This window comes from Paenibacillus sp. Root52 (assembly GCF_001426865.1).
Classification (GTDB): domain Bacteria; phylum Bacillota; class Bacilli; order Paenibacillales; family Paenibacillaceae; genus Paenibacillus.
Window position 1 is genome coordinate 57,672 of record NZ_LMFO01000002.1, and the last position, 57,671, is coordinate 115,342.

Genomic DNA, 57,671 nt, shown 5'->3' on the forward strand with positions numbered 1-57,671 from the left:
GACATCATTACAGATACAACTTACCGTAATCGTGGTTTGGCGGAACAGATGATCCTGCATCTGTTGCACTGGGGTAAAAGTCATGGTGCTGTTTCAAGCTATCTGCAAGTGGTCGAAAACAATGCCCCCGCACGACGGCTATATGCAAAATTGGGTTATACCGATGCCTATACGTATTGGTATCGGACTAAGAAATACATACCATAAGGCTCCATCATGTTGGTATTTTGGTGAAGGGTGTAGGCGTATGCGCTAGTTATGCTTCCGTACAAAACGATCTTGAAGTTGCCTCCATTAGCGAATATAAAACCAAGACCGAAACAAAGTTGAAAAAAGGGGAGACATCGGTCATCCTTCGGTTCGCCTCACCTGTAGACTCAGATGAATTGATGACAGCCGCTGGTGAAGCACTGGCTGCAGTGGACGAAACACTGCTAAATACAGCACAACTTGCTACCCTTGGCAGCTATGCTATTCTGGAATCGAAACCGGAACAGAAATAGTTCAAGTTCTAATCCGACATGAAACATAGAAATGGGACAAAGCAGCTCACCACTGCTTTGTCCCATTTTCTTTTTAAACCTGATGAGACGTAACGCCCTCAGATAATCGGTTATCTGTACAATACATGCTACGATTACGGACTTACGGTACCACCATTTGCGTTCAACGTCTCTCCGCTCACATAGCTGGATTCCTGGCTCGCCAGAAATACGTATGCTGGAGCCATCTCAACAGGTTGTCCCGGACGACCCAGCGGTGTATTGTTGCCGAATTCAGCCAACTTCTCTACAGGTTGTCCACCGACAATCTGAAGCGGTGTCCACACTGGCCCTGGCGCGACAACATTCACACGAATGCCTTTGCTACCAACTTGTTGAGCAAGTGCTTTGCTGAAGGTATTGATCGAAGCCTTCGTAGTCGCATAGTCCAACAGAATCGGTGACGGACTGTATGCTTGGATGGACGATGTATTAATGATCGAACCACCTGGCTTCATATGTTTCACGGCTGCTTTGCAGAGCCAGAACATGGAATACACATTGGTTTTGAACGTCGCATCGAATTGTTCAGTTGTCAGGTCTGCAATCTGCTCGACAAACTGCTGCTTCCCTGCCACGTTAGCCAGAATGTCTATGCCGCCTAGTTCTTTGACCGCAGTTTCAATCAACTTCTCGCAGTATTTCTCATCCTTTAGATCACCTGGAACAGCAATAGCTCTTCGGCCAGCTTCCTCGATTAATTGCACGACTTCCTTGGCATCCGCTTCTTCCTCCGGCAGATAGGAGAGTACCACATCCGCACCTTCACGAGCATATGCAATCGCTGCTGCCCGGCCAATCCCGCTGTCCGCACCGGTAACGACCGCTTTACGACCGGTCAGCCGGCCGCTGCCTTTATATGTTTTCTCACCGCAATCCGGAACAGGAGTCATCTCACGCTGTAATCCCGGCTCTTCCTGCTGTTGTTTCCACTCCTGTGTAGCCTTCGGATATTGTGTAGTCGGATCTTGTATGGTGTGTTGGTCTTGGTTTGCCATCGTCAATTTCCTCCTCGATTATTATCGTTTAATTTCATATAGGTTGTTATAAAAGTCTCACTCCTTCCTTTGTAACCGAGATGGACAAAGTTTAAACTGAGCATTCCTATTTACCATATGCTCCTACAGATAAATCTCCAAGAACGTGAACCTGTATAATGGATCTTGAGGTGAACTTCATTATGCAACAACAGACGACATATTCCATAGGTGAAGCGGCCAAGATGATTGGATCTACGGTCAAAACGATTCGTTATTATGACGAAATTGCACTGCTCCAGCCGTCCCAATATACAGAAGGCGGACACCGTCTCTATACACTACAAGATCTGTGGCGATTAGAACTGATCACAACGCTTCGTTATTTGAATTTTGGCATACCCGATATTCGCAAACTCATGTCCGGTGAGCTTGGTATGTCACGAGCCCTGGACTTACAGATTGAAGCGTTGGAATCCCAGGTGCATACCCTCCATGCCATGCTCTCCATTTTGCATCAAGCCAAACAATATGAAACTGAATCCGCTCTAAGTACAGAACAATCCCTTGGTTATGTATCCAGCCTGGTCGAATCGATGAACGCCAGTGCAACTAGACGGAAACAATTTGTCTCCGCCAAGCTAGAACAGTCTCGATTACTGGAAAATATTCCACAGGAATGGAGAGTCTCATTTCTTCACTTTTTTGATAAATACATCATGAAGGACACGAAGCTGTCCGCCAAACAAGACGTTGCTTGGAAAGAAGTCCAAGCCTTGCTCAATGATCCAGTCTATCTCGCCGATCTGGCTCGTTTGGAGCTTCCCTTCTTCACGATGGCTAACCATCCACAGGTTCAAGCTACGACTTGGGTTAAGAAAATGGAAGCGATCCATATCCGAGCCATTGAGGCGCTGGAAAACCAGTGGCCGGAAGACAGCCTGGCAGTACAATCCATCGTGTGGGATTTCGTGATGATGTATGGCAGTAGCGAACAGTCCAGTAATCAGACGGATTTTTTTCGTAATCAATCCCGATACATGCTCAATTCCGTCACAGAACGCATTCTTAGGTTCAACAAACTATGCTCCATTCTGAATTCTGAATGGGCTCAGTTGGTGGAATGCATTGAATTGTTACAGAGAGGAATGCGTTGGAGACTGCAGCAGCTAGATCGTCCGCAATAGGGCGATCTTCATCCTTTTTAAAATATGGAACAAGTGTAGTGGCGAAAGTAAGGATCATCCCTTTTTCAATGAATATGCCGGATGATCTCCAGCTTCGCCATTCAAAAGCTTCAGCGGTTCGCCTTTTAATACATGATTGAAGAAATCCAGCGTTGCCTCGTTCACGAGTTCCTGCGTTCCTCTAGCATCTACACCCTGCGACCATTCCAGAATAGGTGATATGAGGTAGAGATCCGAGAAACTGAGATGTTTCGTATTGCTCAGCGTCATCCAATAGTTCCCGCCTGCAGTGACAGGCTCGTACCTCGCATATACCTCTTCATAATACGTCTCTGCTTCTAGACGTGTGGCACCTAGAGCGGCTATGGCATCGTCATCCATCACACTTGTTCCAGCCAATGTCTCATCAGCACTCATCATAAGAAACGGCTTGCCCACACCTTGAGCTGGAATACGTTTCTCTCCGAATAATACGCCGTCCATATTAATGCCTGCTTGGACACGGGGATCATCCATCAATATCTGCACTGTTGTAGCCCCGCCAAAGGAATGACCAAACATGCCGATACGTTCTAGATCCATATGACCTGTAAAGCGCCCTTCCGGGTCACTCGCTGCCAATTTCTCGACCTGATCCAGTACAAATTGGGCATCTTTCACCCAAGTCTCGTTAAGCTTGTCCATATAGTCAAATTGCAGTTGCTCAAACCCTTCCTTCCCCTCAGACTCAAATTGTGCCACACGCCCATCTTGGAAGATTGAGACCATGCTGCTATACGTGTGATTAATGCCAACCACAATATATCCCTGACTCACCAACTGTTCGACCTGAAATGTATTCTGTTTCTCATAACCATGCAGACCATGCGAGAAAATAAGTATAGGATACTTGGCCTCTGCATCCGACAACATTGCATCTTGGATAGCATGAGTCTTAACGTCACCTAAGCTGGAAAAGAGTGCTTTGGGCAGTTTCAGCACTTCATTGAAGGCGGTGCTGTACACTGCCGAATCAGAAACATAAGGTGCTGGTGTTCCCTTCACATCTTTATTCGTCGGATACCATACCTGTACCATCAGTTCGCGATGATCCCCAGTTTGTGTTGTGAACAACTCTTCACGAGTTTCGTCCGTCCAGTCATAAGAAACCGTACCAATTCCGTATGAACCCACTGGTTCTGCAAAAGTAAATACCGGAAATAACAGCGGCAGTCCTATGGTAACCGCAGTATACACCAACACAGATAGCGACGTTGCAGCGACCCGCAGACGGCTCCGCGGTTCTGCGGAACATTGCTTTCCTCTTCTAGCAATCAGCAGTAATACTGGGATAAATGTCATGACGTACCCTGGAATCATCGGCCACCGCAGCCCTTCCATCCAACCATGTAACAACAGTAATACCACCGATATTGCGAATCCGCCCCATATCATTGGGCGGCATTTACGTGGATTAACCACCAACCCTACCAACATGACTACATTGAAAATGATGTAAATCCACTCTAACCATCTCATCGTTCTACTTCCTCCTTCGCTGCTTCGCATAAATATGTAACACTGTAAAATAGAGCAGCTTTTCTATCTCCTATCCTAGAACCTCCAGTTACAGGAGATTCAAGAACAAAAAAAGATGAAGCTGAAATTTTCTCAGCTTCATCTTGGAATTTGAAATCTTACCATCACTATTGGTTAAGAGGCGTAACCCCTTTTCATTTACACCATAGCTTATTATTGTCGAGTTGAATCCTGCTCGATTCGCTGCTTTTTCCCGATTCCGAACAGGTAGTAACCGATGACTACAATCGCCATAAAGGTCGCTCCCACCAGCAACGGTAGCCGTGTATCTGGATTAAAACACATCCCAATAATAACAAGCACCAGATATACAATGATGATGTAGTTACTGATCGGGAACCATTTGGATCTAAAGTTGTGATCGCCCATCTCGTTGCCCCAGCGCTTACGGAACCTGAATTGGCTAAACGCCAGTGCAAACCACGGAACCATCCCTGGTAGAACGCTCGCACTGTAGATGTATAAGAACAGCTTCGAATCTGGCATTAGATAATTCAGAACTACACCAATAAGCAACAAGGAAATCGTAACGATAATACTGTTGCGGGGAACCCCGCCCTTGGATAACTTTTTGAAAAAGGCTGGCGCCTGTCCATTCTCCGCGAGGGTATACAGCATTCGTCCTGCACTATAAATACCACTATTACAGCCTGACATCGCAGCCGTAAGTACAACGAAGTTAATGATCCCTGCTGCAGCCACAATGCCTACCTTAGCAAACGTCAGTACGAACGGGCTTCCCGTCTCCCCAACCTCATTCCACGGATACAAGGTTACAATAACGAAGATCGCCCCTACATAAAAGATAAGGATACGCCAAACGATGTTTTTGATCGCTTTACGTAAGGTATACTTGGGATTCTCCGCTTCTCCTGCTGTGATACCTACCATCTCAACGCCCTGGTATGCCGCTGTGACAATACATAGTGCAAAAAGGAATCCTTTCAGTCCACCTGGGAAGAATCCACCATGGCTGAACAGGTTCGATAGACCAATCGCTTGACCGCCATTCCCCCAGCCGAAGAAGATCAGCCCTGTACCGATCACGATCATTGCAACAATGGCCGTCACCTTGATCATGGCAAACCAAAACTCGAATTCACCATAGAACTTCACTGCAGCCAAATTCGCGGCAGCAATAATTAGCACCCCAGCAAGCGCCGGAATCCACTGCGGAATATCCGGGAACCAATATCCCACGTAAATACCAATCGCCGTAACCTCTGCCATACCAACCGTTACCCATAGGAACCAGTAACTCCAGGCGGTGAGAAAGCCAGCAAGTGGACTAATATATTTGTGGGCAAATGTAGCGAAGGAGCCTGTTACTGGTTCCTGAATCAACATTTCTCCCATAATGCGCATGACAAAAAAGATCACAATTCCAGCCAGCAGGTAGGCGAGCAATACGGAGGGGCCAGCCCATTTAATCGTACTTGCCGATCCCATAAATAAACCTACGCCAATCGTGCCGCCGAGTGCAATCAGCTCAACGTGCCTAGGCTTCAGCCCTCTAGATAGTTGCTTCGATTCCAAACGTCATTCCCCTTTTCTTGTGTACATTCTTCATGTTGTAAAAAATCGCCTTTTCACATCCACATTAACGCAATGCAGAATTACTTCACCAAATTGTACGAGATGTGTCGCAGAAATACAACAAGGAATGTGAGGAAGGATTGAAATGAGAATGATTATCAACTATAATAACAACAAAAATCCCATTCTGACATTCACTATGGATGAGGAGGCACCATGGATTTATCCACCTATATTCGGCAATGGACTCAATCGTCCTTACATATACTTGATGTTCGTTATACGCTAATCCCAACGGGTAAACAGCTTCCACCCTATCGATTTCCCGCGAACGCCTTCTTACTTGTCTCCCGAGGGCAAGGAGAATTTGTCCTTAATCAGACTTCCTACCTTGTCTCCCACAGTCATGTGCTTCATGGTAACAAAGGACTTCATATGGAGCTCATCAGTCAGGAACCGATGGCCTATTATCTCATTTTGTATAAGACCGAACATACAGCAAATACAGATCCTCTTCATGTGTTGAATGGTTTGCATAACGCATTGGAAGATTCTTTTGCCCTCCAAACAGATTATCCCGCTGTACTACACCAACATGCACAGGAGTTGTATCATACTTGGATGGATGGCGGAGATCTAGCACGCTTTAAAGCACGCGCCATGTTTCAATTGTTTCTACATGAAATCATGCACCAACTGGATCAGCAGTCGGCGGTAACCGTTAAGCCGGATATTGTAGATCAGGCGATTCGATACATCGAAGAACACTTTGCCGAATCCGTAACGCTGGATGCTCTGTCACGAGCGCTGAATTATAACGTGCAGTATTTGTCTCGCAAGTTCAAATCCAAAATGGGACGTAGTCCCATTGATTACTTGATTCATTTTCGCATGGAGAAAGCCATTCTCCTGTTATCAGAAACCGATGCGACAGTTCAAGATATTGCACGCCAAGTCGGTTACGATGATCTGTTTTATTTTATACGACGATTCAAAAAACATACGGGTCTCGTCCCTGGACAATACCGAAAGCAAGCTGCTGAGCAGCAGTTATCAAATGTTACATACAAGAGGCTCACATCATCCATATGGAACTCTGCTTCTCTGAACTATACTGAATGGCGTAGCGACGCTGTCGATCATGTAGGCGAGAAGGGAGATTCATTCATGTCAAAAGAATACAAGACACCACTAGCTGTAGCATTACTCATGTGCATGATGATTATGCTCAGCGCCTGCGGGACTAGTATCCAGCCATCTCAGGCAAGCACGTCTGTTGAATATCAACATGATATGGGAGTCACGAAGCTGGAAGGCACACCGAATAAAATTGCAGCCGCAGATTATCGAATCATGGATACCCTATATGCGTTAGGTGTATATCCTCATGCCACCACCACTTATGGGGGCTCTACAGTTCTGCCCTATATGGATGCAGACCAGCAGAATCCAGATATTCTGCCTTTAGGGGATAAGATTAACCTTGAAGCCGCTGTGGAAAGCGAACCGGATCTCATCATTGCTCGTCACATTGAGCCCACCGTCTATGAGCAATTGAGCAAAGTAGCTCCTGTCATCGTATTCCGCGGGGATGGAGATTGGCGAGAAGAGATGAAGGAAATTGCCACTGTCGTGGGTAAAGAGCAACAGGCCGAAGACTGGCTAGCACAGTACGATCTCAAAGCGGCGCAGATTAAAAGAAAAATGGCACAGTATATCGGTGAAGATGAGACCTTCCTATTTATGCGTGTTCAAAAAAATGTGCAAGTCGCTAGCCCCAATGTTCATCTGGGAGCAACCTTGTCGAAGGATTTAGGGCTCAAGTATGTGCCTCAATTGACAAACATGAAAGATACGTATGAGACGTTATCCTTGGAGACACTCCCAGAGTTGAACCCGGATCATATCTTTATGACGATAGGCAAATCAACAGTTAGTCATGATGATGAGGCTGAGAAGGTGCTCGAAGAGATGAAACAATCTGCCGTATGGAGCAATCTGAAGGCCGTAAAAGCGGGAAACATTCACATCATGCCACAGTGGGTGTTTGGGGATTACCCGAATATTAAGGTTGAGTCACTCGAACTTGTTGAGCAGGCTTTAGTGAAATAATAGCTACAGTTCATCTCACCACTCATCATTTCTATTGGGAATGTTCCGAAATTTAAAAGACTCTCCGAGATCGAATGGATCGGAGGGTCTTTTTCTCGTACTTCATCAGCCTCAACGCGTTCTTGGAACCAACGCAATTCAACGCGCGTATCTATATCTGATGTTCATTCCGAATGAGGGGAGGCTCCGCATGCCCGATCTATTGTTGGTCTTATTTTTGTTCAACCTCTCTCTATTTCTTCTACACGAAATGGATGCCATTAGGCGATCCGAATGGAGATTGTTTATCGTACTGAAAGATATGGAAGACGACAAAGCCTTTAAGTACTTCACTTGGATTCACCTACCGCTGTACACTGTCATCCTATCGCTTCTATTTAGTTCGTATCAGAGTATTACCTTCTGGGTACTCGATATCTTTTTCATCATACATACTGTGTTACACGTCTTCTTCGAAAAGCATCCGCGCAATGAGTTCAAAAATAGCTTCTCCAAATCGATTATCTACTTCATGGGACTGGGTGCAACCATTCATTTAATATGGTTAGCACTTCAGTAAACGACAGATTGAAATGATGTAAAAAGCAACGCAAAGGAGAAGGATTACTCCTTCCCCCTTTGCTTACTGCTCGCTTTGCGAAACCGTTTGTTAGAAACAACAAGTTATCGAGAAGAAGACAACTAGAAAGATTACACTACGATCCCCATACCTCGAAATTCATTCACAAAATCATTAAGCCAATCCTCGCCATAATCTAATGCCCCCATATCATTATCGATAAAGGCAATGTCCAGACCCATGACCCAGAAGCGTCGAGCCATGATAAAGAGATCAACGGCTTGTTCGTCCTCGGCGGAGAAGTTTCGAATAGAGCGATAGCCGGACAGAAGCGCCTGCCATAACATATCCTTCTTCTCGCCCGATTGCCGCTTACGTGCCTTCACCTGAGCCAGATCATAAGCTCGCCATCCCTTAGCCACCCACTCGAAGTCATAATGAGTAAACACTTCCCCCTGCTGAAACACATTATTATTCCCATGCATATCTCCATGGCATAAGCCCATATCTAACCCATGTTGGGACGTAATGTTAATGCGTTCTTTCAATGCACTCGCGAATGTCTGGAGGAAAGCAGTCGCTTCATGGGTTTCACCAATATAATGAATAATCCGCTCTAGTGGTTGATCAATAAGAAACGATGTATCCAGTTCATAACGCGGCTGATCGACAACGACATGATCTAGCGCCTCATGCAACTGTGCGGCAGATTGACCAAACGCATAACACGATGCCTCATCCTCAAGATTGTTCTCTACTCCATCAATATAGCGGAACATTACGGCAATCCGTGTACCTTCCGGGGCATCTATAACGGTATATGTACTATGATCTTTCTTCGCAATATACTCTCCGACATCTGCATGACTAGAAGAGTTCAGCTTCTCCTTTAATTGAGAGATCACAGATAGTTCATACTGCACCTCTTCTTCCTTAATTTCAGTGCGATACACACGCAGAATATACAGTCCTTTTGACGTCTTTACTCGATATGTGTCATTTAGACCTCGTAGCCAGTACACGCATTCTTGCCAATTTCCAATGTCATACTGCTCACTCATCATGAATTCTAAGTATCTACCATCTAGTACAGATCGCAAAGCTTTTGGTTGGGTGTACATGCACTATTCTCCTTCAAGTTAAATTTATAACAACCCTGATTCAGTCAGTAATGAAAGCGATACCACAATATTGCAAGTTGAACCTCGCAGTCCAACTTATGTATAACATATTATAGTTAACATTGAATTACCAGTTTTTACGTATTTTATCTGGATTAGAGTAGTCTATGAAACTCATTTAGATTAAATAAATAACTTTCCGTGGCGTTCTTCGTGTCACCAATTCGATGTTTATACTGGTGTAAAGCTACTTCGTTAGCTTCAATCCGTTCTTGAAGATATGTAAATGGTACTTCCCAAACGCCATACATCGGTTCTACGGAATAGGTTTGATAGCGAAGCTGCTCCCAATGTACCCAGAAGTATATGGCGGCTGTCGGATATAATCTTTTATAATGATTATAATCTTTGTGATTGAAAGTCACCGTGTACTGGGGATCGTATCCATAACGACCTGCTGAGAAAAAGGGTGTCTTCTGTGTTTTGAGATCGGCTAGTGTTCCTTGATCTATGTTCAGTAAATCTATCATCGTTTTGCGAGTCTTTTTGTCTGGATGAACGATAAGATTACGATGGATGCGGGGAACAATCTCACGGACAAATGCCTCTTCTTCAACTTCCCCTGCCCGGCACCAATACAGCTTATCCTCGGTGTCATGCTCAATCGCTTGATTTCGCTCCAGAACCCGAACATGAATCGCGGTTAATCCGCGCGGTGTTTCTTCTATATCGTATTCAATGCTCTGGCCTTCTATTAATGTTTTGAACCCTTCTGCCTGAATATTAGTAAAATGTACATTTACATCTTTACGACCATGATTACCTGAAATATAGCCATAACCTTTGGTTTTGTTAAACATTTTCACCTTACCGTTGAACTTTCCCATTGGCACCCTCCTTATTATTCCGCAATGTGCAATCCTCCTTATACTTTAAAATCCTTGAAGGTATTCGATGCCAGCTCTTGGCACTTCACAAAACCGAAATACGTTTCATCCCTATTGGGGTTCAATACATAGTCATGGTAGTGCACACAATCATCCGTATCAAATTCGAACACCACATTGCCTTTCGCGTACAAATTCAGATCACAATGACCGAATGGGAACGCCACTCTCGAATCAAAACCATATTCATAACAGGTTGAATCTACAGATTCCATACTCCATTCTCTCCGGAAAGACAAGATTTGTCCCTGCCGATCTCTAAAATACGTATAATCTTCCTTCACCGTCATGTCTAAAGGTGATATCTCAATATTCCCACCTACTATTTCTTCCAATCTCAGTTTGCCAAAACCCTTAATTTGTACCGGTATATTCTTACTTCTCGCTATAATTTCTCTGAGCCGTCTGTCCTCCTCCAGGTTTACATACGTAGACCAGTCGAACTCTGGCATCAAGCTCGCGCCCCAGACCACGATCTCCATATCCTTTGGTAGTGTCGTCGGGATATCAAAAAACAACGTCTTGCCATCATAGAAATCTACTCCGTTGATATCATCAAATCTCTCACGAGTTAAATCCACTTTAATTTTCATAACATCACCCCAGTACAGATACTATTTTGGTTTATGAAATTTTCAAAAGAACATATTGCTTTCCAGTCATACATCTCCTAAATTATAACATGTCAGTACTTTTAGTTTCACACTAACATACATAGACAACACGCTTTTCCAGCCTTGACCTTGAAGTATACTTCAACCTTTATACTGTAGATGTATTACTTTTCAACCATGAAAGGCGGCATATAGATGAGTGTAAATATATATCCTAACAAACGTTCTGTCATGAGCTATCTCTTTGAGAAATATATCGGATTGCTAGACACCAAGAAAAATTTATCTTCACGGGAAAGCACAATGAAGCATCTTGAGCACATGGGTACCCAGAATACCAAAGCCTATCAGCTAGGGAAGGTTAAGCTAACGTCTACCATAGTCGAAGGCTCCTTTGAAGATATGCAGGTATTCACCTTGAATGATCAGCAGTCTACTAACCAAAACGTAATTCTATATATCCATGGAGGTGCGCATACCCATCAGCCTTTGTCCTTTCACTGGCGGTTCATGGATCGCATGGCACAAGCGCTGAATGCCAAAGTTATCGCTCCAATCTATCCTAAAGTGCCTCATTTTAATTATCAGCATACGTACCCTAAACTCCTAAATCTGTACCGAGAAATGATTAGATCCGTAAAATCTCCCTCTCAACTCACCATTATGGGAGATTCAGCAGGGGGCAATATTTCACTTAGCTTCGCTCATTACATCAACATGAATTCTTTGCCACAGCCCAAAGATATTATTTTGTTATCTCCATGCGTTGATATGGTGCTGGACAACCCCGTCATCTTTGATTATGAAACTAGAGATCCGATGCTTGCCTTGGAAGGATATGATGTGATTCGACGGATCTGGGCAGCCGATAAACCTTTAGACGATCCACTCATCAGCCCGATCTACGGTGATTTTGAAGGGCTTGGCAAGATTAGTATCTTTATTGGAACCCACGAGGGATTATTTCCCGATAACATGAAGCTTGATAAAATGCTTACGGATCAAGGCATTGAGCACAATACCTTTGTTTATCCCAAAATGAATCATGTCTTCGTGTTATACCCGATCCCTGAAGCTATAGATGCTCAGCACAAAATCATTGATATCATTAGACAGTAAAGGCGATCTCCATTGCGTTTTCGTTATATTTTGTGAAGAAAAAATCAGTTCAGCACTTGTAAATTATATTATTCCGGGTATAATAATCGGTATATAGAAAAGCGTAGCTGACTGGAGTGAATAACGCCATGAGTTCTTGGACACAAGCTTGGGTTAACGATTATTTGGATTTATATAATTATGCCCGTAGAATCGGTGATTCGGCATGGGCTGAAGATATTCTGGGGAAGCTTCGTGATCAGAAGAACACGCTGCTTGAAGAAGAACAGAAATCCATCATGCTTCGTGAGTTGCTTGCCAGCTATGATCGGATCAATAAGCAACTGGTGGAGATTTTTAGTAAATTGCGAGTTGCTTCCGAAGGATATCAGACGGAGTCTTTACAGGAGCAATGGTTCAAATTAAAACTTATGAGAATTGATATTTCACGTAAAATCCTTCAACATCAATAAAACAAGAAAAAAGCCGGTCTGCAGTTTGTCTGCTTAACCCGCCCTATGATAAGGCTATTATGGTTTTTGGTTGCATACAGTAGTCTGTTCTGCAATATTGTAAAGCCCGCCAGCTTGACAGATCAATCATTGATTCCTTAATTACTTATGATTACATGGATGCTTTCTTCATGTTGCTCATCATGCCCATCATCGTGGTCATCATTTCATCGCATTCTTGCATGCAGGACATCATTTTGTTCATATCCATGCCTTCCATCATGCTCTTGTCTTCCATACATTCCATCATCATTTTCATGGACTTCATTTTGCACATCATTTCTTCCATGCACATATTCATCATCATGTTCATCATCATCATGTTTTCCATCAGCCAAACCTCCTCTTAAAATGTAATAGACTTCCTTTTTTTAGAATAAACGATCATTCGACGAAAAGCAATCTTTTTCCTATTGCATTTACTATCAAATAAATGTATAATACGCATTTCACTTATCAATCTAGTCGGAAATAAAGGTTTTCTGAACAATATAAACGGACGAAAGGACATTATGTTCGTTTATATAATCTATCCCAGACAAAAAGCTCAAGCTTCCGACGAATCTCGTCAGTCGTTTGAGCTTTTTTTAATATACCGTTAACTTAAAATGTAATTAATCCTTTACGGACTTCATTACACCAATATTCGTGATCACCGTATCATACGGTTCGAGTGTGAACGTTTGACGTCCATACTCCGTATCAACCGTCGTGGATTGAGCCTGATCACTATTGTTGATCACAACTAATATCTTACTTTCTGGATAGTAGGCACACTCTGTATACCAATTATCTGAAATGTATTTTGGCTCACTCGGCTCATGACCTGCTAGACGAATTAAGTTCAGCAATAATCTTGTATTTGCCCAAGTGAATTCGAATGAAGGCAGATAAATTCCTTTTCCTTTACCAAAGTCATGCGTAGACAGCGTAATGTCGCCATCTTGATCATTGACCACAGTTGCTGCTCCATCGGTAAGATAAATGTTATTTTTGCCTTTTATAGTCGCTCCCTCAGGAACTAATTGATGCTCATCCTTCACGGTGTACGACCATTTGCCATGAACTACTCTTGCGCCAGTATCCTCATCGACGCCCAGCACATGTGCCATTCTGAAAAAGTGGTCATAGCCAGGAACCGCTGAAGGCTGATTCACGCCAATGAAGGTTCCCCCTTCATACACCCACTGAGTCAGAATATCCACACAGGTGTGGTCATTCCAGTGTTCTCCACCACTCCAGGCAGATCCCGCTGAACCCGCGTTAATCACGACATCACAATGTTCAAGTGCTCCCTGACGAATATCTTCAAAATCAATAAACTGCACGTCAACCGGTAACCCCGACAATGCCTCATTGATATGAATCAAATCATACATATACGTTTCGTGGAAATGCCCAGACAACGTCCATGATCTTAATTTGCCCCAGCTATGCAGAATAGCTACCTTGGTCTTCAATTCATACGGCTTGCCAGCCTGATGCAGCTCTTTCATCTCTCTGAATTCATTGGCAATCTTCTCAATATACGCCACAAAGTCAGGATAAGGCTCGACCAGATGTAAGTATCCTCCCAGTCCGATTCGATCAATCGACTCTCTTAGCAGCGCACGCCGGATGTTAATCCAATATTTCTTCGCATCCAGTGTAGGGTCTCCGCCCTCTTTGAACGTAGGCAGTCCACCTAATCCCACTGGAAACAGGTATGGATGCAAGCGGATCTCATGCGTATCCACTTTAACCTCGGAGCACATCCGCGCCTCATAACCGGAGAATACACATTTAATCATACCATCGAATCCAAACTCCTCGAAACGATCATTGTAGGGTTCCATCCCCACCCAGCTATCATCGAAGAATACATAGGCTAACTTGTCATGCCTGTGCACAATGTCAATTAGCTTTTTCCCGAACTCAATGACAAAATCATTAATAAATGCCATCCAGTCTAATTTGCGTTTCTCTGCTGGAACGTGGCTAACCCGATATTTTCCGCCGTTCACAAAGTCCTCTGCCGTTAAGGAATACCCGTACTTCTGGGCAAACAGATCCAGTGCTCTGGAGCTTACGGTAAAATCGTATGAACCCCAGTCTGAGAACAAATGGCGGTTACGCTCATCACTCCCCCAGATCCAGGCAAAGTTATAGAACAAGGATGTAAATCGCACAACCGTTGTTTCCGGATGCTGGACACACCACTTTTCCATCCAATCCAGAAGATACGTTTGCGTCTCGGTATAGATCGGATCAATCTGCATGAGATGCTCTTTGTCCCAATGATTGGTGGTGTGATTGTACATGGAGATCTCTTCCCAGATCCGATAAGCCAAGAAACTCACGGTGTATTTATGCCAAGGAACAATGCCGGTGAGAACAACATTCCCAGACTCCCGCTCATAATTCCACTGCTCTCTTGGTACTTCCTCACCCGTCGTTCGGTCGTATACCTGCCAATACTTAAATGCCTCTTTCGAGTCATTCACCTTGAACTGTTCAGCAAAAAAGTCCTCCATCAGATAGATGGAAATATAATCTTGTACAGCCACCTTCGGATTCGTAATCAAAAAACACTGTTGCAGCTTATCTAGATTACGAGATGCCCATTCGTTGTGATCCCGAATAATGCAAATGGTCGAGTAGATACCATACCCGGCATTAATGATCTCATCAGACAACTTCGTACCATCACTATCACGGATGACATCTGCGCCCCAGCGCTCAGCAAGTTCCAGCGTTAGCGCCTCATAACCGGATTCGCCCGGTAATGTAAAAGAGCCTTTCGTTGTTTTCGACAACTTGATTCCCTCCCTATCTCAACATGTCGGACAGAAAAGCGAGTGTGAGCCCTTGACCCCAGCCTTGAATCCAATCTTTAGGTATATTGCGATACCCATCTCGGTCTTTCATTACTGCAGTGCCACCGGATACCCCTAGGACACGACCATCTTCACTAATATTTTGCAAAATACCTTCCAGCGCCTTCTGCACATACTTGGTATGAAGCGGGTTACCGTTATTAATCATAGCTGCTGCGATTCCGCTGGATGCAGATACCTCCTCATACGATTCAGCATCATCCAAAACTGTCCGCCACAGGCCATTCTCTGTCTGAAGCAGCTTCAGCGCTGCCAATTGATCGCGAAGCGAACACTCCACGTCCATACACTGCGGGTATAAGTACCACTCTTTCAACTGAGGTTTTACCTGAGACATCGTGTACGCTCCCCACGCATTCGCTCTTCCCCAATAGAATCCGGACATATGATCCTTGTTTACGTTGTTATAGCCGTGATACCACAGACCTGTGCTCGGATCTTGCAGGTATTTGATATGCCAGTAATACTGATTCAAGGCATCTTGAATCATCGCCTCATCCTTCAGCTTGCTACCGACACGAAGCAGGAAAAACGCCGCCATAAATAAGGTATCTGCCCATGCCTGTTCCGGAAAATCATTAGCAACCGATACTGTATGCTGAAGCACGTTGTCTCCAAAACGAAGCGCATGATTCTGGAGATAATCCACCTTGCTCATCGCAATGTCCCAGTATTTCTGATTCCCAGTCTCTTCATAAAGTGTAATCAGCATATGCCCCATCGCACATGTATTTACTGTCCAGCTCGGAAGACCCAGCTCAATATATTCGTCTGCCCACTTCACAAGCCTGTCCAGAATCTCTTGGTTGCCTGTCGTCTGATAAGCTCTAGATACTCCGTAATAGGCTACACCGCAGGGCCAATCCCATGTCAAATCCATATCTAGTGTTTTCTTCGTAACGGTATCAATAACCTTAAGAATCTCTTCTCTGTCATATTTCACTTGAAGCATTGTCATACCCCTCTCCTGCGCACACGCCCCCAAGTGTGTTCTGAGAGGTGTCCGTCCATTTTTGTAAACGCTTTACTTATTCCATTGTACGCAGTAAAATAGTCTCAATCTAAGCATATTCGCAACAAAACTGCGCAATTTCAATCATTTATGAATGGGAGCATCGAATATGCCAAAAAAAAAGAAACCCGTCATTGAATACCGGCATTACAGCCTGCCCATTGATTTTCCTGTCCTGCTGCTCAGCGGGGATCGCTGGAAAATATCAGATATCAAGAGTGAACACCTTCATTTTCATAACCACATGGAGATTGGCATCTGTTATTCCGATGGAGGCATTATGGAGATTAAGGGGGAATCTGTGCCTTTTCGGGCAGGGGACATCACGTTTATTCCCCGCTATCTTCCGCACACTACATACAGTTCACCTAATACCGCGAGCTTGTGGGCGTATATCTTTTTTTCCCCAGAAGAGCTCTTCCGTCACTCACTAAAAACAGCTCAAAGCCACATTGAACCTAACCTATGGGCGATACAGGGAACAAATTGCATTTTGAATAAAGAGCAGCATCCGAAGATCTACACACTCGCAACATCCATCGTGGAAGAAATCAAGCAGCAGTCCCCCTATTATCAGGAGAGCGCATATGGCTTGTTAATGTCACTATATATTGAACTGCTACGAATTCATGCTAACAATGAGAGCTGGTCTGAACATGATCAGGAGCCTGACCTTCAAGGGGAGTTGGTCATTTCACCGGTACTGGAATTTATCACCAAAAATTATATGATGCCTGTAAGCGTCGATTACCTCGCCGATCTATGCCATCTAAGCACCACACATTTTCGCCGCAAGTTTCACGAACTTATGGGAACGACACCGCTTGAATTTCTGAATAGCACTCGGATTGAAGAGGCATGCAAACGACTGAAGAGCACGGAAGCATCCATTCTATCTATCTCTGAGCAAGTTGGCTTCCGTTCCATCTCCAGCTTTAACCGCTGCTTCGCCAAACTGATGGGAGAATCACCTAAAGCCTGGCGAAAAGCCGCACAGTCCGAAGCTCAATCTGCCAAAGCCTCTATTTTGGAATTCACAGGCTGGGTATAAAATGATAACTATCTCAAATCGAAATCATACGAACTTGGCAGGAGGATGACTTATGTTAGAGCAACACGCAGCAAGAAGTGAATTATTCGTTTCCAATACTCACTTGATGAAAAAAGCGTTTAAATGGCAAAATGTGATGATCCATCGCCTGGCAGCCTTATTGTACGCATCCGAAAATAAAACCGTTGATACGGAGGATATCAAACAGAACTATGAGCGAATTAGGGAAAATACTGGATTATTCTCTACCTTCAGAGGAAATACGTCTATCCTGCTCGCTACCCTACTATCCCTTTCGCCAGATCGAGAGAGCTTGCTGGCTGACAGCCTGATGGTGTATGACGTAATGAAGGAACATAAATTTTACGCCTCGGATTACCTCGTGATCGCTTCATACCAGATTGCTGCACATGCGCCTAAGGAAACCCTTCAAGACACAGTACAGCGAACAAAAATGTTCTATGATCTAATGAAGAAGGAGCATTCTTTCCTGACAGGTAAAGATGATTACATATTTGCTTCGATGCTTGCGTTGTCCACACTTGAGCCCGAACCTGCTATCGAACGCATGGAGGAACACTACACGGAGCTTCGACGAGAATTTTCCATTGGGAATGGCCTGCAGACATTAACTCAAGTGCTAACCCTAGGAGAAGACTCTATGCAGACTAGAACTCGATTACTTGAATTAAACGACACATTCCGCACAAGCGGCTTACGAATGGACAGAGCACAGACGCTGCCTACACTGGGTGTACTCTCCCTGCTTCCCATTGAAGCAAGCACGATTGTGGAAGAGGTTACCCAAACCTTCGAAGGACTGCGTCAGCAAAAAGGTTTTGGTTCTTGGTCAGTTACCAAACAAGAGCTATTGCTTCATTCTTCGGCGCTTGTTGCCACGAGCCATGTTGAGAATTTGCAAAAGGGCGTACTGACCACAAGTTTATCGACCAGCATCGTGAACATGCTCATAGCCCAGCAGGCAGCGATGGCTGCTGCCGCGGCATCTGCGGCCGCAGCTGCATCATCATCTAGCAGCAGTTGATAAAGCGCTGAGCCCCAAGAGCAGAGATGCCGCACGGCGAATGAACAACATAAAAGCGTTAAGGAAAGAGGTATATCCCCTTCTTCCGAAACGTAAAGAAGCCCAATGCCTTGGCGATATCGCTTAGGCATTGGCTCTTTACTGTGTTTGAGATGTTGGATTAATCCCATGGAAATTTCATATGATTATCTTTTTATAGCGTCTCTGTAGTAAGTGTAAATCCTTCAATAACGGCATCCTCATCAACCTCAATCATAATGCAGCGTTTGCCCTGATAGTTGACTTGTCTTACGTATTTCAGATCTTGCGGACTAACGGAGATTGTGGCTACCTTTGTATCAATTTTGATCGATTTGGAAGTGTATTTCGGCATGACACTATTGGCCTTCAACTCATAGTTCTTGTTATCCACAATTGTCTCGAATGCCCGCTCTACTTTCTCCTCTGTCAGATCCTCTACACCGCTCGCGGTGAGTACACGCTCCACATCCTTGTAATCAAGCTTCGGCGGCTCTTCCTCATGTGACTCTTCACTCACTTCAATGACCCGATTAATCTCTTCATATACATGAGCAAGTGTGGATGCATCCATTTGTTCACCAGTGATCTCCTTCACGATATCCTCAAAGATCGCACGTTCCTCCAGTGCTGTCACAGACCGATCGCCATTCAACACCTGTTCTACAAAGTGTGGATCTGGAAAATTGGATTTCCCGGTACAGTATAGAACACGATTTACGTCAGAATAATTGTCTGTCACGCTTGGGTACAGGAACCCCTGCTCTGGCGTGCTCAATTTGATAATCGGATCAACAATGACATTATACTTAAACTCCCGTTCCACATAGTCAAACAACATTGTCTTCTTTTGTTTTTCCGTTGAATTTACGCTGCACAGAATGAAGGGATGAGCAAACACTTCGTTCTTCTCACTCTCTTCCGTTGCTTCGTTTCTGGCCTGAGTCGGCAAGTAGTATTGCCCCTTAACAAACGTAACTACCATGTCCCGCTCATACTTCGCATCGGTCAGCATACGATCCACAAGCAGCAACATCAGGTCTGACCATTCGTCCGGATCACCTGTTACGAGTGCTTGGTGCAGCATCACCTGTGCAGGCTCCTCGGCCTGTTCTTGAAACTTCAGTTCGAACAATTTTTGATCCAGTTCGCCAGTCAATAATTTTTTGAAATTCCCCATGTATAGCTCTTGCTTTTCCCGATCCACGAGCTCAAACGGGTGGCGCTCCCAATGGTAGACCTCATTTGTTTCCTTCGTAATATAGACGTTAAGAATATCGTAAATATTCAGTAGATCGTGATCCAATTTGAATTGTTTGCGTATATGCGCGACTTCTTTTTTATTCATGTTCCGTTAGACAACTCCTATAATAAAATAATTTTATCTATCCGCAGCTCCCATATGCTAGACATGAATGCTGCCTATGAAGTCTTCCACCTATGCTAAATTGCAAACGGGGCGCAGGTATGAAGTAGCTACATATAACCGTGCTTGATCTCCATTATTGTACGCTCAGTGAAAAATTATATCATATAATGAGGCGGATGAATGAGAATCAATCTGTGGCATTTTACCTTATTATCACCAAATGATATGAACATCCGCATCGGCGTAAATGACCCTTTTTATATGCCTACACATCTTGTAATGAACTCAATGAACGTAGAAACTTCACATATCATCTGGTAGACTTATTAAGATTACATACCAATGGAGGAAATATTGTGAAGAAATTAGCACTCGTTTTATCAGCTTTTATTGTAGCTTCCGTGTTGAGTGCGTGCACTGCAACGACAAAGGCAGGAGAGACTGCACCAGCAAGTACTGAAAGTACAGAAGGTACAGAAAGCGCAACAGCAACTGAAGCAGAAAATACGGATGTGGCAAAAGAGGAAGTATCTACGACCAGTGCCGTCGAACAGCCGGAACAGACTGAGCAAACAGAACAAGCATCGGTAGATTGGAGATCAAAAGTAAATGAATTGGCTGACAGCGACCTTTCACCTACAGCCAAAGCGGAAGCTACTGAAAAGCTTGCTCGGGAGTACAAGCCTACAACAGATGAACTCGAAGAGTTTAAGTATCATGTCCTTCAGGAGTTTATTAATTTCCAATATCTCGAAGACGGCTCGAATGCAGAATACATGTTAAACAATTTATTTCAAGCCATTGTGTTAGAACATCACGATGTTTCTGTTGTAAGGGACTTCGCTCTTGCCTTCTATCACAACACTAAGAATGTGTTTACAGGGGCAGAAGCAGTAGATAGCGATAGTGTGAAGGCTTACGAAGAACTACTCTTCAAAGCCATTAATGATGGTAGATAGTTCCTTCAAGTGAAAATAAACTCATGTTAACCACAAAATATATCAGCCTAAACTCAATCTTAGTAACATTGGAGGTAGCCCGATGGATATATTCCAGTATTTAGATGAACTACAAGTAGATTTAAGTGGTAAGCACCTTGAAGACATTGAAGAAAAGTATTTTCGTATTTGTTCCAAGTTAGCTGGAGTGGATCGAGCCCTTGCAATTAAGCAAGTAAACTTAAATGAGTATGTGCATGACCTTAAATCTGGCCTTCACCAATCTATTACATTGGCTCAGCAACAATCGGCCAAAGCAATCTACTTTGAATATGATTTAGATAACAACTGGGATAGTGCTTTTTATATTTGTGAGCAATACAGTTCACTCGAGGATCATGATGATGATTGGGCTAGTGATTGGCTTGAGGATCTAGAAGGTCCTTCTTTAGAAGCGTTTGCTGACATTTATGCGTTAGAAGGATTTGATGGTAATGAGACAGCTCTCGGTTCAACCATATACTTAATCGCTAGAACCGTTGTATCTTATGCCAAAGCATATCAATCACTACCTGGTGCAAGTTCACTCGCAGTTTGTATTGCTTTTCATGATCAAGACCCTATCCTCAGAATGAAGAAATTGTGATTGTATACGTAATTATGGTGTGCATCAAGTAGAATAAGAAAACCGCTCCTTTTGAACTGCACCCCAATTGTTAGACACAACTATCAATTGGAGGTGCAGTTCATATAGGTAGCGGTTTTCTTCATCCAATCTCGTACTAACACCTTACATATTTGCGCTTAAAACCTATCCGCCCTTGATCCACGGCCTTCTGGATGTTCTCAGAAGCTTGTATTAACTTGCTCTTAGGCTTGTCCTTGTTTACTTCAACAGGGCCAACCATCTTAGCTGTCTCCACTGCCTGATCATGTAGAGGTTGATAAGATATCGCTACAGTATATATGAAGTTATTCATAGAAAATTTTGTTCGTTCCGGCGAATCATGAATCGTGTCCTTCACCTGTACCAGCATTGCTTCTAGCTTATCTGAGGAGAACTCATCATCCTTCCGGCTTCCGAGCAACCAACAGTAACAGCTCCAGCCTGCTGACATCTTCAGCTCATCCCCACTCGCAATCCAAGCATCGGCAACCTCTTGAGCAATATCCGTCTCTGCGAGTGTGACCGCTACGATGTAATCAGTGATCATGTAGAAATAAGCAGTTTCCATCCAACGCTCAAAATCCGCTGCAGTCATCGCTTTGGGGTCGGCAATAACGCCGGCAAAATACATCGCATCATAATTGCCCGTAGCATAGAGTTGATCGGCAAGTGCCTGATCTTTCTTAATCTTGCGAGCCATCGGCTTCATCGCACCAGTAGCAACACCGAAAAGTGGTTCGTGCGCGCCATTGGACATATATATTTTTTTCGTCCGTTCCTTACCCAAGGCTTCAAGCTCCTGCATCACTTCTTCTAGATTCATTGGAGGATATGCCCCTTTCTATAGAAACACTATTCATAGTTTACGATGTTATTAGAATTATATTTATTTTATCACAGTTGCTCCCACATCATACATTCACAAAGAGCTGAAGTCATCACTTTTAATGTTCTCTCTCTCAGCCAACAACAACACAAATAGCCGCCACTCCAGAGAGCCGCGACAATTTGGTTAAGAACCTAAAAACTACACACTCATATCTATTAATCTGGTTAACAACTTATTCGCCATAGCCTTGCCTTGGGATATACAATCCGGAACTCCGATTCCACGGTATCCCCCACCGCCGAGGTACACACCTGGCATAACCGTTGCCAATGCATCATCAAGCTCCTGCATACGCTCTAAATGTCCCACCTTATATTGTGGCATCGCATCGGGAAGTCGGTTCACTTCCGTAAAGATTGGCTCGGCAGATATGCCCATCATCTCTTCCAGTTCACGACGCACATGGTTTACCAGCTTCTCATCTGAGAGCTGATCCTCATTCTCCTGCCCGTATTTGCCCACGTAAGCTCGTAACAGAATATGACCTTCTGGAGCCGTATGTGCCCATTTGGAAGACGTCCAGGTGCAGGCGGTTACCGTACGTCCTTCTTTACGAGGAACTACGAAGCCCGATGCATCCAAGGAGATGCCCACATCCTGCTGGCGATAAGCAAGTACAACATTCATCACGGATGCATAGGGAATGGTTTGCAGTAACTCGGATATAGACTGGTCTGGCAACAACTTAGCTGCTACGTGGGCTGGAGTAGCAATTACCATCGCATCTGCATGAAGCTTCGTTCCATTATGCAAGTGAACAACATAACGTTCCCCTTCATGTGTGACACCTGATATTTCCGTATTCTTCATCATATTAATACTGGAGGATAACGTCTTTTCGAGATGAGTCACGACTCCTTCCAGCCCTCCACGCGCACTTAAAAACATGCTTTTCTTCACCGTACTTGTACTACCATCACCATTACCACTTCCACTTTTATTCGCAGTTTGGCTCGATTGCGTCGCCTGCTTCGGAACTCTGCTCTTCCGAACACCAAGCATACCTACAATCAGGCTCCGATGCTTTTGTTCCGTTTCTTGCAGCATCGGAAAGGTAGCCTGCACACTTAGTGCATCTGCATTGCCTGCATAGATCCCTGCCAGCAGTGGCTCAGCAATCTGTTCCAGCACCTCATCTCCCAGGCGTCTACGAAGCAGTTGTCCCAGAGACTCATCTTCCACATTCGACTTTCTTGGCAGAACCAGATCTGCAGCAGCTCGCACCTTCCCCCGCACAGATATCAGCTTGGTTGTAATGAATGGTTTCCACTTCGTCGGTACGCCAAGCATAAAGCCATCCGGGATGGGATGCAGCTGATTCCGATAAGCAATGTAGCTGTGGGATATCCCAGGTCTTGTGCCAACAATGTCATCCCCTATGCCCAGCTCCTGCATCAGTTCAATGATGGAAGTTTTACGAGCAAGAAACGAGTCCGGCCCCCGTTCAATGACAAATCCATCCTTTTTCCCGGTATGCACATGTCCGCCGAATCGATCACTTTTCTCCATCAACACGATCTCTGCTTCAATAGCGTGCGCCCTGCACAACTGCTCTACATAATAAGCTGTACTGAGCCCCGTGATTCCGCCTCCAGCAATAACGATTTGCTTCCTGCGTTGTTTATCCATTTCACACTTCCCACCAATATTATGTTTGTCGCAACGCAGACGGAATATAGGCACACGCTGTATCACTCGCCATATAGTCTCCCGTAAGCGCATACGCTCTTGCCCTTGATCCACCGCACATCGTTTTGAATTCACAGACGCCACATTTGCCCTGCAATTGGGACTTGTCTCGCAACGTCTGCATTACTGGAGAATTCCTGTACACATCAATAAGTGATTGCTCCTTCACATTACCGCACACGACAGGCAGAAATCCGCTAGGATACACATCGCCGGTGTGACTGATAAATACAAAACCATCCCCATCATTCACACTTTGAGGTGCACGTCCCAGCATATCCACACGTTTCATGGGGCTCCGCTCGGGTCCTGCTGCCCCGCGCTCCTGCATCATCACCCGCCGATAGTGCGGTGCCTCCGTCGATTTCACACCGTAAGGCATCTCTTGCGCAATACGTACCATCCACTTCATGACCTCTTCATGCTCTTCTGGGCTAATCATATCCTTCTCTTGGGCTCTCCCTGTCGGGATCAGGAAAAATAAACTCCACAGAACCACGCCCATCTCCTTCACCTTGCGGCTAATCGCCTGCAAATCATGCAGGTTGTATCGGGAAACAGTGGTGTTCACTTGAATCGGAATGTGAGCTTCTTGCAGATACTGGATGCCCTTCATCGTCATATCGTAAGAACCCTTCGTTCCGCGAAAATGGTCATGGATCTCCGCTGTCGAACCGTCCAGGCTGAACGCCCAGCGGGATAAACCCACTTCTTTGGCTTTCGTTATTGCAGCACGTGTCACCTTGGGTGTAGCACTTGGTGTCATGGAGACAGGAAGCTGCTTCTCCTTGATGGCATACTCTGCCAACTCAAATAAATCCGGTCGCATTAACGGATCACCACCCGTAAACACAAATAACGGCTGTTCTTCCATTGCCGCAATGTCATCGATCAATTTTTTCCCCTGCTCGGTTGTCAGCTGCCTTGGATCTGCTCTATACTGGGCTTCCGCACGGCAATGAAGACATTTCAGAGCACACGCTCGTGTGACCTCCCAGATCACAATGAACGGATACTTAGCATAATCTCGTGGTTTCAGCTGAGGCATCATCTGAGGTTTCATCATCCATTCTCCTCCTCATACACATTCCATTAATTTTAAAGTAGCTGGAATAGCATGAAAGTGAGATGAATCACAATTGTGTTTTTGCTCCTAAAATGAAATAAATCAAAAAGACCGGACTCACCCCCAGATGCAGGTAGAGACCGGTCTCTAATTATTCTTTTTTTCTAGCTTAGTAAGGACTCAGAACCAATGCGAACTCAGATCATATTATTCAACAACAGTCCACAGATCTAATGCCACCATGCGGATCATCTCATGTTCATGAGTACGGTAAGCCCTTAACCGATCGGCAGAAGCCTCGTTCCATAATAGAGCCTTACCGGCGATCTTCAACAGCGAAAGACCTATATATGAGGAAGCGATCTGCGACTGAGCGTTCAACCGGTCTACGAGTTCAAGCAGACCCTCTGGTTTCCAGTAACCTACGCTGCCATTGACGACCCGCGCGATCTGATGGTAGGCAAAGTCGAGCAAATAAGGCTGTCCATCCACCATCGGAATAACAGCATTTAAACTAGCGACTGCTCCGTCAGTATCGCTCCAATCCGTCATAGCTAATTGCAACTTGATCACAGAAGGTTTCATCGTATCTTGAGACTGGAGACATTCGATCAAGCCTTTATACAAAGGTACAAGTATCCGCCTTGCAGGGCGAGGCAATGAGGCGAGCTTGTCTATTAAGGCGAGCAAACGCTGCCGGTGTGGCAGATCTCGCTCGGCTCCTGCATTCCAACCAGCTGTCGTTTCGGTCTCAGCCAATTGTCTGCACACGGCGATGACCTGTTCATTCGTTTGTCCATCACGGCAAGTTGCAATGAGTGTATTAAGTGCCGCCTCCCAACGTGTGCTATCCTGCAGATCCCCGAGTACTCTGCTCGCGCAAGCCGCAATCACATCTTCGTTCCCGTTCACCCACTGGGTCATTGCTCGGAAAGCCTCTTTCGCTACAGTCGAATCCGTATGACCTGCAATCTCTGTAATCCATTGCAGATACCGCGGACGCGCCTCCACGGGAAGATCACCCGGCTGCTGATTCAGTAAACTCCTTGCGATGTCCCGCTGTGGAGACGAAGCCATCGTGCTCATCATCGCCCAGCTACGTTCGTCGTCAAGACACTGCCTTGCCGCATGACCTATGGCAATGATCACGTCTTTGTGCGTATTCGGTTTCTCGTATTCCCGAACGAGCAGAGACATGCTCTCACTCGTTTTATAAGCGCCCAGAAGTCGAATCGCTTCTTTTCTAACCGTAACTTTCAGCTTCTCCCGGTCTAACAATTCGGAGAGAATGGACGTTAACAACAAAGGACTTACCCTGCGTGCGCATCTAGGAATGGAATACATCGCAACACGTGCCCGGTCTCCCTCTAGGTTGTCTAACAAAATAGGGAGTGCCTTCTCGGGCTCTTCCCATAACGAAAGCGCATGAAGCGCTGCCTCAACGACGTGTACTTCTTTGTCCTGCAACAGAACTTCCAGTTGATCCGAAGCATAGTCGGGCATACTCGCAAGATTTCTCATTGCCGATGCTCGCTCACGGAAGCTGCGCTTGGCATCTAATGCGACTCGTTCTAGCAAGGTAGCTAGTACTTTTTGCTGACGCGGCAGCCATCGATAAAAGCCATTATAGGCTGGCACAAGATAGATCGTTTTGCCTGATAAATGTTTTCCCTTAATAACCTTTCCTGTGATAAACGGATCTAGCCACTCTTGTCGTTTCAAATGCAGATGGTTGAACACCTCATAGAATGCAATGAAGGACGGATCTCTTTCGATTAGCTCTCTGACTCTCTCGTCCCGCGTTTTATGGGGAGCTAGCCAGTGCCGAACAGCCTGTGCAGGGGACTTTTGAGTTTTGACCAGTTGCTCTAACAGATGTTGGAGCTTCGGCAATCGCTCTACAGCTTTACCGAACGCATTCGCCATCCGCAGGACTACATCATCATTTTCACGCTTGTTAGCTTCCATAGCAAAAGCATAGATTTCATCAAACAAAATCTGAAGCGCATGACTCGGTATGCTATCCCAATCTTTGGCGAACAACACTAACTGCCCATCCCGCATAACCATTCTCTCAAAAGTTCGCAAAGCGAATTTAAACAGCCTACTCTCTGGCTCCAGTGCATGCTCCCTCAGTAAGTCAAAAGCCAATCTTTCCGTTACGTTCTTCGTTCCATATGAGGTATCTCGTGCTTCAACCACACTATCTATCAACACGGTTAGATCCTCTATATGCTCCTCCTTGAACATGTGCGCGGGACTATTCGACAGTTCCGATATAACTGCAAATCGAACCGGATCTTGGTCGTTTTTGACTCGGATCAAGAAATGAAGTGTATCATCCATACCGCGCCGAGATAGAATTGTGCTCTGAATCAACCGCCTATAAGCTAGGGCACGCTCATCCGCATTAGATACTTGAACTGATCCCTCTAGCTCCGCTCTCGCATGTCCAATCATACGCCTTGTTGTAATTTCAAGCGTCTGATACTGATCATCCCGAATCTCCCGAAGCTCCAGCATCCGCGCAGCTTCCTTATCCCGTAATTGATGTGGCAACACATCCAGTAGCAGAGTAGGAAATAGACGTGTTCTGCGCTCAGCTTCGGGATAGGCTGCATCAAACATCGCTTGACGAGAAGATGGAGCGAGTGTGTCCAGCACCTTGGCAACATGCTGGGGCTGCTCGGCAAGCAAGGTGACTAGTGTCGTCCATTGCACTGCCGTAAACCACTTTTTCTTGTTCAGAACACCTGCTGGCACCCCATGATTCAGAAGATACCCTCTTGCCTCTTCTCTTGTCAGCAGTTCAAATACACCCTCAGGGTTAGCCTGAATGAGAATACCTAATTGTCGCCTAAGTACAGGATGAATCTCGTCCTTCGGTCCATACTTCAGGGCGCAATCTATAACGATAGCCGGTCTTGTAACACTAAGTTTCTCAACGGCGGAAGAAAGCTTCCACCATACATATCCCTTTTCCCGTTGCGTAGCCTTCTGCAGCTCATTCTCCAGATATTCGGCAACCAGATCCGGGAAACGTCTCGTTAACTTCCGCCAATTATGTACCGCATAACCTAAGTCAGAGAGCCGTTTACGAACCGTCTCCTCGCTGCATACAGACAATAACACAGCAGCCTCATGGGCTCCCCAGCGAGTAAGCACAACCGGCAACAATCGCTCTGCCCAATTCTCTCTACCGATGTTCACAATGCTCTGCAACAAATGGCGACGGCAATGGTGCGACATCATTGTGATCTCGGATTCAATGGCATATTCAGGATCGGTGATGAGCTCTGGCAACAATCTAGCTGCCCGCCCCCTGACCCCTGCTTTGGTATGCTGCATAGCGAACATTACAGCCTGTGCATCCTTAGCGACTTGAGCGCCAGTCAGCGCCAAATGTGCCTCGTACGCAGTGCCGCTCTCCAGCAAGCTTATAAGTAACGCCGAATAGCCTTCATCATCTCGGTGTACACGCGCCAATAGCGCCATTTGTTTCATCCTATTGGAATACCCCAGTGTGTCTAGATCCTTCAAGAGCTGTTCTTGGTTTAGTGGTGTTGGATTAAGTGTCATGGGTGCTGCTCTCCCTTCTTGTCATGCAACCGTCTGAGCATTCATACCGAAATATCTCCTTTTAAATCCTACAGGCTACATAATTTCTCAAATCGTCATAGTCATTAATACGCTTAACACCAGCTAAAGGTTTTGCAAAAAAATCCCACCATTCATCATCGTAGAGATTTTGGCGTCCTCTACTGTGATTCATGGTGGGGCATATCACACTAATTTCTATTTACTTTGCTCCCCTAATTCCTGCAATTCTATCTGTTACTCTACGCTTTTTAGCGATTCCGTCATATGAATATTGGCAATGTTCCTTCTCAATAGCAGATTGGACAACATGGTAAGCAAGAACGCCAGTAGTATGGAGATCAGCAGGCCTGTCACATTTATTTGATCTGGGATTTGTTGATGGGTACTAGATAATGCATTGATCACAATTGTAAAACAGTACATACCTAAAGGTACGGCAACAACAGCTGCCAAGCCAGTTAATATGATGTTTTCCTTAAAAATAAGACTGTTAATTTTACCTATAGGATACCCCAGAACCTTGAGTGTGGCTAATTCTCGATTCCTTTCATGAATGTTAATAGAAGAGATTGTGTAGACAGCTCCTAAGGAGAGAACTACCGCACTTATGATGAACATCACAAACATAAACTGATTCTGATTCAGTATATATCTGGCTGATTCCTGAATTCTGGCTTTGTCCGTAAGAGAGTTTACGCGCTGATCCTGTTCAAAAAAATCGCGTATGCTTGCTAACTCCATATCACTATTAGCTTTTATCAACATCGAGGTTGGACGGTTATCGATCTGGAAGCTCTCTAAATAGGCTGGAGTTATATAAAAGGATGGGTGATTAAACTGATTCGTAATCTGGGCAACCTCCATCGTTACGGATTGGTTCCGTCGCTCCGGCTGCGTGAAGCGCAGTTGAATGAAGTCGCCTTCTACGATGTTGTAATGATCCGCATAGGATTTCGGTACAATCACGCCATGATCACCCATAGCTATTGGTTGATCTGCTTGATCAAACAATTTGATGAGGTTGTTTTCTTTGTCCATCACTACCATCGTAGCGTTCTCTCTGTTATTCCCACTTACTAATTCCACAGGTAGTGTAGAAATGAAGTGTTGGCTTTGAATGCCTGAGGGCAGATCGATCCCCTCTAATGCAGTACCCATTTTATAATCTACTCTCAGATCATAGGTGTACACATCCTCAATCTGATTAGCTATTTTCAGCAATGAAGCTTGGGTACCTACGGCGATGATCAGCAACACCATGCTCACCATCGTACCGATGGAGCTTGCCATTGCCTTCTTTTTATTCAGAAATAGGTTTCTCAAAATGATTTTGTGACTGAAGGAAATCCGTTTCCACATCCCTGGAATTCGTTCGATCAGTAGGTTCTTCATGTTGCGGGGTGGCTTCGGACGCATGATATAAGCTGCACGCTCGTTAAGTATCGTTCTACCACTCCAATAGACGGACAAGAGCCCAAAGATACTAGAGAACAGTAGCGGCGGTAGGATCAACCATGGAGAGAGTGAAAATGTAATGCCAGGCAATGAATACGACTTGGCGCTAGATGCTGTAACCAATGGGATAAACACGTATAGGGCTATGATGCAGCCTACAAGAGAGCCGATTAAACTAACCAGCAGAGCATACCCCATGTAATGAAACATAATCCAGCTATTCTTAATTCCCAGAGCCTTCATGATGCCGATCTGACCACGCTGTGCATCGATTGTTCTGGACATGGTTAGAAACAAAATAATTGCTGAGATCAAAAAGAGAATAAGTGGAATTACTTTACTCATCATGCCGTTGTTATAGATGGTCTGCTGAATCTGGGCATATCCGAACGACCGCTCTTTGCTCGTTTGCCCTAGATACGAAAGGTCTGCGGATTGTGCTTCCATGGTCTGCGCGATTAGATCCACATCATGCCCTTCCTTGGCATCAATGAGCAATTCATTGTAATACAGACTGTCTGCAATCTTCGGAATCGCTTCTTGGGGGACATAGGCTATGGCATAGGCTCTATGGTCTTGCGTAGCATTTTTCTTCACATATTCTACATTCTCGATCAGTCCGCTGATCTCAAACGCCACTTCTCTTCCATTTGTGTTCAAACGAATCGAATCACCCACCCGATACAAATGTTCTTCGGCATAGTGGGAATCAATAATGATCTCATCCGCTTGGTAAGGAAGACGACCCCCAATGATCATCGGTCTATTAATCTGATTCTCAGGCGGGAGCGAATGGATGGTAAATGCCGCTGTATAGCCATCGAAATATTGTAATGCATCCTTCGTATAACGCGCTTCAATACGTTCAACTCCGTCAACTTTAGCTAATTGTGCTACATCTTCTGCAGCAATACGATCGTAATACACACTGAGATCACTTAAGTTATATGTGGCAAAATAAGCCTCAGTATACTCACGCTGCTTCTGACTGTAGCTGCTTAATCCTGCATAGAAGAAGGCGCCTACGGCGATGACCAATACCAGCGCGATACATTGGACAACCGATTGTTTCATATCTCTGAATAATTTCACGATTAATTTCTTCATTACCATTCAATTCCTTCGATGCTTTGTTTGTTATCATTGATCGTGACGGATTCGATGCCACCACTTTTAACCTTAATAATTTTGTCAGCGATTGGAGCGATTGCGGCATTATGGGTGACCAGCACGACACATGTTTTGTGATCCCGATTCACTTGTTGAAGAAGCTTCAATACAGCCTTGCCCGTGACGTAGTCCAAAGCGCCCGTTGGTTCATCACATAGAAGAAGCATTGGATTCTTGGCGAGCGCTCGTGCAATAGCAACCCTTTGCTGCTCCCCACCAGAGAGCTGAGATGGAAAGTTGTGCAGACGATGCGATAGTCCCACCTGAGTCAGTACAGCTTCCGCATCGAGATGATCCCGGCATACTTCCGTGGCAAACTCTACATTTTCCAATGCGTTCAGATTTGGGATCAGATTATAAAACTGGAATACAAAACCAACATTCTCCCCGCGATGAGCAGTTCGTTTTTTTTCGCTCCATTTCGTAATATCCTGATTGCCAATGATAACCTGACCGGACGTAGCTGTATCCATGCCGCCAAGGATGTTCAGAATCGTGCTTTTCCCCGCACCACTTGCTCCCAAAATAACGACAAGCTCACCCTCGGCTATCGTAAAATTCACGCCGTCCAGCGCCTTGATTCGCACTTCACCAATCTGATATTCTTTTGAAACCTGTTTGAATTCAATCAGCTTCCTCATCATAAACATTTCCTCCCGTGTTATACGCCGTATAAAAAGGCTTAGAGCCTGAACATAAAGCACTTATCCCCTTTTATTGTCTTCATTTCCATCATACATCTTGGTAGAATAATGACCTCCTGCAAACGATGGATCGTAGCATCCGTCTCAAGAAGGAATTCATCGGAAGGATATAAGGTTGAAGTCGGCATACAAAATAGAGATGACTCGCGATCCATTGCTGAATCTGCAAGCCATCTCTATGAACTTCATGTATCGCTATTGGAGTCTGGAGTCTACGACAGTGACAAATGAAGTAATGCTATTTTCCCAATACGTTCTTAGCTACCCCAATATTGCTTGGCAATCCGTTGACCTTGATCAATCTTCGCCCATTGCTGGGATTCACTTAGCTCGTTACCACCGTCGCAGGATGCAAACCCGCATTGGTGGGATAACAGCAAGCGATCTTTATCAATGATTTTGGATGCTTCGTCCAACAGACGAAGTACACGATCTTCATCATCCAGTGTGCTCGTTTTGGAAGACAACAGTCCCAGTACGATTTCCGTTTCAGGTCTGTCCTTGAATACTTCCAGTGCTTCAATCGAACCTGCACGATCGTCATCCCACTCTAGGAAGAAGCGATCATACTTCAACTGCTTCAGGAATAGATTCGCAATTTTTGCGTATGATCCTCCACCCATGTTGCGGGAATCATAATTACCGCGGCAGTTATGGGTCCACATTTTCAAGCCAAGGCTATGGCCATAGTCGATTACGGTGTTGTTAATATCAATGAATTCAGTAGCGAGACCCTGTACTTCGTCTTGATTGATATGCTCCCCAGTAAACGGAGAGTTCGGGTTGTCGTCTGCAAACAGCTCCCACAAGCAATCATCGAATTGCAGGATTTTGCCGCCGGCTGCAGCGAATTCTGTTACGAATTCTTTATAAGCTTTGACAAGCCCTGCTTTGAGTTCCTGAATGTTCTGGTACACCGCATCTGTGCCACCAATGTTATCCGACCAGGACAGCTCACCGAAGATATGGGAAGGTGACGGTACGCAAAGCTTCGTTTGCTGATCTCCTGCCGTGTCTTGCAGCTGTTTGAACAGTTGAATGAAATGGTGATTCTTGCCGCTCAGTTCGCCAGTGATGCGAAGTCCAATGTCTTTACGTGTTTCATATTTCGAAGTGCCGTCTACGTCTCTGAAAAAGTATCCATGATCCGCGATATAACGCTCCACTCCACCAAAGCCCCACACAAAATCTAGATGCCACATGGATTTGGAGAATTCACCATCTGTAATAATCGACAGGTTATGCTCAATTTCTTTCTTGACCACCTGCTCGATTGCTTTGGTTTCACACTGTGCATATCCCTCAAAATGGTTATAGAACGGATACTGGATATCATCACGGTGTTCAATTTGCGTTTTATATTCTAGCAGCTCATCCGGCCGCAATAAACTTCCTACGATCTGGAACTTATCAGTCATGTAAATAACCCCCTCGTTGTATACGAGTATCATATCACGATAGAGGCAGTTAGAAGAGATACTTAAAAACCATAACTAGTTATAGCTAAAAGCTATAGCGAGCTACGCCGTAACTCATAAAAATACTGCACAGCGGAATGCTTGGACTTCACCTTCTCGGACATGTTCAATATTCGCTTCTTGCCCACACGCCTGTCCACCAGAGCCAGAATATTCAACAGAATATCATCGCTCTCCAGGCTTACCTCTATTGAAGTCGTTAAAAATGTATTTGCCACCACGTTAAAATTGGATTTACTTAGTGCAGTCTGTGCGGACAAGATCTCTTTCGCTACGGCTGTACTTTTCTTACTTCTTGCCATAACGGGTAGACGATCCTCAGGCACGTTTCCTTTGGTCGCTTTTCTAACCTCTTCAATATCTTCATCACTAACCGGAATCTCAATCTGCGGATCATTCTTGATCTCCTGATCCGACTGGTACCAGCGGATCGGGGTCGTCTTATCCATCATATTAAGAATGTTCTTCTTATCTACGACAAGATAACTAAGTCCAGCCTTATCTGGTGAATACCGGTAACTGGTTGATCCATATTCAACTCTTCCAACTAACGCAGGACAGAGGAAACTCTCCAATTGTTGCTTCAATTTACTCCAGGACATAATTCCTCCTATGTTGATCCATTTGATAGGTGCTGCACACCAGGTTTACGAAATGCAATTCAAAACATTCATTCCACTTTTCATCTTACTTTAGTATAGCTCAAAAAACAGCACAAAATATCATGCACCCCTCATCTCCCTACCGTAAACTTTGGAAAAAAGGAGGTTTCGAGATGTTAACACTTCCCGTTCACACACTAGAATTACAAGGTACAAACTACGAGATTGGCCATAGACTAGGTACACTAATTTCTGAAAATAGAGCACAACAACTCGCGTATACACGCACACTTGAAGGCTTTGGAGAGAACGAATATCGAGAAGCGATCCATCTCTTCGATGAATGGTGCCCAGGCATATCGGAAGAGATTGCTGGATTTGCAGAGGCCTTGCGCGTACCTGCCAAACAGATTGCATATTATGCCCTATCTTATCTGCTCCCGCGATGCAGCCAGATTGCCCTGCTGCCCTCGATGACAGCACTGAACAAACCCTTACTTGCTCGTAACTATGAATTCAATCATCAGATGGAGGATTTTGTTCTTGCTAGAACCTCTGTCACTGGTAAATACACACACATGGGAACGAGTACGATGAGCTTTGGACGTGACGATGGTTTTAATGAGCATGGACTTGCGGTAACGATGAGTGCTTGCGGTTTTCCCGTTGGGGCTGAGCCCTTTATGCGAGCACCTAAGCTTAAAGGCTTACATTTCTGGGCGGCCATTCGCGCGGTACTGGAACATTGTACTAATGTTGAAGAAGCGCTGCTCTATCTCAAGGACATGCCGATCGCCTGTAATGTCAATATGATGTTGCTCGATCAATCCGGTAACGCTGCTTTATTCGAAACGATGGATGGTAACCAAGCTACTAAGCACATTGATCCAGCCTCGCCAGAACAGTTCCTCTGGGCGACCAATCATCCCGTTCTTCCGGAACTCGTGAGTTATGAGCCGCAGGCTGCGATTCATTCTTTGCGACGAGCGGAGTGGATTGTTTCCCAACTGGAGGGATCGACTGGTGTAACACATGAACAGCTCAAGGACATGTTATTGTCGAGCTATCCCAATGGGCTGTGTTGTCATTATTTTGAGGACTATTTCGGCACCACCAAAAGCATGCTGTTCTCCCCCGCAGACGGTATAATAGAGCTATGTTGGGGCGGTAGAGCCGCCAATGGCTGGCACACATACGATATCAGACAACCCATACCAGAAACATCAACTACAATTCAGATTAGCTTGGAGAGAGCGGACTTGGCGATGTTCGGATACCAATCATTGCACCGTTGATTATGGAGGGATTCCTATTGGACTACCGACCAGCATTAGAGCAGGCGATCATCTATATCGAAGATAGGCTTGGTGAAGCGATCAAAGTGGAGGAGGTTGCGCGGGCAGCAGGGTACTCCTACTACCATTTGAACCGCCAATTCAGCGCGATATTGGGAGAGAGCATTGGCAGTTACATTAAGAAACGGCGATTAGCAAGTGCAGCGAAGGCTTTACTTTATACGAATAAAAAGGTGATTGAGATTGCGCTGGAAAATGGATTCGAGTCCTCCGAGTCGTTTAGCCGTGCGTTTAAATTCAACTATAGGATCAGCCCACAGGAATACCGCATTAATCGCTTAGATACCTTTATTGCTTCCAAGTCGAAACTGCACGCTAATGTTCTGGATCATCTGACGCTCAATGTCACGATCCAACCCACCATTGTTATGTTTCCCGAGACGAAGATCGCCGGAATACGTGGACACACCACACTTAAGGATAATAAGCTAGCCGCCTTGTGGCAGGCGTTCAACCACATCGCTACCCAGATCCCCCACCGTTCCATTCCTGGACGGGGCTTTGGCGTCTGCGAGGCGTGTCATGAGAACAGTTTGTACGAAATGAGTGATGAGGTGATATTCACAGAGGTTGCTGGCGTGGAGGTCGATTCTTTTGCAGATCTGCCTGAACCATTTGTACAAAAGACTCTTCCAGCAGGACGTTACGCGGTATTCACTCATACAGGGTCACTTCGCGCGCTGCCTCAGACCTTCCAGTACATATGGGGAACATGGCTGCTTAATACGAAAGAGGAAATGGACGACCGAGAGGATTTTGAGTTATATGATCAACGTTATTTGGGTTACGATCACCCTAATTCCAAGATTGATCTATACATTCCGCTTAGATAAGTTAAAAAGGATGTACATATATAGAGGGGGACTACCACCATTTTACAAAAAATAAAACAAACTGCGAAATTGCTTAAATCCAATTTGCTCGTATTGTATCTATCCTACCGTGATCCTAGAGTAAAATGGTTTGCTAAGCTGTTTACACTGTGTGTTGTAGCTTATGCTTTCAGTCCCATCGACCTTATCCCAGACTTCATACCGATTTTAGGCTATGTGGATGACCTCATTATCGTTCCAATCGGCATCGTCCTTGCTCTGAAAATGATACCTCAGGTGGTCATTGAAGAGAACAGACCCAAAGCACAGGAGATTTTAAGCAAACCTAGAAACTGGTACACGGCTACGTTGTTCATTATCGTATGGGTTCTCCTTGCCGCGTGGCTTAGTTTGTACGTGTATAACCGTTTTTTCAGTTGAAGAAGGTCAGTACTTATAGAGGAGAGGAATAAACGAATGGCTAAGAAAAAGAAAACAACCTTACCCGCTGATATTGAAAAACTTATTGCCAATAATGATATTGCTGCCGTCAAAGAGGTATTTGAGCAATGCGAATGGGATGCCCGCGGGGGCTATAGCAAAGGTACAGCGCTCAGCTTACGGAAGATTTCCGATGAACTCGTTCGCTGGTTAGTGGAACAAGGGGCTGATGTTAACGCCCAAGACAAATACCAGCGTACACCTCTTCACGCTCATGCAGCACACTGGTCAGGGAATGTAAGCTTACTTCTTGAATTGGGCGCAGATCCGAATGCTCTTGATTACCAGAACGAAACACCGCTGCACGCAGCCTTCAATTCGTATAGAACCCAAGCGGTACAAGAGTTGATTAACCATGGTGTAGATATTAACGTACAGAATAAAAGGGGAAATACTCCACTGGCTAAGGGCTTAATCAATTGCCGGAATGCAGATATTGTTCATATGGCGGAAATCGCCACTATGCTGTTGGATGCTGGAGCATCGGTCACCCCGGAGATGAAAGAGTCGGTAAAAGGAATTGGCAAGAATTTTGAATTCATCCGAGAAAAATATAATAAAGACCGTGTTGACGAAGTTTCAGGCGCACTACTCAAGCTGTATCAGCTCTTTGATGTGGAGCCAGTAGCTGTACGCATCATGCATGATGGAACTACGCCCATTCAGGTAACAGCAACCACTTGGCCTAAACAACACCAAGAGCTGTGGGAATATCTCATCCCGCCCCAAGGCTATGCCCCAACGGTTCAGGGAGAGGTTATTCGGATCACCGGGCGTGTTTCCCATGAAGTATTGGACAATGGTGGTGGCAACTGGGATGCCGATTTCCGTAAGATGCTGGATGCGTTGGTACAGCACTTCGGTACGGGTTCACCGTTAACTCCAGCCCTTCTGCAAGAGGCAAACGACTTGGTCAGTAGGCTTCGCAAAGGTTCGGACTATGATGCGCCTGCCAGATTATGCGAATTAGCGGTACAATGGGTGCTTGCCAATCCTCAGCCAGTGGCGATGGCGCAACCGGCGTATTCTCGCTGAGGGTAGACTTGGTCATTTTATACTCTATAAAAAAAAGCTAAACTGCTTCTCTGACATGAAGTCAGAAGAATTGCAGTTTAGCTTTACTTTTTTTTATATGTTACGCCTCTTCTACCCTCTCTTGACTCTTGCTTGCAAACTCATCAAGCAGCGTCCGCACGACACTTGTTGATTTTGCATTCATTAAGTCATTGCGAAGCTCACTTGCGCCACGGAATCCACGAACATAGATTTTGAAGAAACGTGTAAGCGCGCTGAATGAACGTGGCTCTTGTTCTGAATATTGGTCATGGAGATCCAGGTGCAACCTTAGCAGATTGAGCAATTCCTCGCTACTGTGTTCCTTTGGCTGCTTCTCAAAGGCAAACGGATTCTGGAAAATCCCCCGCCCAATCATAATGCCATCCACACCATACTGTTCAGCGAGCTTCAAGCCAGTCTCACGATCAGGAATATCGCCGTTAATCGTCAGAAGTGTATGCGGCGCAATCTCATCCCGAAGCTTCTTAATCTCAGGGATCAGTTCCCAGTGTGCATCGACTTTACTCATTTCCTCTCTAGTGCGCAGATGAATGGATAGGTTCACAATGTCCTGCTGCAAAATATGAGTTAACCAGTCACGCCATTCGTCTACTTCTGTGAAGCCGAGCCTTGTTTTCACACTGACAGGCAATCCTCCGGCTTTGGCAGCTTGGATGATCTCCGCAGCGATTGCGGGACGGCAGATCAGGCCGCTCCCTTTCCCATTCTCTGCAACATTGGCTACAGGACAACCCATATTAATGTCGATGCCTTTGAAGCCTTCTTTTGCCATACCGATACTCATCTCACGAAAGAATTCCGGTTTATCTCCCCAAATATGAGCCACAATGGGCTGTTCGTCCGCTGTAAACGTCAAACGTCCGCGCACACTTTTGTTCCCCTCAGGGTGACAGTAGCTCTCCGTGTTCGCAAATTCCGTAAAAAATACATCTGGTCTCCCCGCTTCACTCACGACATGACGAAACACAACATCCGTCACATCCTCCATCGGTGCCAGTATAAAAAATGGTCGTGGTAACTCACGCCAAAAATTGTCTTTCGTCATATCCAAAACCTCTCTATGCATACTAGGGAATTCTTTATCCCGAAAATGTTAAAACATCTGTAGACCGATTATATCACACCCCCAAGAGAAGCATACTTCTCCCTGAATGACAAAAAAGCGGAACGAGCGTGCTAATTAGCTCTCGTTCTGCTTTCTAGTTTCCATGTAATATATCTTATCCTACCGCAGCACACCAAAAGTTTAATTATCTCTAATCAGATTAGATCTGACTTCTGCAGCAATCTCTGCATGATCGTCGCAATCTCGGCACGTGTGATTTTACCTTTTGGCGCTAATAAAAACTGACTGCGACCCTGCACAAGACCGGACTTTACGCTGTCCGCTGCACTGCTGCGTGCCCATGAGGATACAGTAGTCTCATCTTGGAACATCTGGAGCGTGGCATCTAAAGACTCTGCGTTCAGGCTGTCTTTCAACCCAGTAATCGTCATCGCTTTCGCCAATATGACCATCGCCTGTTCTCTTGTAATGGTTTCGTTAGGATGGAACGTACCATCCTCGAAGCCGTTGATCAGCCCATAAGCATGTGCTGTACGGATAGCACCATTGTACCAATCCTCGGTCTTCACATCGATAAATGGAGTTTCCCCATTCTCCGGACGAAGTCCTAGACCACGAACAACGATGGCAGCGAACTCTGCACGGGTCACGGCTCGATCAGGATTGAAGGTACCATTGCCAACGCCTTCCACAATCATTCTAGACCCCATATCGTTCACAGCATCTTTACCCCAATGATTCGTTACATCTGCAAATTGTAGCGGATGCCATACCACTGCATATGTGCTATTGGTCAAACTGTTAATTTGAGCTTCGTATCTTCCATTATTCTGACGTACTTTGGTTGGAACATGGCGAACCGTGCCGTCCGGCTCCACCACAACGCCGGTTGTAATCTTGTTAGGATCTACGTCGTCTGGAATAGCTATCGTTCTCTCGACATAGGCATCAAAATGACTGACTTCAACGGACTTGTCCCCATAAACAACATTAACCGTAAAGTCCAGCGGTGGAGTAACTAGTGTTAACTCGTTTTGAGCGGCTGCGCGCCCTACAATGTCCGATTGAGCAGATGTCGGGGCTGCAATTTCAATCCGTACCTTGATTCCCTGCAAGTCGCTAGCTCCTCCAACTTGGCTTGCAATCTCTCCAATACGGATCTGACCTGCCGGCACGGTATATGAAGCTTGCTCCGTTTGGAATTCCAGTACAGCTTGATAATCTCCCATCGTCCTGATCATTTCACCCGTAAGCTCACCGACGAAGACGTCAAATGTTTGACGAATGGGGATTGTGACAATAGCACCTTGTCCTTCCTCCGCCAATCTATCGTTCAGCTTCTGCTGATCCACCACAATGGTCAATGCCGTTTGTTGATCACGTCGGGATATTGTCGCTTGTCCGGCATTCTCCACTTTTCCATTAACCAGAATATCGACGCCTGTCGTTACCGTTGTTGGCACTGTTGGTGCTGTTGTCGGTGGTGTGATTGGCGTTACTGGTGCGGTGGATGGAACTTCTGTTACAGGTAGATTGGTTGACGGAGCAGAAGCTGCTACTGGCACAACTGCATTGGACTTCGCCGAGTCTATGCTTTTGCCAGCACCGTTAATGGCCTTCACCGTGAACGTATAGCTTGTTCCGTTACTCAATCCTGGTACTGTTATTGGACTAGCGATGCCTGTAATTATTGTGTTCCCTGGCGATACGATCACCTCGTATCCCGTAATTGGACTTCCACCATTATGAGCTGGTGCCGTAAATCTCACAATGGCTTGTCCGTTGCCCGGAGTCGCCGTCACATCTGTTGGCGCTCCTGGAACGCTTGAAGGGATAACGCTGACCTGATTGGAGGCTTCGCTAAGCCCTCCTTTATTCTCTGCTTTTACAACAAAGTAATAGATCTTGCCGTTAACCAAATCAGGAATCATATAAGGTGATGATGCCTCATCTGTGATTTCAATCCTATGGTCAGGATCACCATCTGTTGCCATATAGATCCGGTACTCTACATCGGGTTCCGTTTCCCATTTCAACGTTACGTGACCATCCCCAGGTTCAGCTGTCAGATTCCGAGGGTTGGCTGGTGCATTAGGCAGATTCACCGCCTGTGTTACTTTGAAAGTGACAGGCAGCATCTGATCTGCTGTCAACGTAATGGTAGCGGTATATGTTCCTGCCGGTAATCCATCTTTGGCACGTAGCATGAACTCTGTCTGATCTCCAGCGGTCAATTCAGTATCCGGCTGCGTGATAACAAAGGCATCCGAATCATCCCCGCTCAGGGATGCAGATAAATGAACCAGATTTCCTGTACCCGTATGTTGAATGGACACGGTGTTCGTTTCCTGAGTACCAGATTCGTAATCGAGCATGAGCGACTCCAATGTGCGATCATCAATCGGAGCAATCGTATATGTTGGAGCTGCTGTCACCGTAAGAACCATGCTACCTTTTTTACTCATATCTATTGTAGAGGTCGCGAAAATGGTATATTCCCCCGGCTCAGCATCGGCTTCTACCGTAACATAACCTGTATCGCTGACCTTCACCTTATTGGTTGCATCGCTACTGCTCCACGTCACCGTTACATCGGCTCCGCCTACGGTATCTACCGTTGCCGTCAGCTGTCTGCTCTCGCCCTGCATCAGGCTGTCCGTAGCCGGGTTAACCATGACACTGTTCACGGCCGGTGCATACGTCACCTTAATGTTTGCCGTTGCAACCTTGGTTAGATCGTACACAGATGTCGCTGTAATGACATAGTCACCTGGCACAGCATCAGGAGCAACGCTAACATTCCCCGTGCCGCTTACAGTTACCTTGTTGCTAGAATCATTGCTTGCCCACATCACGGAAGGATCGGCTCCACCTACCGCAGTTACCGTGGCCGTGAGTTGCTCGCTTCTTCCTTGTGCAACATTAGCACTCTCCGGATTGACAGTGATATTGTGAATAGCTGGTGCATACATCACTGTAACGGTTGCCTTTCCCGTCTTACTGCTGTCTTCAATCGATGTAGCTGTCATTGTGTAATCCCCTGGTACAGCATCTGCTGCAGCCGTTACAAAGCCGGTATCACTTACCTCAACTTTGCCAGTTAGATCGCTGCTGCTCCATGTTACCACCGTCGAAGCTCCACCAACTGCCTCAACGATTGCCTCTAACTGTGTACCATCTCCTTGCACGATGCTTGCTGGATCAGGCGTAACGATTACTCCGTTTACTGCTGGTGCATACGTCACCGTAATAGTGGCTGTACCCACCTTACTGCTGTCTACCGTCGAAGTTGCCGTAATGGTGTAGTTCCCTGGCACAGCATCTGCGGAAACCGTCACGAAGCCGGTATCGCTTACCTCAACCTTGTTATCCGTGTCACTGCTGGCCCATGTCACCGATGTGGGCGCCCCACCTACAGCGTTTACCGTTGCTACCAGCTGTCTGCTCTCTCCTTGCAGCAAACTGTCAGTATCTGGGCTTACAGTAACACTATTAACAGCCGGTGCATATGTGACCGTAATGACTGCCGTTTCTCTCTTGCCCGTATCATAAGTGGAAGATGCTGTAATGGTGTAATCACCCGGTGTAGCATCGGATGCCACACTAACCTTCCCCGTTGCATCTACCGTCACTTTATTACCGAGATCACTGCTATGCCATCTTACTGTGTCTGGTGCACCACCTACGGCTACTACCGTTGCCGTTAACTGGGTGCTCTCACCCTGCATCAGGCTATCCGTACTTGGATTAACCGTTATACTCTGAACTGCTGGTGCATATGTCACCGTAACGGTTGATGTTGCTGTTTTGGTACGATCAAACGTGGAAGTCGCCGTGATGATGTAATTACCTGGTGTTGCGTCTCGTGCTACCGTAACTAAGCCCGTAGCATTTACTGATACCTTGTTCGTGACATCACTACTGCTCCATGTCAACGTTGTTGCTGCCTCTCCTACTGCGTTAACAGAAGCAAATAGTTGTCTGTTGCCACCTTGCATCGTACTAGTTGTAACTGGACTTACAGTAACACTAGTTACGCTTGGTGGCGGCGGCGGGGTGAATTGGGCTGCCCTTATATTTACTACTTTTCTGTCATTCTCGTCCCACACCGCATACAGCGCTCCGTTCAGGGCTGTTATAGCAGGGTGCACGGCTGTTTTAGTTCCAAAAGCATTCAAGCCCCCATTTCTTCCATTTTCAGCTAGAACCCATCCATTGCCATCATATTTTTTCACACGGATTTTAAAAACGGGAACTCCGCTTACCCACTCGTTTGAATTCTCGGTCCATATGGCATACAACTCATTATTTAAACCCGCTAACTGAACCTCGAAAGCGCGTAGCCCTATATTCACATTAATGCCGTATTCGCCATCTCCATCAATATTAGTCCAAGTAGTGCCGTCGAATTTCTTAACACGAATCTGATCATCCGTGCTATATTGACCCCCACGAGCTTCCACCCATGCTACGTACAATTGACCATTCATAACACTTAGAGATGGGGTTATTGCATTATTCCAACTTACCTTGTTCAAGCCAGCTCCACCGTCAGCGACCGTCCAGTTAGTGCCATCATATTTCTTAGCTCGCACTGTACTGAAGCCGGTGCCTACTCTTTCAGACCACAGTGCATATAAATCATTGCCAAATACAATCATAGCTGGCCCACCTGCTCCACTGCCTGGGGCTACATTCAACCCATCAGTTCCGCCGCCATCGAGGCTTGTCCACGTAGTACCATTGTATTTCTTCGCACGGATCTTAGCTGCCTCTCCCCACATTGCGTACAACTCGCCTTTATATGCAGTCAATTTTGGACTTAATGCTGTGATGGAAGGATTTTCATTGATCCCGGCAGGGTTCCCCCCTTCAGCATTTGTCCAGCTCGTACCATCATATTTTTTGACCCGAACTTGTGCAGTATAAGAAGCATTTCTCTCCAACCAAGTCAGATACAACGCATTGTTATAAACAGCTAGTGCTGGAGACTCAACATCTCTGTTGACATCGTAATTTAAACCATATGTTGGGTGACCCCCATCAACACTAACCCAGTTTGAGCCATTAAACTTTTTAACCCTGATCTGGCTAATCGTAGGCGTACTCGGAATTGTTTCTTTCCACGCTACATAAATTTCACCATTCCATTCCAATATGGCAGGATTTTCGCCCCTCATGGCTGGATTTACATTAATGCCAGTTGCCCCATTCCCATCAATAATCGACCAGCCGGATGCTGCCGACGTTACCCCGCCTCCAATCACCAAGGATGGTATAAAGAGAATGATGGCTAGCAACAGGTGTGCCATTCTTCGAAAATGTCTGTTGTATCTCTTACTTAATATTCTCAATGAAATCATTACGCATCTATCCCTCCGTTTTCTCGTTCTATTGATGCATCTATACATTTCTGCTCAGCATAACGGAGGTCACCTTAAAAAAACCTTAAAAACTGACGCTATTCGACATACTTCGACCTATTTAAATAAAATGTTATCTTTTCAACACATACCAAAAAGCCCCATCGCAAATGCGATGGAACCCTTTGGTATAACACTATTTTCACATTAAGACTGCAGATCTGGAATACGAAAGGCAACACTCGTTCCACGCCCTGGCTCGCTCGCGAGCTCCAGTGAAGTCCCATATTCAAATCTCAGTCGCTTATTGATATTCCGCAAGCCTACGCCGTGCTCACCATTCGATTCATTTTGTTCCAGTAGCAGATCTATTCGTTCAGGAGAAATGCCGACTCCGTCATCAATTACAGTGAATAGCCAACCCCCTTCGGATCTCTCTGCTTTCAATTCTACGGTTCCGCCTTCGATTCGAGCTCCGATACCATGACGAATGGCATTTTCAACCAATGGTTGCAACAGCAACGGCGGCATCTTCGAGCGATAAGCATCTTCCGGGATATCATATTTGAAGCTGATCCGATCCCCGAACCTGGCTTGCTCAATCTCCACATACGTTTGAATAAGCTGGAATTCCTCATCAAATTCAATACGTTCATCTGTATTGCTGAACCGGAAGCTCCCTCGTAAATAATCCGCCAACGCAATAATCATGTTCCTTGCACGCTCCACATCAGTATAACTGGAAGACACGATACTATTGAGGACATTATATAGGAAGTGCGGCTTGATCTGTGATTGAAGGAATGCTACCTCCATATGGACTGCCCGTCCCAGCGACTCCTTCATAGCAAGCAAACTTCCAATTCGCGCCTTTAGTTCTTCCAGATCAAATGGCTTGGGCAAATAATCATTGGCTCCCACCTGGAATGCCGCCACTTTATCCTGCGGTTGCAACGCTGCTGTTACCATCAGCACAGGCAAGTCTAGCAGCGAGTACCGCTTGCGAATTTCAAGACATACTTCATATCCAGACATCCCAGGCATCATCAGATCAAGAATGACTAGGTCAATTCTGCCCGGCTGGTCGATCTGTTCAAGCGCTTCATATCCATCTTTGACCGCAATAACACGATAATTGAGCGATTGTAACGCATCCAGCAAAACCTTCAGGTTCACATACTGATCGTCGACAATCAATACCGTCCGCTGCCCATCGGGATTCATAATATATGGTGTTGAGAATGAATATTCCTTTTCCAAAGGCTGAGCATAGGATGTAGATGAAGGAACCCATGGGTCGCTATGTTGTAATGCCATCGGCAGTGTAAACGTAAAGGTTGTGCCAACTCCCAACGTAGACATGACAGCAAGCGTACCTCCCTGCAGATCGATTAGTTGCTTCGCAATTGGCAGCCCAAGCCCGAAGCCGCGTTTCCGTGTTTCCTCCGTGGATTTGAACGGCTCGTAAATATACGGCAGATTCTCCGGGTCAATGCCTGCACCTGTGTCCCTAACTTCGAATTGGAGCAACCCTCCGTGTTCTTTCCCCGTGACAATAATCGTTCCATGCTCCGTGTGCTTGATCGCGTTATCGAGCAAATTACTGATGACTTGGCTTATCCGATTTTCATCAGCTTGCGCGAGAGGGAAATCCGCTGGAACTTGATTGACGAGTTGAATGTCCTTATCTGTACAGAGATAGGCGTAGAAACGTATCTGAACTTCCACGACAGAACGCACATCCACTGGTGCAAGTACGATCCTGAATTCTCCCTGTTTCAGTTTGGACAAGTCCAGAATGTCATAGACGAGCTGAGATAGCTTTCTTGTCACCTCAATCATTAATTGTAGCTTTTCTCGTTGCTCTGCTGTAACTGGATTGGCAACATCATCGAGCATGGATCGTGATATGTTCATCACGCCATGCAAAGGCGTCTTGAATTCATGCGAGGTACGCGCAAGAAAATCGTCCTTATGTTTGTCTGCCTCCAGCAGTTGCTCGGAAAGCTCCTCAATCCGCTGAAAAGCATTGGAAAAGCGAAGTGACATTAACAGCGCAAGCATGAGGAGCACAAGAAACGGCTCAACTGGCGCAAATGAATAAATGGGTACTCCGAAATATACGTTCAAGTTCTGGTTCAGGATCATTGCGTTCAAAGCCATAGCCGCAACGGCAAGATACCAACTGCCAGCTACCTTATGTAGAACTGCGTGAACAAACACATAGGTTGCGTACAACAAAGCTAACATGACATATAGTGACGTCACGAGACGCAGCAGCCCTGTTGTAAGCTGTGTAGCGAAGCCCAGATGCAGGAGGAGTAAACATGTCCCTGTAACCAAGCCTCCTTTCGTGAGCCATTTATGGCTGTAGGGGCGGAATGCGGTATATACATACAGGAAAAAGCCTACGCCTACCCCGACTGTCACCACCATTTGAATCCGGAAATAGAGCCAGAATGGGAGTGGCCCAATCACATCAAACAGCACCCTCTCACCACTGACACTTGTAAACGCCGCGATAAACAAACAGACGAGTCCAAATACGACAAGAGAAAGGTCGTTCCTCCGCTGAGAAAATAACCCGATAAAGTAGAGACCCATAATTAGAAATGCAGTCAATACCACCCAATCATGTGCAGTCGCAAGATCCCGAATTCTTGAAATCTGATCAGCCTTACCCAATTGAATAGATTCACCAATTCCACTTGCAACGCGAAATTCGTGGTTGGCGACCTCGACGAGAATATCGTTCCACCCCTGTTTGAGTGTGAAGTAGCTAACATAAGGCTTATTGAGTGCCCGATAATCCTCTTCCAGATCGGGATCTCCGCTGGAGCCTACGACTTGACCATTGACGATAAGCCTATTAGAGATCAGAACGGCTGCCGTTTTGATCCCATATACAACACTGTCATCATCTATTAGAACCCTCAACCGGTATGTAGCTACGCCCAACGTATCCATCTGCTTGGCCCAATAACCAGGTACTTGAATCAATGAAGGTGCCTGATCTGCCATACGCTCTGAATCAATTGGGTGGCTGAAGAGCAGTCGATGGGGATAAAACTCCCATTGTCCATCCAACCGAATGACACCGTTCTCTTCAAATGCCCAATCGGTCAAGTCCATCGTTCCATTGTTTGCAATGGGCATCGTTTTTTTATTCACTGTGAAATATGTCAGCAATAACCCGTAAGTGGCGAACAGCATCGCTATTGTAATAAGCGCTGCAATGATTTTACGACTCATTGGGATGCGCACTCTGTCTTTCCATCGTTTGTCGAACCAGTAACATAGTTTCCTCCTCTAATTCTGTGCCAAGCTGAACGCATACAGCCTGTTCCAGCTGCAAGCATACACGGTATGCCTCGCTCCGGTTACCAAGCTCCAGATGCAGTCTGATGAGCGCGCGGCCGTCGATCTCGGAGTCTGGGTGTAGCTTGAGTAGCCGCTGTAAACTATCCGCCGCAAGCGAGAGCTTTTCTTGGCTACGGTAATACCTATTCCATTTACGAAGAACACGAGCATACAATGATTTGATCTCCAACTGTCTGGCAATCGCCCAGTCAAAATTGCATCCATCCATATAATCGCCGGTGTACATCTCGTTCATCTGATTGTAATGCTTCTCTTGCATATTCTCTTCTTCCAATATTTGGTTGAGCAGCGTCTCAAATGGAGAGACATCTATTATGATATCGTTTAGCTCAGCAGAGAAACCCTGATTTCCTTTGCGAATATGGATGGGAATGTCCTGATCTGTCAAGCTTCTCCGAAGATAAGAGAGACAAGTATACAAATACGATTTGGCTTTGTCGAGGTCATACCCCGGCCACAACGCTTCAATAATGACGCCAGCATTCACACGCTTACCTTCATGATGAATCAGAAATGCGCACAGCTCTCGCTCTTTTTTGGTTCTCCAAACCACTTCTTCCCCCGTCTTAAGCGGTGAAACGATGTGAAACCCTCCAAGAGAATGAACCGACGGAACAGGAGCCTGATTGGGCTGCACTGTGTCTGCTTCTTTGTAAAGGTTTTTGGTTATCCGTGCAACTGTATTCTCTAATCTGCCTGCCGTAAAAGGCTTCAGCAAATAATCCGTAGAATCGATCTCGAACGCTTCCAGCGCATATTCCGCGTAGGCTGTCGTGAAAATGATGGGTAACTCAGGAGAGATATTTCTAATGCGACGCGCAGCTTCAGTCCCCTTCATACCTGGCATCTGGATATCCAGGAACACTGCATCGACCATCGTTTGGCTTAGAGCATCAATTGCCTGGATGGGATTGAGATATCTGCCCGCTACTTCGACATTCCCCACTTGACCAAGCAATATTTCGAGCAAATTCAATGCATCTTCTTCATCGTCAATTAACATGACACGTATCATTGGCTTCTGATCTCCTTTTCGGTTCATGCTAAAGGCTAGGGCTTCGAGTCCATGTTCACATTCGATGATGATTTATATATTTATCGGGCGGGTGGCTTCGTCTCATTAGATTCTTTTGGTTCTCTGTGACCAATGCGATCCCCGAACAACTAAGTTCTGCAGTTCATTTTTTGTGTCATTACTCTTGTCGAACTGGAGAAGCTGCTCTAAAATGAAGCTCGGCAGGCTCTTAACCTGCAATTAGATTTGAAGGAGGCGCCTGAAGATATATGGAAATTTCACTGGATATGATCAAAGACAAAGTTGAGTGCTTGCAGGCTTATGACCTCAATGAACTAGAGCGTACGATTGAGGACCGCATCGGAATCAACAAAGCGCTGATGCTACGGGTGAAGCAAGTTCAGCATCAAGTGACGTACCACCCAATTCTCAACAAGATGTTATATAGTGCCGTTGTGCATTTTGCCGTAGATTGATGGGACATAGCTAAGTCGATGGGAACAGCAAAACCCGGATTGATCTACTCAATCCGGGTTTCCTCTGTTTTGTGATAATACTCTTTTTCAATCTCTTAGTCTCAAGTTCAGCAATTTCTTTTCGATCTTGCTCTAATAGAAATCGTAGTTGGAATTAATACATCGTAAGATAAGTTAGTTGGTAATTCTATGACGGTATCAGGATAGTTTTTATCAATTAGATTTGGCGAATGGTACCTTCTGCAACATGCAGAATATAATTTCCAACCAGATATAGCTCCCAATGCTTGATAGATATGCTATTGCTCCATTTACTGTTCGTTATAGAGATCTTCTGTCTTATACACGTAATAACCCTCGTAATGGTAACTCGCATCGATGCCTTTCATATAAATCTCACGGTCATTGATCTGATCCGTAAGTGCTGCTTGAAGTAGAACCTTGATCTCGACATCTTTAATAGGACTTCTCTCCATCGCAAGCAGATAGTCTTCTTTATCAACCTTACTCCAATCGATAACTTGCCTGATTTCCTTTTTCAACATGCAATCAAGCCATATTCTTGCACTTCTCCCATTTCCCTCTCGAAAAGGATGAGCCACATTCATCTCAACATACTTTTCGATGATTTCCTCGAAGGTGGATTGCGGCATTTTGGAGACATTCTCAAGCGCAGCTTCAAGGTACATCACAGGTGCAAATCGAAAGCCACCCTTGGCTATGTTAACCTCACGCACTTTTCCGGCAAAATCATATATTTCTTCAAACAAACACATATGAATATGGGATAATGCCTTAAATGTTCCGATTTCTAACGTATCCAGCAAACCCGTCTCGAATATTTCAATCGCTTTTTTCTTACTGAGTTTTTCTTCCACACGAGCAAGCTCCGCAGAATCGGTAATACCTAACTTGTTTTCCAAAGCCATAGTTTAACCTCCGATCAAACAAACATTTGTTGAAGTTAGCTTGTGCTGATGCAGAATGATAGCGCCATGGAGAATGCACCATGTTGAGTGGTATGTGCAATTTCTGCATATACCACTTTTTCATCGAGCTCCCAGTATCAAAAATGCTCTTCAAATGATGGGAAATCGATGTTCTGTCAACATCTAACACTTCCCATAATAACCTTTTGATTGGCCCATATCATCTCGTCTTCACAAGAACTTCTACTTTCTCATCCCCATCATACATCAAAAATTTGATTTCTTTCATCAGGATCTCCCATCTATGCACATGATTAAACCTTTTAGACTTTATTAGCTTTCAACCAATGGGTCTGCCAGTCCAGTTTATAAATCGCATCACAGAATCCATTGTGACACTTCATTTTAGATAAGTATCTTGTATAAAAGCTACGAATGCCTCCACAGATAATGAATGGTAATTTGGTCCATCTTCATGTATCTCCCCAATATCCATAACTTTAGCCATTGCTTCTTGAATCTTAAACATAAACTGTAAAACACATAAATAGAGACATCGTGCATCCTTGTGTTAAAAAGGAGTTACCGTATTGAAGCAAGTTCAGCATCAAGTGACGTACCACCCAATTCTCAACAAAGTGTTATATAGTGCAGTTGTGCATGTTTCAATGGATTAATGGGACAGAAAGTCTTGCTAACAGACAAAAACCCGGATCAGGCTTCCATGCCAGTCCGGGTTTCTACATAAATGCATAGGACTAAACCTCAAACGATTTACCACAGCTTAATAAACGTTAACCCTGTCCCCCAAGATCGTCTTGTTCTGAACTGGATTACCCGCGATGTATACCTTTCTTAAAGAGGTAAGCGTACTTAGCGGGTTGAGATTGGATATCGCATTATTCTCTACGTGCAGAATCTCCAGTTGTTTCCAACGTTTTACGAAATCAAGCGTTTGGATGGAACTGTCCTGTAGAGTAAAGGAACGTATTCCTGTTAAACCTGTCAGGTAGGGCGTTATCCGTTCCAAATCCTCAACATGATTGTTATCGAGTGAGAAATACGAGTTATTCAGATTCAATTGTTCCAGTACGCCGTTATCATAAGGAGCTTCTCCCTCCAGCTGGAACGTACACTCCAAGCATTCAAGTGATGTAAGATTCGATAGTTGAAAAAGTTCCCGAGTTTCCCCGTAAAAGGATGTCTCGCTAGCGTTCAATATGCGCAGCTTCGGCAGCCGATTCAACGCCTTCACCTGAGTAAAGCTGCCTGATTCCAGCAATGAAATCTCCGACAGCTGCGGAAACCGTATTAAATCGCCGCCACTGATCCCGTTGCTGTTCAGATTAACGGTTAAGTTACGAACAGCTGGCGCATGAAGGAGCGGTACGAAGGAGGAAGGCAGCACCAATTCCGTTACACGGGGGAGATTGAGCTCTGGCGCCGTGCTGTAGTAACCAGATACCACAAGCGAAGACAACGAACTCAGGCTGTTGATTACTTGCAGCGTCTCTTGTGCTCCTGCATCCGCAAGCTTCAGCCTGGTGAGTGACGCTTTGTTCCGCAATGGCTCTAGACTGACAAGGCTGACCTGATTTACATCGAGGGTATGTAGCTTAGGCATGCTGGTTACAAAGTCGAGCGTCCTCAAATTCCGCACGTTGTCAAACGTTAACTCTTCCATTTGGCTGAGTGCATACAGACTGCTGAAGTCAGTCGCTTCACTGGTGCCGATACTTAATGATTCCAGAGAAGGAAGCGTGGACAACCAGCCCAGATCGTCTATAGTTGTAATCGCAAGTGAACGGAGTGGTAGCTGCTGCAGTATTTGAAAATCGGTAACCGATTCATCAACGTATGTAATGCTTAAATTCTGTAGATTAGAAAATTCAAGTAATTGCGCCATCTCTTCATTGCTGCGTATCTGAGTCGTTAATTGCTGAATGCGGCTCTTATCGCCGAAATAAGAGGCGAACACATGGAACGATTCATTGAAGCCAGACGAATAACTTTTCAAATTCTTCATATGACTGAAGCTCATGTCTCTCGTCTGGGTTATTTCATACTCCCCATTTAAGTCCAGCCCCGTCAGACCCGAAAACGCTTCGAAGTCCTTCTGCTCCATTCGCTGGGTATTCAGCACTTTATCTGTCACGACATATTCTTTCCATTCTGGCTGCTCGTTTGTGAAGGGATCGTCGAAGCTGTACCTGAACCGCCATCGGTCATCCGCTTTATCCACGGATAAAAAACGGATGCTGCCAAGTTCCTCTAACGACGGCATAGCCTCCGTTTTATCAAAGATGTCTCTCAAGAAGAGCTGCAGCACCTCGCTTTCCGGCTCTGTTCGTACAACATGAGATTGGCTTACCCCTCCTCCACTTCCCTGATTGGCGAAAATCCATATAAAATAGACGGAAAGAGCAAGAACCAGCAAACCCGCTAGCAAGCCGTTCCGTTTTGGTTTTGACCTGGCAGGTCTGGTTGGAACAGCTGTCCCGTGATAATGGTGGACGGATTGATCTACATGGTATACGTTATTTTCCTGGAGCAGCAGTTCCGTCTCACAGAACGGACATTTGAACAACCTTTCCCCTTTAGGCTCTATCTTACCATTGCAATTCGGACATTTCAGTTGAATAAATGCCACGGGACACCTCCTGCATTTGTAAAATTAAAGTTCTTCTCTTATACGCAGTAATCCAAAGTAAGTAACAAGCGCTTTAGAGCGAAATTGTCCGTTTAGACACCTTAGAACAGTCTAGGAGTCATCACCACTAACGGGAATCAACTAAATTATAACACAGCCAGACTTAATCTAGATTCGACTCATATTTGATGTTATGTCCCTTATCTTGTAATGCAAAAAAGAGCTGTCCAAGCCATGTCTACGGCTTTGGGACAGCTCTTTCTTCTGCTACTTTGCCTTTAAAAATCTACTTTAATCTAGTTTATGCTTCATTACAACGATTTGACCTGAAGCTTCTTCTCTGAAAATCAATAGAAACGAAAATTAGGCATGGTCTCCTCCTTTCGTAGAAAACGCCCTAAATATAAAAAAATAGCGACGTAGGGATTCAACTCCCTTACGCCGCTATTTTCAATGAAATCTGTCTTTCCTACCTATCTTTACGAATCTTTACTTGTAATTTCATGCTTGTTACGAACTATTAGCAACCAGCATGTATCCGCTCCCCCGAACCGTAATGATCCGCTCAGGCTCGGCTGGGTCATTCTCGATTTTTTTGCGTAAATTACTAATGTGTACTGCGACTGTTCTTGTATCCTCCAGACTTTCCATGCCCCAGATGATTTGAAACAATGTATCGACACTGATGACACGATTCACGTTTTGTGCCATGTAGGATAGCAGACTGAATTCCTTTTTGGACAAAAAGACCGCTTCCCCGCCTATGTTGACAGACTGTGTATAGAAATCCAGGGTCAGACCGGGCAATTCTAGCAGTTGCTCCCTTCTGCCTGACGACACTCTACGAAGGTGCGCCTTGATCTTGGCCATGAGCACACCTGGACTGAACGGCTTGGTCACATAATCGTCGCCACCATAAGTTAATGCGTTAATCTTCACTTCGTCTTCCTCCTGGCTGCTCAGGAAAACAATCGGCGCACTGGTAAAATTACGCGCATTCCTGCACCAATCAATACCGTTCTCATTAGCCAGCAATATATCCAGCACAATCAAATCCGGCTCAAACGTTGTAAGCAGCTTCATCGCTTCCGTCCCGCTATGACTGAAGGTGGAGATAAACCCCTCCCTGTCGCAATATACCTGAACAATCTCGCATATATGGGGATCATCATCGACGATCATTATTTTGTAAGTATCCATCCTATCATCCCCTTCCTGCCCTCTCAATACAAGGAAGCGTTACATAGAATGTCGCTCCCAACTTACCGTCACTCTCCGCTCGAACTGTTCCGCCCTGTGCAAGTATGATTTCTCTGCAAATGGCTAGCCCCAGTCCACTACCCTCATTGCCCTTATCCAGCCCCGGTTGATCGTATCTGTAGTTACGTTCGAAAATTTGCTCCAGCTGATCCGGAGGAATACCTATTCCAGAATCCTGTATGCTAATGATCGCCTGCCCAGTCTGATTCACCTCGTTCACAGCTAGGGCAATACGCACCTGCCCTCCTCTGGAGGTGAACTTCATGGCGTTCGACACTAGGTTAAATAAGGCCTGATCTACTCTTTTTGCATCCATCTCGACAATAGGCAAGTTAGGTTGTTGATCTTCCACATCTCCGATATCTATTATAAAATCTAACCCTGCATCACGCACTACCAGCTCATACTGTTCATAGAAATGACGCAAGAAGGAAATGATCTGAACCGGCTCCATTCGGTACGAGACTTGTCCAGTCTCCAAATGTGATAAAAAGGATAACTCCTCAATCATACGATTAATCCTGATCGTGTTCTCCCGGATATACTTCAGATACTGTTCATCACGCTCCGGCTTAACCCTATCCTGCACAGCTTCTACGTACCCAAGCATGCTGGACAGCGGCATACGCAGATCATGCGTAATATAGGCGAGTAGCTTCTTCCTTCCTTGCTCGGAGTGAAGTAACCGGTCATACGAAGTACGGAGATCATCATGAACTGTAGATAAGGCCTGCGTGCGCTCCTGCACAGTTCGTTCTAGATTCATGTTCATTTCAACTAGCTTGTCGTTCGCGCTTTGCAACTCACGTGCGATTCTTTCCTCATTCGTTGCTGTCTTTGTAAATCTCGAAGAAAGCAAAATCATCTGAGCGAACGTAAATATTAATAGGCCAAGTGGGGATGTATTTCCGATCACTGACCATCCGTTGTAATATAGAAAATCGTTCACAACCGTGAACAAAGTAACCATCGATACCAGGAGGAAGAGCAATGCGCCCTCCATACGTCGCATAGCTGCTTGAACCAGCCCGACCATCAGGTAAACCATATGTAGAACAACCATTACACCGATTGCCAGCAATAACTTCGTATAAATAAGTGCAGGGGTTACCACAACAAGGATACAGAATGCGCCAGTTGTAACCCGAGTGCTCAGACGAAACCATCGCGACACATAATACGGAAAAATACAATCAAAATACATGGTGATGATATAACCGCTAACACAAAGAATCAGATACTCCATCTTGAACTGCAATTCCCAAGGAAAATGAGGAAACCATTGTGTAATCATGATCTCTCCGCCTAGCAAAGAGCGAATACCGAACAACACAGTGAACAGACCGAAATACAACGGAGCCTTGTCCTTGCGTCGCAACATAAACAACAGCAGATTATATATGCCAATCACCAGCAGGCTTGCCGTGATGAACATGTCTGCGGCGATTTTTAAATTTGTCCTAACCGTTAACACGTTACTGCCACCTAGTTCTATGTACTTGGTGATACCGCCACGCTTATGATTGAAGTTAGCTACTTGCATAACCAGCTCTACCATATCGTTTTCAGGTTGAAAAAATAACAGCTTCGTTTCCAGATGCGGGATCATGCTACCCTTATCCCGACCTACCTCACCAACTTCTGCCAACAGTTCACCGTTTACCCATAATTTGTACGCATGGAAAATGCTAGGCAGCCGCAGAGCAAGCCGCTCATTCCGATCCTGCTCACTCAGTTGGATGATCAGTCGAAAGGTTGCATAACCTGTACCGCTCAGCCGCTCACCCTCTAATGGGTAGCCTAGCCAGGAACTCGGGATACTGATCCAGTGATCCTGATTCCCATCCTTTTCTGAACGAACTCGGATGTCCTCAGGCGACAGCAACTCTTTCCAGTAGAACGTCCACTCCCCTGTTAACTTTTGTGGATTCGTACTGACCTGAACCTGCGTTAAATCCAGAACACCTTCTTCACTTTGGAACTTAGGAGAGTCCGGCACAGAGAGAACAAAGTAACCTACGACGGAGCCAACAACAATAGCCGCAACGATATAAAGCCAGATCGTACGAGAACCCATTCTAAAACTCTCTCTCATTATGTACTCAACCCCAATCTACAAGAGCGCAATAAGTAAGTTGATCCTCCAAATAATATCATCAATACCGCAGAATGTACCCTGCAAATTTCTAGGAGGGGTTAAGAATATACGCCGCTTCGTGACAGATGCTCACGGCAAAAACCACGCCAACAATTGTTAGCGTGGTTCATAATCCTAATACGAATTTCTTATTTGTTATAGAGCCTGTAAAGGAATACCGCAGCTTCTGCTTTGGTTGTGTTTCCTCGCGGGTTGACTTTGTTATTGCTGCCTTCGATCAACCCTTCATTAATTAGGTTAGCTACACTATCCACCGCATAGGGAGCAATTTGGGACTTATCGGAGAATTTCTCCAGATTTGCAGCTGTCCCTTGATTATTCAGCTTTTTCTCAAGTTTCAAGGCTCTTTCAGTCAAAACCATCATGTCCTGCCTTGAGATCTTGTTATCGCCACCAAATCTATCATTGTCTAGGCCATTCACAATACCAAGGGCTTTGGCGATTGCAATTTCATTATAGTAGTAAGCATTCTCCTGTACATCACTGAAATTGCCATTTACCTTTGCGGTCAATCCCAGTGCCCTAACAAGAGAATACAAGAAATCTGCTCTTGTTATATCGGTTGACGGATTGAATACATTCCCTTCTGTCTTGAGAATCTCCTTGGAAGCAAGTACTTCGACTGCATTTCTTGCCCATGTAGTTTTTCCGAGGTCTGTGAATGTCTTGGATACGTAAGCCACCGCGTAACTGTTGAAATGAGTTGTTGTGAAGGTTACCCTATCCGTCTTCGGATCATAACGTCCGCTCGGTAATGTAACCACATCACCACTTCCGTCGATGTCCCATACAACAATCTGTTCGTGATTTTTCTGTTCGTCCGCAGTTGGCTTGTAAGGTAAGGATATCGTTACAGGCGCACTGGGATTATTCCAGACTGTTTCTTTGCCGTCAACCGTAAGCGTAAGCTGTATAAAAGGCCTATCCCCTAGAGCCTCCTTCACTTCTGCTGGGAGCTTCGACTTGTCGCTTTTCGCAATTTTCAGAGTCACTTCCTTGCTACTTTCAGCTATGCCGGTCAACATGTTACCGGTTATTACAACTTCACCTAATTCAGTGGAAAGCGTGAGCTTATCATCCTTTGTTCCACTTGTCAGTGCTACTGCAGGCAAACTCACCTCGTATGCATTCACGCCTTGCGCCACAGGTATATCTATAGTGGCATTTTGCGTTAACAGTTCCTTTGCCTTGGCCAGATCCAGTGTCAGAACAGATG

The 57,671-nt window shown here is 45.3% G+C and carries 42 protein-coding genes and 1 pseudogene (2 of these 43 cut by a window edge); 16 read left to right on the forward strand and 27 right to left on the reverse strand.

The annotated features are described in order from the left end of the window. Positions 1-207: the final stretch of a GNAT family N-acetyltransferase gene (locus ASD24_RS05450; protein WP_056692771.1), read on the forward strand. The gene continues 555 nt to the left of window position 1, outside the view; 207 of the gene's 762 nt are visible here — the last part of the coding sequence; the start codon falls outside the window, past its left edge; its stop codon occupies positions 205-207. Between the two features lie 20 nt (positions 208-227). After that, the gene (locus tag ASD24_RS05455; RefSeq protein WP_056692775.1) at positions 228-503 is read left to right on the forward strand and encodes a hypothetical protein; all 276 of its coding nucleotides are present in this window, start codon (positions 228-230) and stop codon (positions 501-503) included. Between the two features lie 134 nt (positions 504-637). Here the strand turns inward: ASD24_RS05455 and ASD24_RS05460 are convergent, their stop codons facing one another. Then, positions 638-1,540: an SDR family oxidoreductase gene (locus ASD24_RS05460; RefSeq protein WP_056692777.1), complete on the reverse strand. Its 903-nt coding sequence runs from the start codon at positions 1,538-1,540 to the stop codon at positions 638-640. A 182-nt stretch (positions 1,541-1,722) separates the two neighbouring features. On the opposite strand from ASD24_RS05460, the gene ASD24_RS05465 reads away from it, so the two are divergent. Then, a complete protein-coding gene (locus tag ASD24_RS05465) occupies positions 1,723-2,706 on the forward strand; it encodes a MerR family transcriptional regulator (RefSeq protein ID WP_056692780.1) in 984 nt (327 codons plus the stop codon). 54 nt (positions 2,707-2,760) lie between these two features. Here the strand turns inward: ASD24_RS05465 and ASD24_RS05470 are convergent, their stop codons facing one another. Then, entirely contained in the window at positions 2,761-4,224 is a 1,464-nt protein-coding gene (locus ASD24_RS05470; protein WP_056692783.1) for an alpha/beta hydrolase family protein, read from the reverse strand. A 213-nt stretch (positions 4,225-4,437) separates the two neighbouring features. Continuing rightward, entirely contained in the window at positions 4,438-5,820 is a 1,383-nt protein-coding gene (locus tag ASD24_RS05475) for an amino acid permease (RefSeq protein WP_056692785.1), read from the reverse strand. Positions 5,821-6,036: 216 nt separating this feature from the next. Here ASD24_RS05475 and ASD24_RS05480 point away from each other — a divergent pair, with 216 nt between their 5' ends. Together ASD24_RS05480 and ASD24_RS05485 are read left to right on the forward strand one after the other, a co-directional pair. Continuing rightward, complete coding sequence (locus ASD24_RS05480; RefSeq protein ID WP_056692788.1) at positions 6,037-7,932, forward strand: AraC family transcriptional regulator; 1,896 nt, start codon at positions 6,037-6,039, stop codon at positions 7,930-7,932. A gap of 190 nt (positions 7,933-8,122) precedes the next feature. After that, positions 8,123-8,491 carry a DUF6713 family protein gene (locus ASD24_RS05485; RefSeq protein WP_056692791.1) on the forward strand — a complete coding sequence of 123 codons (369 nt, stop codon included), beginning with the start codon at positions 8,123-8,125 and terminating at the stop codon, positions 8,489-8,491. 131 nt (positions 8,492-8,622) lie between these two features. Here the strand turns inward: ASD24_RS05485 and ASD24_RS05490 are convergent, their stop codons facing one another. The 3 genes and pseudogenes from ASD24_RS05490 to ASD24_RS05500 form a co-directional block, all read right to left on the reverse strand. Continuing rightward, positions 8,623-9,612 (reverse strand): phosphotransferase, encoded by a 990-nt coding sequence (locus ASD24_RS05490; protein WP_056692793.1) that lies wholly within the window; start codon positions 9,610-9,612, stop codon positions 8,623-8,625. 680 nt (positions 9,613-10,292) lie between these two features. Then, positions 10,293-10,499 (reverse strand): annotated as a pseudogene (locus ASD24_RS31495) (cold-shock protein); the annotation flags it as partial. 38 nt (positions 10,500-10,537) lie between these two features. Beyond that, positions 10,538-11,152, reverse strand: coding sequence for a hypothetical protein (locus ASD24_RS05500; RefSeq protein ID WP_056692796.1), 615 nt, complete (start codon positions 11,150-11,152; stop codon positions 10,538-10,540). A 216-nt stretch (positions 11,153-11,368) separates the two neighbouring features. Here ASD24_RS05500 and ASD24_RS05505 point away from each other — a divergent pair, with 216 nt between their 5' ends. Together ASD24_RS05505 and ASD24_RS05510 are read left to right on the forward strand one after the other, a co-directional pair. After that, positions 11,369-12,292 (forward strand): alpha/beta hydrolase fold domain-containing protein, encoded by a 924-nt coding sequence (locus ASD24_RS05505; RefSeq protein ID WP_056692799.1) that lies wholly within the window; start codon positions 11,369-11,371, stop codon positions 12,290-12,292. Between the two features lie 128 nt (positions 12,293-12,420). Then, positions 12,421-12,744: a hypothetical protein gene (locus ASD24_RS05510; protein WP_056692802.1), complete on the forward strand. Its 324-nt coding sequence runs from the start codon at positions 12,421-12,423 to the stop codon at positions 12,742-12,744. Between the two features lie 151 nt (positions 12,745-12,895). Here the strand turns inward: ASD24_RS05510 and ASD24_RS05515 are convergent, their stop codons facing one another. The 3 genes from ASD24_RS05515 to ASD24_RS05525 form a co-directional block, all read right to left on the reverse strand. Further along, complete coding sequence (locus ASD24_RS05515) at positions 12,896-13,114, reverse strand: hypothetical protein (RefSeq protein WP_056692804.1); 219 nt, start codon at positions 13,112-13,114, stop codon at positions 12,896-12,898. Positions 13,115-13,397: 283 nt separating this feature from the next. Beyond that, on the reverse strand, positions 13,398-15,578 hold the full coding sequence (gene gnpA / locus ASD24_RS05520; protein ID WP_056692806.1) for a 1,3-beta-galactosyl-N-acetylhexosamine phosphorylase: 2,181 nt from the start codon (positions 15,576-15,578) through the stop codon (positions 13,398-13,400). 13 nt (positions 15,579-15,591) lie between these two features. Next, positions 15,592-16,611 carry a glycoside hydrolase family 88/105 protein gene (locus tag ASD24_RS05525; RefSeq protein ID WP_056692809.1) on the reverse strand — a complete coding sequence of 340 codons (1,020 nt, stop codon included), beginning with the start codon at positions 16,609-16,611 and terminating at the stop codon, positions 15,592-15,594. A 169-nt stretch (positions 16,612-16,780) separates the two neighbouring features. Here ASD24_RS05525 and ASD24_RS05530 point away from each other — a divergent pair, with 169 nt between their 5' ends. Then, complete coding sequence (locus tag ASD24_RS05530; protein WP_056692812.1) at positions 16,781-17,722, forward strand: AraC family transcriptional regulator; 942 nt, start codon at positions 16,781-16,783, stop codon at positions 17,720-17,722. A 52-nt stretch (positions 17,723-17,774) separates the two neighbouring features. Continuing rightward, positions 17,775-18,767, forward strand: a complete 993-nt coding sequence (locus ASD24_RS05535) for a DUF4003 family protein (protein WP_056692815.1) — start codon at positions 17,775-17,777, stop codon at positions 18,765-18,767. Positions 18,768-18,960: 193 nt separating this feature from the next. Here the strand turns inward: ASD24_RS05535 and ASD24_RS05540 are convergent, their stop codons facing one another. Continuing rightward, complete coding sequence (locus tag ASD24_RS05540; RefSeq protein ID WP_056692818.1) at positions 18,961-20,133, reverse strand: DUF4317 domain-containing protein; 1,173 nt, start codon at positions 20,131-20,133, stop codon at positions 18,961-18,963. Positions 20,134-20,510: 377 nt separating this feature from the next. On the opposite strand from ASD24_RS05540, the gene ASD24_RS05545 reads away from it, so the two are divergent. After that, positions 20,511-21,113: a hypothetical protein gene (locus ASD24_RS05545; protein ID WP_056692819.1), complete on the forward strand. Its 603-nt coding sequence runs from the start codon at positions 20,511-20,513 to the stop codon at positions 21,111-21,113. Positions 21,114-21,195: 82 nt separating this feature from the next. Beyond that, a complete protein-coding gene (locus ASD24_RS05550) occupies positions 21,196-21,738 on the forward strand; it encodes a hypothetical protein (RefSeq protein WP_056692822.1) in 543 nt (180 codons plus the stop codon). Positions 21,739-21,874: 136 nt separating this feature from the next. On the opposite strand, the gene ASD24_RS05555 is transcribed toward ASD24_RS05550, so the two are convergent. The 8 genes from ASD24_RS05555 to ASD24_RS05590 form a co-directional block, all read right to left on the reverse strand. Continuing rightward, complete coding sequence (locus ASD24_RS05555; RefSeq protein ID WP_056692826.1) at positions 21,875-22,582, reverse strand: DNA alkylation repair protein; 708 nt, start codon at positions 22,580-22,582, stop codon at positions 21,875-21,877. A gap of 204 nt (positions 22,583-22,786) precedes the next feature. Next, complete coding sequence (gene hemG, locus ASD24_RS05560; protein ID WP_056692829.1) at positions 22,787-24,277, reverse strand: protoporphyrinogen oxidase; 1,491 nt, start codon at positions 24,275-24,277, stop codon at positions 22,787-22,789. Between the two features lie 19 nt (positions 24,278-24,296). Further along, positions 24,297-25,388, reverse strand: coding sequence for a TIGR04053 family radical SAM/SPASM domain-containing protein (locus ASD24_RS05565; protein ID WP_056693023.1), 1,092 nt, complete (start codon positions 25,386-25,388; stop codon positions 24,297-24,299). Positions 25,389-25,610: 222 nt separating this feature from the next. Continuing rightward, on the reverse strand, positions 25,611-28,982 hold the full coding sequence (locus ASD24_RS05570; RefSeq protein WP_056692831.1) for a HEAT repeat domain-containing protein: 3,372 nt from the start codon (positions 28,980-28,982) through the stop codon (positions 25,611-25,613). A gap of 255 nt (positions 28,983-29,237) precedes the next feature. Continuing rightward, positions 29,238-31,565: an ABC transporter permease gene (locus ASD24_RS05575; protein ID WP_056692834.1), complete on the reverse strand. Its 2,328-nt coding sequence runs from the start codon at positions 31,563-31,565 to the stop codon at positions 29,238-29,240. Then, positions 31,565-32,269, reverse strand: coding sequence for an ABC transporter ATP-binding protein (locus tag ASD24_RS05580; protein ID WP_056693026.1), 705 nt, complete (start codon positions 32,267-32,269; stop codon positions 31,565-31,567). The genes ASD24_RS05575 and ASD24_RS05580 overlap by 1 nt, the downstream gene beginning before the upstream one ends. Positions 32,270-32,589: 320 nt before the next feature. Then, a complete protein-coding gene (locus ASD24_RS05585) occupies positions 32,590-33,750 on the reverse strand; it encodes a cobalamin-independent methionine synthase II family protein (RefSeq protein WP_056692837.1) in 1,161 nt (386 codons plus the stop codon). A gap of 92 nt (positions 33,751-33,842) precedes the next feature. After that, positions 33,843-34,412: an SF0329 family protein gene (locus ASD24_RS05590; RefSeq protein ID WP_056692838.1), complete on the reverse strand. Its 570-nt coding sequence runs from the start codon at positions 34,410-34,412 to the stop codon at positions 33,843-33,845. A 173-nt stretch (positions 34,413-34,585) separates the two neighbouring features. On the opposite strand from ASD24_RS05590, the gene ASD24_RS05595 reads away from it, so the two are divergent. The 4 genes from ASD24_RS05595 to ASD24_RS05610 all read left to right on the forward strand — a co-directional run bounded on the left by ASD24_RS05595 (position 34,586) and on the right by ASD24_RS05610 (position 38,115). After that, positions 34,586-35,707, forward strand: coding sequence for a C45 family autoproteolytic acyltransferase/hydolase (locus ASD24_RS05595; RefSeq protein WP_056692841.1), 1,122 nt, complete (start codon positions 34,586-34,588; stop codon positions 35,705-35,707). A gap of 17 nt (positions 35,708-35,724) precedes the next feature. Beyond that, positions 35,725-36,600 (forward strand): AraC family transcriptional regulator, encoded by an 876-nt coding sequence (locus ASD24_RS05600; protein WP_056692843.1) that lies wholly within the window; start codon positions 35,725-35,727, stop codon positions 36,598-36,600. 69 nt (positions 36,601-36,669) lie between these two features. Next, positions 36,670-37,020: a YkvA family protein gene (locus tag ASD24_RS05605; RefSeq protein WP_235540399.1), complete on the forward strand. Its 351-nt coding sequence runs from the start codon at positions 36,670-36,672 to the stop codon at positions 37,018-37,020. A 36-nt stretch (positions 37,021-37,056) separates the two neighbouring features. After that, positions 37,057-38,115, forward strand: a complete 1,059-nt coding sequence (locus ASD24_RS05610; RefSeq protein ID WP_056692849.1) for an ankyrin repeat domain-containing protein — start codon at positions 37,057-37,059, stop codon at positions 38,113-38,115. Positions 38,116-38,215: 100 nt separating this feature from the next. Here the strand turns inward: ASD24_RS05610 and ASD24_RS05615 are convergent, their stop codons facing one another. The 4 genes from ASD24_RS05615 to ASD24_RS05635 all read right to left on the reverse strand — a co-directional run bounded on the left by ASD24_RS05615 (position 38,216) and on the right by ASD24_RS05635 (position 49,009). Beyond that, complete coding sequence (locus ASD24_RS05615; RefSeq protein WP_056692852.1) at positions 38,216-39,202, reverse strand: tRNA dihydrouridine synthase; 987 nt, start codon at positions 39,200-39,202, stop codon at positions 38,216-38,218. 215 nt (positions 39,203-39,417) lie between these two features. Next, the gene (locus ASD24_RS05620) at positions 39,418-44,535 is read right to left on the reverse strand and encodes an Ig-like domain-containing protein (protein ID WP_235540401.1); all 5,118 of its coding nucleotides are present in this window, start codon (positions 44,533-44,535) and stop codon (positions 39,418-39,420) included. A gap of 258 nt (positions 44,536-44,793) precedes the next feature. Further along, positions 44,794-47,838 (reverse strand): sensor histidine kinase, encoded by a 3,045-nt coding sequence (locus ASD24_RS05630; RefSeq protein ID WP_056692858.1) that lies wholly within the window; start codon positions 47,836-47,838, stop codon positions 44,794-44,796. Continuing rightward, positions 47,828-49,009, reverse strand: coding sequence for a response regulator (locus ASD24_RS05635; RefSeq protein ID WP_235540403.1), 1,182 nt, complete (start codon positions 49,007-49,009; stop codon positions 47,828-47,830). The genes ASD24_RS05630 and ASD24_RS05635 overlap by 11 nt, the downstream gene beginning before the upstream one ends. Positions 49,010-49,251: 242 nt before the next feature. On the opposite strand from ASD24_RS05635, the gene ASD24_RS05640 reads away from it, so the two are divergent. Beyond that, the gene (locus tag ASD24_RS05640) at positions 49,252-49,458 is read left to right on the forward strand and encodes a DUF2536 family protein (protein ID WP_056692865.1); all 207 of its coding nucleotides are present in this window, start codon (positions 49,252-49,254) and stop codon (positions 49,456-49,458) included. Positions 49,459-49,769: 311 nt separating this feature from the next. On the opposite strand, the gene fic is transcribed toward ASD24_RS05640, so the two are convergent. The 5 genes from fic to ASD24_RS05665 all read right to left on the reverse strand — a co-directional run. Then, a complete protein-coding gene (gene fic, locus ASD24_RS05645; protein WP_056692868.1) occupies positions 49,770-50,387 on the reverse strand; it encodes a protein adenylyltransferase Fic in 618 nt (205 codons plus the stop codon). A 784-nt stretch (positions 50,388-51,171) separates the two neighbouring features. Next, complete coding sequence (locus tag ASD24_RS05650) at positions 51,172-53,037, reverse strand: leucine-rich repeat domain-containing protein (protein ID WP_056692872.1); 1,866 nt, start codon at positions 53,035-53,037, stop codon at positions 51,172-51,174. 510 nt (positions 53,038-53,547) lie between these two features. Then, a complete protein-coding gene (locus ASD24_RS05655; RefSeq protein WP_056692875.1) occupies positions 53,548-54,237 on the reverse strand; it encodes a response regulator transcription factor in 690 nt (229 codons plus the stop codon). A gap of 4 nt (positions 54,238-54,241) precedes the next feature. Beyond that, positions 54,242-56,392: a sensor histidine kinase gene (locus tag ASD24_RS05660; protein WP_056692878.1), complete on the reverse strand. Its 2,151-nt coding sequence runs from the start codon at positions 56,390-56,392 to the stop codon at positions 54,242-54,244. Between the two features lie 191 nt (positions 56,393-56,583). Then, positions 56,584-57,671, reverse strand: the end of a protein-coding gene (locus ASD24_RS05665) for an S-layer homology domain-containing protein (RefSeq protein ID WP_056692881.1). 2,911 nt of this gene lie beyond the right edge of the window; only the last 1,088 of its 3,999 coding nucleotides appear in the window; the start codon falls outside the window, past its right edge; it ends in the stop codon at positions 56,584-56,586.

What these genes read in the sequence shown, in the direction of transcription:
- ASD24_RS05610 (WP_056692849.1), top strand. Translation starts at nt 37,057, where the DNA reads ATGGCTAAGAAAAAGAAAACAACCTTACCCGCTGATATTGAAAAACTT.
- ASD24_RS05565 (WP_056693023.1), bottom strand. Translation starts at nt 25,388, where the DNA reads ATGATGCCTCAGCTGAAACCACGAGATTATGCTAAGTATCCGTTCATT.
- ASD24_RS05585 (WP_056692837.1), bottom strand. Translation starts at nt 33,750, where the DNA reads ATGACTGATAAGTTCCAGATCGTAGGAAGTTTATTGCGGCCGGATGAG.
- ASD24_RS05530 (WP_056692812.1), top strand. Translation starts at nt 16,781, where the DNA reads ATGCCAAAAAAAAAGAAACCCGTCATTGAATACCGGCATTACAGCCTG.
- ASD24_RS05510 (WP_056692802.1), top strand. Translation starts at nt 12,421, where the DNA reads ATGAGTTCTTGGACACAAGCTTGGGTTAACGATTATTTGGATTTATAT.
- ASD24_RS05590 (WP_056692838.1), bottom strand. Translation starts at nt 34,412, where the DNA reads ATGTCCTGGAGTAAATTGAAGCAACAATTGGAGAGTTTCCTCTGTCCT.
- ASD24_RS05620 (WP_235540401.1), bottom strand. Translation starts at nt 44,535, where the DNA reads ATGGCACACCTGTTGCTAGCCATCATTCTCTTTATACCATCCTTGGTG.
- ASD24_RS05660 (WP_056692878.1), bottom strand. Translation starts at nt 56,392, where the DNA reads ATGAGAGAGAGTTTTAGAATGGGTTCTCGTACGATCTGGCTTTATATC.
- hemG (WP_056692829.1), bottom strand. Translation starts at nt 24,277, where the DNA reads ATGGATAAACAACGCAGGAAGCAAATCGTTATTGCTGGAGGCGGAATC.
- ASD24_RS05525 (WP_056692809.1), bottom strand. Translation starts at nt 16,611, where the DNA reads ATGCTTCAAGTGAAATATGACAGAGAAGAGATTCTTAAGGTTATTGAT.
- ASD24_RS05580 (WP_056693026.1), bottom strand. Translation starts at nt 32,269, where the DNA reads ATGAGGAAGCTGATTGAATTCAAACAGGTTTCAAAAGAATATCAGATT.
- ASD24_RS05635 (WP_235540403.1), bottom strand. Translation starts at nt 49,009, where the DNA reads ATGAACCGAAAAGGAGATCAGAAGCCAATGATACGTGTCATGTTAATT.
- ASD24_RS05615 (WP_056692852.1), bottom strand. Translation starts at nt 39,202, where the DNA reads ATGACGAAAGACAATTTTTGGCGTGAGTTACCACGACCATTTTTTATA.
- ASD24_RS05555 (WP_056692826.1), bottom strand. Translation starts at nt 22,582, where the DNA reads ATGAATCTAGAAGAAGTGATGCAGGAGCTTGAAGCCTTGGGTAAGGAA.
- ASD24_RS05505 (WP_056692799.1), top strand. Translation starts at nt 11,369, where the DNA reads ATGAGTGTAAATATATATCCTAACAAACGTTCTGTCATGAGCTATCTC.
- ASD24_RS05490 (WP_056692793.1), bottom strand. Translation starts at nt 9,612, where the DNA reads ATGTACACCCAACCAAAAGCTTTGCGATCTGTACTAGATGGTAGATAC.
- ASD24_RS05630 (WP_056692858.1), bottom strand. Translation starts at nt 47,838, where the DNA reads ATGAGTCGTAAAATCATTGCAGCGCTTATTACAATAGCGATGCTGTTC.
- ASD24_RS05575 (WP_056692834.1), bottom strand. Translation starts at nt 31,565, where the DNA reads ATGAAGAAATTAATCGTGAAATTATTCAGAGATATGAAACAATCGGTT.
- ASD24_RS05640 (WP_056692865.1), top strand. Translation starts at nt 49,252, where the DNA reads ATGGAAATTTCACTGGATATGATCAAAGACAAAGTTGAGTGCTTGCAG.
- ASD24_RS05595 (WP_056692841.1), top strand. Translation starts at nt 34,586, where the DNA reads ATGTTAACACTTCCCGTTCACACACTAGAATTACAAGGTACAAACTAC.
- ASD24_RS05550 (WP_056692822.1), top strand. Translation starts at nt 21,196, where the DNA reads ATGGATATATTCCAGTATTTAGATGAACTACAAGTAGATTTAAGTGGT.
- ASD24_RS05500 (WP_056692796.1), bottom strand. Translation starts at nt 11,152, where the DNA reads ATGAAAATTAAAGTGGATTTAACTCGTGAGAGATTTGATGATATCAAC.
- ASD24_RS05485 (WP_056692791.1), top strand. Translation starts at nt 8,123, where the DNA reads ATGCCCGATCTATTGTTGGTCTTATTTTTGTTCAACCTCTCTCTATTT.
- ASD24_RS05465 (WP_056692780.1), top strand. Translation starts at nt 1,723, where the DNA reads ATGCAACAACAGACGACATATTCCATAGGTGAAGCGGCCAAGATGATT.
- ASD24_RS05535 (WP_056692815.1), top strand. Translation starts at nt 17,775, where the DNA reads ATGTTAGAGCAACACGCAGCAAGAAGTGAATTATTCGTTTCCAATACT.
- fic (WP_056692868.1), bottom strand. Translation starts at nt 50,387, where the DNA reads ATGGCTTTGGAAAACAAGTTAGGTATTACCGATTCTGCGGAGCTTGCT.
- ASD24_RS05655 (WP_056692875.1), bottom strand. Translation starts at nt 54,237, where the DNA reads ATGGATACTTACAAAATAATGATCGTCGATGATGATCCCCATATATGC.
- ASD24_RS05480 (WP_056692788.1), top strand. Translation starts at nt 6,037, where the DNA reads ATGGATTTATCCACCTATATTCGGCAATGGACTCAATCGTCCTTACAT.
- ASD24_RS05570 (WP_056692831.1), bottom strand. Translation starts at nt 28,982, where the DNA reads ATGACACTTAATCCAACACCACTAAACCAAGAACAGCTCTTGAAGGAT.
- ASD24_RS05460 (WP_056692777.1), bottom strand. Translation starts at nt 1,540, where the DNA reads ATGGCAAACCAAGACCAACACACCATACAAGATCCGACTACACAATAT.
- ASD24_RS05540 (WP_056692818.1), bottom strand. Translation starts at nt 20,133, where the DNA reads ATGAATAAAAAAGAAGTCGCGCATATACGCAAACAATTCAAATTGGAT.
- ASD24_RS05470 (WP_056692783.1), bottom strand. Translation starts at nt 4,224, where the DNA reads ATGAGATGGTTAGAGTGGATTTACATCATTTTCAATGTAGTCATGTTG.
- ASD24_RS05515 (WP_056692804.1), bottom strand. Translation starts at nt 13,114, where the DNA reads ATGGAAAACATGATGATGATGAACATGATGATGAATATGTGCATGGAA.